This window comes from Pedobacter sp. BG31, from assembly GCF_042464845.1.
Taxonomy (GTDB): domain Bacteria; phylum Bacteroidota; class Bacteroidia; order Sphingobacteriales; family Sphingobacteriaceae; genus Pedobacter; species Pedobacter suwonensis.
Genome location: NZ_JBHNZK010000018.1, coordinates 57,672 through 115,342, shown reverse-complemented (window position 1 = coordinate 115,342; position 57,671 = coordinate 57,672). Strand labels below are relative to the sequence as shown.

Here is a 57,671-nt window from a genome sequence, read left to right as displayed (position 1 = left end):
ATCCAAAGTCCAATCGAAAATAGGGTGAAATTTGATCAATTGGTTTCCTTCGTCCCATTCCAAATCATGCATATCCTCACGGTTGGCACTTTGATCGGCCCTGATTCCCGTTATCCAGATATCATTACCTTTTAATGCTCTTTTTAAGGGTTCGATTTTACGGATGTAACAGCACTCTTTTCTATTCTCTACCGATTCGTAAAAACTGTTAGGGCCTTTTGTATTGACCATATCCTCTAACAGTCCATTCTGCGGATAATAGGCATGAATGGGTTTATTATAAATTTCTAAGGTACGGTTCCAAACATAGTAGGTTTCCGGAAACAAACGTCCGGTTTCTAAAGTAAAAACCTTGATCGGAATATTGTTGGCAAAAATTAAATGGGTAATTGCCTGGTCTTCCCAGCCAAAACTGGTTGAAAATATAATACGCCCGGTGTATTCAGTTGCCAAAAATTTCAGTTTATCTACTGTACATAAGCCTTCCAGTGCTGCTTTTATCTCCTCTAAGTTCCCCATCACTATATTAATTTTAAAATAAACATGATTACGCTCCTTAAGCTTACGATCATTACAATAATCCCCACGGCAACCATAATGGTTTTTGCCGAAATTTTGTTGGATACTTTTGCGGCAATTGGCGATGCGATTGCGCTACCGATAATTAAACCCACAACGGCCTCCCAGTGTTTGCCACCTAACATGGTAAAAAAGGTAAGCGAACTCAACGTGGCGATAAAAAAGCGGCTGATTTTTACCGTGCCCAAAGAAAACAAGGGATGCCTGCCGCCTGCAATTAAACTGGATAATACAATCGATCCCCAGCCGCCACCAAAGGCTGCATCTATAAAACCTCCTACAAAACCTAATAAACCAATTTTTTTGATTTTCTGATCTGCTTTTTTCCTTTTGATGTTAAACGCTTTCATTAGAATAACAGCCCCCAGAAAAAGTGTATAAACCGCAACAACCGGTTTAACATAACTGCTGTATTGTTCTAATGAAGAAAGGATGTAAGCGCCTAAAACGGCTCCGATGATGGCGGGAAGAATTAAAATTTTAAATAATTTCCAGTTTACATTCCCCATCCGGTAATGCATCCATCCTGCAATTCCGTTACTCATTACCTCAGAAATATGGATGGCCATACTTGCGGATGCGGGAGGCAAACCCATGGCAAGAGAGAATGATGCGGTGGTCACACCATACGACATCCCGATGGCACCATCTATTAATGCGAATACAAATCCGGCACCTAAAAACCAATAAAACAAAGGATCGATATTGATTAAAAAATGCTGGAATTCCGGCTCGGTATTCCACAAAGAAAATCCGATAGCGAAAATGAGTAAAACCGATGCTACCCAGATTAACCATTTGATATTCTGCTCGGCAAAGCTTTTTTTCGGATTAATTAAACTTTGGGTAACCTTATTCAGCTTTTTAACCTTTGCAGAAAAATCGCCATTTAATGTTTTGCGCAAAGCACTCATATTCTGCAGCGTTTCATCCAGCTCTGCAGGTAAACCTTCATTTAAAATCTGTTTTAAACGTTTGGCAATGGTTGGCGATTTTCCGTTTGTAGAAATGGCAATCTTCAAATCGCCTTTTTGAACGATTGACCCCAGGTAAAAATCGCATAATTCTGGCTTATCGGCCACATTGATCAGCAAACCACGCTCATGCGTTACCTTCCTGATCTCGTCATTTAAAATATAATTATTGGTCGCAGCAAAAACGATATCAATATCATTTAAATCATTTACATCAAAAGTTTTTTGTTTAACTTTTATCAGCGGATAATTTGCTACAAGTGCATAAACCTCTGGCGATACCTGCTCTGCCACGATGGTAATGGTAGCGCTGTGGCTATTATTTACAATTGCCGTTAACTTCTCCAACCCGATATTGCCCGCACCAATTAATAATGTACGCAGCTTATTCAGCTTTACAAAAACCGGAAAAAGCTGGTTACCTTTTTCTTCTTCAGAAAAAGACGCTGCACTATCAGATTGGTTAGGCAATACTTGCATATTGTTTAATTAATTTTTTAAATGACGGATGTAATGATACAACTTCTCCAAAAATTAATAATGCAGGTGCTTTAATATTTTCTTGTAGCACCAAACTTTCTATGGTTTCAACAACGCCGATAACCAATTTTTCATCTTCTGCAGATCCATTTTGCACTACTGCAGCTGGTAAATTGTGCTTGCCTGCAGCTTTAAAGATCTCTACAATTTTAGCTAGTTTTTTGAGTCCCATCAGTACCAGTACCGTAGCTTTTGATTGTGCTGCCTGGTAAATATCAGCAGATACTTCTCCGGAAGTCGTCGTTCCGGTGATTACCCAAAAACTTTCGCTCATGCCGCGGTGCGTAACCGGGATCTGTTGTAAGCCAGGTACGCCGATCGAGCTTGAAATACCCGGAATAACACTAACCGGAATGCTATACGATGCAGCATAGTCCAATTCCTCATATCCCCTGCCAAAAACAAATGGATCGCCACCTTTTAAACGCACTACATGACCGTAGTTTAAAGCATAATCGATCATTAATTTATTGATGGTATCCTGCGGGTAGGAATGCTCTCCGGAACGTTTCCCCACATATACCTTAATGGCGGCTGCCGGAGCATGCTCCAATAATGCCTCGTTGGTTAAAGCATCATACAATACCACATCAGCAGTTTGCAATGCTTTTACACCTTTTAAGGTTAATAAATCCGGGTCGCCTGGACCTGCCCCCAAAAGGGTAATTCTTGATTCTATATTTTGATTAACCATGTTTCTTTTTAATTATTTTGAACGACTGGATGGAGGGTTGTCATGCGCATAGCTTTCGGCGACTGCAGTTCTCATATCTATTATCTCAAATCTCATTTAGCCAATACCGCTCTTTTCTCTTTTATCTGATTTAAAAACTGATTGGCTTCTTCAAAATATTTCTTTGCAAACTCGGCTGTTGGTTCATTTTTATTGATCTGTAAAACCAGGTCTGAGAAATTGGTAGGCAAATTAAATTCGCCGGTTTCTACATAATGGCTATCAAATTCGCGGATTACCCCAACCTGTGTGCTACTATTTACTCCTTTATCCAACAACAGCGATTTTGCAGCACTTACAAAAGTGCTGTAGGTATGGTAAATAGAATCTGCATAAGCACCTTTATCTAAGTTTTGCTTTGCCCATTCAAATTTTTCATCAGCCTCTAATAATAAGGTGGCCACGAGATCAATTACTACACCAGCACACTCGCCTACACCAATGGCTGTTACAAATTCTTCCACATGCCCCCAGTCTACAAACTCCTCTGTTTTAAGGTTGGTTAAATCGGCCAATGGCTTCAACAACTGATAAAAATGGTCTTTACCTTTACGATCATAATATTGATGGAAGTTTTCATCAGCCAGGTTATTGGCCTTAAAATCATTTAAAATATAGTGTAAAACACTTGTTGCCCTTTTTGATGGCACTTTAATTACCCGTTCTGCCACACGGCCTAGGCCGTTACCTACAGTACCACCACCAAGCATCACCTGAACGGCAGGAACCACTTTTCCTTCGGCTTTTACCGAGCTTCCATGGAAACCGATTTCAGCTAAACCATGCTGACCGCAAGAGTTCATACAGCCGCTGATTTTGATCTTGATGTTTTTTTCGTAAATAAACTCTGGAAAATCGGTATAAATAACCTCTTCCAAAACTTCAGCAAGTGTCATCGAGTTGGAAATACCCAGGTTACAGGTATCAGTACCTGGACAAGTCGTAATATCAGCCAAACTATCAAAACCGGCTGTCGTAAAACCAATTTTATTTAAAGCGGTGTATAGAGAAGGCAAAGCTTCCTTCCGTACAAATTTCAACAATAAGCCCTGGTTTTGGGTAATCCTGATTTCATCAGCCACATATAACCTGATGGCATCAACAAAAGCCCTTGCTTTATCTGTTTTGATATCTCCTACCTGAACTTTTACATAAACACCATAAAACCCTGCTTGCTTTTGTTCAATTACATTGGTAGCTAACCAGTGTTTATAATGGGCCTCATTCAGTATCTCTACCGAAGGGTATTCTTGTTCTAAAGGCAAGAGTGGTTGTTGAACGGCGTTAATATCAATTTTAAAGGTTTTTACTTTGTTGGCGGTGCGTTCTTCAGCAACCAAACGCAAAACCTCTTCCAGACCCAGTTTTTGAACCAGATATTTTAATCGTGCTTTATTTCGATTGTTACGCTCGCCATAGCGGTCAAAAACGCGAAGAACAGACTCAGTAAAAGGGATCAACTGATCTTCAGGTAAAAATTCGTGAACGGCATTGGCCAGAAAAGGTTGTGCTCCTAAACCACCGGCAAATAAAACCTTAAAGCCACGTTCGCCATTTTCATTTATTTTAGGAATAAAACCTAAATCATGAATATAACTGAATGCGGTGTCCCTATCGCTTGATGAAAAAGAAATTTTAATCTTACGGCCCATTTCCTGACAGATGGGATTACGTAAAAAGTAGGCAAATACTGCCTGAGCATAAGGTGAAACATCAAAAGGCTCTTCTGCATCTATTCCAGCATTTGGAGAAGCGGTTACATTACGCACCGTATTTCCGCAGGCTTCGCGAAGGGTAATATCATCCTGTTCAAGCTTTGCCCAAAGTTCTGGTGTGCGGTCTAAACTCACATAGTGGATCTGGATATCCTGACGGGTAGTTAAGTGCAGGTTACCACTTCCGTACTCATCGGCAATATCGGCAATACGCAATAACTGTTTAAAAGTTACCTTACCAAACGGCAACTTAATACGCACCATCTGCACCCCCGGCTGTCTTTGTCCGTAAACACCACGGGCCAAACGCAGGCTTCTAAACTTTTCGTCGTGAATGGTTCCATCCCTGAAAGCTTTAATCTTATTCTCCAAATCGATAATGTCCTGCTCGACAATCGGATTTTCGAGTTCTGTTCTGAAACTTTGCATATGTGTTGTTAGCTAATTCTAAAAATGCCTCCCTTTCACCGGGAAGCATTCCATGTTTTATACTAAAAGTGATCTGTAGGTTCCAATTATTGCGTTTTGCAACAGCACATCATCTGTACAGCAGTTAACTTTTCAGGCATAAAACTGAAATTTATATGCCAAATATATAAAGTATATAGGAATAGTAGTAATTTATTTTGAAAAAATTTCTATAGAAGAAACATCATTTCGACTGGAGCGCAGCGAAATGGAGAAATCTGTAAATTAAATTCTTAAATTGGGGTAACTGAAAACTACAAATTGCTAACTGCCAATTGATTAGTATGCTTAAACCTATCAGGTTTCAAAAACCTGATAGGTTTTTACGCGGTTCAGGGTAACAGACCATTATGAGAAAGTTTTAAAAACTATAAATTAACGATACCGATTTTTAGGTTATCCTCGCGGCCAATTACGTCGGCAATGCTGGTTTCGGTTAAAACCTTGAGCGTAGCATCTCTAACATCAATAAAAGCACTTCTGATTCCGCACGTTTTCTCATCTACACACTCATCACATTTGTGGTAAAAGTTTAAACTCTCACAGGGAACCATGGCGATCGGCCCATCGGTACCATTGACAGAATTTACTTGTAAGGTCGTCATTCCCGCGCATGCGGGAATCTTAAAACGCTCGCATTAAGATTCCCAATCAAATTGGGAATGACGATTTCTCGATGGACATTATCTACTTAAAATTTATCCGTCAATCATATTGATTTTTATAAAATAATTAGCCCTCAGGAGGACAGATTGGGCTAAGTAAAAGACTATAAATTAACGATACCGATTTTTAGGTTATCCTCCCTGCCGATTACATCTGCAATGCTGGTTTCGGTTAAAACCTTGAGCGTAGCATCTCTGACATCAATAAAAGCACTCCTGATTCCGCACGTTTTCTCATCTACACACTCATCACATTTGTGGTAAAAGTTTAAACTCGCACAGGGAACCATGGCGATCGGCCCATCGGTTACACGCATTACATGTACCAAAAAGATTTCTTCAGGTTTTTTGTTGAGGCTATAACCGCCTCCGGCACCTTTTTTACTATATAGAAAGCCAGCGTTACGCAAATCGAGCAGAATCTGCTCCAAAAACTTTTTAGGGATATGCTCCTCCTCTGCAATTTTCGAAATCTGCATGGGTGGTTTATCTAAATTTTTGCCCAACGCCACAAGCGCTTTTATGGCATATTTTGTCTTTTTGGATAGCATATTTGTACAAAGCTAATAAAAGAAAGTAAATTATAAAATATGCAACAGGAAGTTGATTTTAATTCCTCCTGCTATCATATTGATAAATATAATGCAGAATAATGATCATTGCTTTAATCAAACGGGCGTAAAAATAACTTCATCATTAAACAGAAAGTCAATTATCAACGTTTAAAATCTACTTTTGCGCACCACTCTGAATTGCAGATTTAATCATGAAAAGAAAACTCAATCTATTGCCGCTCATCATCGTTGCAATTATATTTTTTGCCCTTAACGCTTATGTTTTATCTGGCCTGGGTACAATCAGTCCATCCAGCTTATTAAGCCCCATTTTCTGGGTATTTATTACCGGTTTAACTTTTGCCTTATTTTTTGCCATTCAGCAAATGCGGATTCAGGGCATCAATAAGTTTTTCCAGATCGTCAGTCACACTTTCCTGCTTGTTTTTGCTGCAGAAATTGTATTCGCCTTTTTTCTGCTGCTCGGCGATGTTTTCCGATTATTGATGGCAGTTGCTATTAGTTTTGAATCAGGTGGATTTCATATCGCTGCCAGAAACAATTACTGGGTAGATTTTGCTTTTATAATGTTCTGTTTAACCATTGCCCTGTTTGCTTACGGCATTACCCAGGGAAAATATGCTTACCGCGTTATTAAACATACTTTATACTTTGATGACCTGCCTGTAAGTTTTGATGGTTTTACCCTAACGCAAATTTCCGATATACATGCGGGAAGTTTTACCAATCCAAAAGCCGTCCAAAAAGGGATTGATATGATTAATGCGCAAAAAAGTGATCTATTTGTTTTTACCGGCGATCTGGTCAATAATGCCGCATCAGAAATTGTACCTTACATAGGCCATTTTTCGCAGATTAAAGCACCATTCGGACAGTTTTCTGTTTTAGGAAACCACGATTATGGCGATTACATCAAGTGGCCTACATCCGCAGATAAAATACAGAACCTGAACCGATTAAAAGCGTACCACAATGAACTTGGCTTTAAACTTTTACTGGATGAACATGTAGAACTGCATAAGAAAGGCGAAAAAATTATATTAGCTGGAATAGAAAACTGGGGAATTGGTTTTGGAGAACGTGGTGATCTGAATAAGGCCTTACAGAATACCAGTGTTACCGATTTCAAGATTTTGCTCTCGCACGATCCTTCGCACTGGGATGCACAGGTAAAAAATTATTCCTCTAAAATTAACTTAACCCTTGCCGGGCACACCCATGGCATGCAGTTTGGCATAGAAGCTTTTGGGATTAAATGGAGTCCGGTAAAATACCGTTACAAACACTGGGCAGGCATTAAGACCGAAAATGGTAGGTTTTTAAATGTAAACAGGGGTTTTGGTTTTCTGGGTTTTTCAGGCCGCATCGGGATCTGGCCAGAGATTACGGTGATAGAGTTGAAGAAGAAATAAACAACAAATGCCCCGAGCTGGGGGATTTGTTGTCTACGCAATCGTCATTCCCGCGCACGGGAATCTTATGCAAGTAACAAGTCCAGCTAAAGTATTACGATTCCCAATCAAGTTGGAAATGACGAACACAAACGCCGTGATCTGTGTCTCCACAGACCGCTCGGAATAAGCATCTTGATTGGTCGGTGAGACACCAATCAAGGAATTCATTTGAAGGTGCAGTCAGACGTTGCCATCTGACTTTGGGTAAATCGAGCGATTTATGAAATCAAATAAAACTTCTCTTTTCCAGATCGTAATATCGGCCATAAAAATAATATGGATCGCCCAGTTTGAGCGGATTGCAAAACAATTAAAAACCCAAAAGCTCTTGAAGCTAAATCTGTTCAGGCCGATTTCTTCGTTTTACTGCGCTTAGCTGAAATGACCATAATATTATTTTAACTACAAAGATAGTTTATCTATTAAAATCGCTATCTTGCTTTAAATTACCTGATGGCATGAAAACATTATTATTCATCTTTTTGTCGATGCTGTTATTTGAAACGCCGACCATTGAGAAAGACCGTGATCGCTGGAAGCCTTATTACACCAATGTCGCTCCTGCAAAAACAGCCGATCAATGGTTTTTACCTTTTGACGTGCTGAACCGTAAAAAGACAATCAACATTAAAATCATCAGCATTTTTGGCGATCATCGCAACAGTTATGTTAAAGGGCATATTCACACGGCTATTGATATTAATCCTTCACAACCAAAAAGTAAACTTGTTGGTGTTTATGCCATGGCCAACGGAGTAGTTTGTTCTGTACATTTAGGGGAAAACCAACGTACGGTAGTGGTCAAACATAAACTGCCTAATGGCCAAACGATTTTCACTTCTTATAAACACCTGAAAGAGATTTATGTAAGCAATGGTCAGCAGGTGGAACAGAATACCAAACTGGCCAGGTTATTTACACCGCAGGAAAGTAAAAAGTACGGAGGCGATTACCACCACCTCCATTTAGAAATCAGGAAAAAATTTGATGATTATGGCTGTGCCAGCTGGCTAACCTTCAATAATAAGCAACTTAACGAAAGATTTTATAATCCACAGGTATTCATAAAAGCACACATCAAATAGATGGGAGGCTTAGCTCAAAATACATTCTAACACCGCTTCAGAAGCGGCTTCACAAAAATCGATTCCTGAATAATCCGGATTATAACCACCGATGTATGGAACGGCCATGATATAAATTCTTTCATTCGCCTCACCAGCCTCATCAACCACCTGAAAATGATCGTTGATGGTAATACCGGGAACAGTTAAAAGATAATCATCGCCCTTTTTGGTTACTAAATCATTGTGTTTCATTTCTTCCTCCCCTATTTCGGCAGTTTTGAATTTTAGTGTCGCCGGACTAATAGTCTTGTTGCTGATTAAGCTTTTAAAAGGAAAATCATCAAAAGAAAGATGGGGCTGGCCAATACAGTCTATAAAGGTATCGAAATGTACAGTTACCTTTTTACCATCAACCTTGTAATGATAATCTGCTCCGCCAGTTGTTAAAGGCTCTACCTCTGCCTGATCGCCAACGGCAACAATGCTTAATACGCCCGCATCATGAAGGGCCAAAAGCTCTCTGCACGAACTTTGGGGAACAAATGCAATTACAATGGAAATGAGTGGCATCAAAACTTTTTGCAGGCGTTCCATATCTTCTGCCGAAAGATATTTTGCAGGGTAGTTCATGGCGAAGCTTAAAATGGCGAGTGCTTCTTTCCAGTAGATGGATTTCCTTTTCTCAATGGATTTTTCTGCTTCTTCATATTCTTTCTTAAACAGATCGAATGGTTCCATTTTTTCACGATAATCCATCATGGCACCTACAAACTCCTCAAGGTTCATGTCTTTGATTTTTTTATAAAAAACAGGATCTTTTTCAACGAACATCTGTTTAAAATTCTTTTCAAATACATAATCCAATGGCAAAAAACCTCCATTTTCTTTAATGCTTTCCTGAATTTCGGCCTTACTCAGCGTCTCTTCTTTACCCAAATGGGAATCTTCCAGATGGAACCTAACCGCTGGCAATAACCCACTGCGTGAGTGCATCACGATTTTAAAACCTTCGCTGGCCAACTGGTAAGAATAGGTACCATCTTCGTTAGTTGTAAACTTTCCGTTTTGCCGCGCCAGGGTTCTTAAGGCATCAATGGCAGTTAATGATGAACCCATAATACCTACGGTGTGGTTCACTTCTAATGCAATCTTTTTTGGTGGATATGGCGAATCGAAATAACCAGGAATTTTTCTTTCATATTTTTGAGGCCAATTATGACCAGTACAAATAATTACAAGATCGAAACGGGCTTTATTTTGTCCTTTAATGCTCACCACAACCTGCTGATCTTCAGAAACATCAACAATATCATCAATCACACAATTTAAGTGTACATCAGTTTTAATACCTTTATTTTCTGCAACTTCTTTTAATAAGTTAAACTGGGCAGATAGATATTCACCAAAAAACAATCTTGGCAATACCTTGTATTCGTTAAATTTGTCCTCATCGATATCAAACTTTTTTAAAATCTCTTTTGGTGCAATTTTTACCCAATCTTCAATAGAGTTGAATATAATCGGAATTTCATTGTCGGATACGTTGGTAATGTGTTCTACATTTGCCCCTTCAGCACTATAAGGCATACCCGCCCCCAAGTAGCCTTTGCGTTCGAATATTTCTATTTCGAAATTGGGAACTTCAGATTCAATTAATCTTTTATACATGAACAAGCCGCTCGGGCCGCCACCAATGATGGCAATTTTCTTTTTTGCAGTTTTCGTATCCATTTGTAACAGATACAATCTAAAAAAAAGAAAATTGTTTGGATTGTTTGTTAATAAGTTAACAAGTCAGGATTCAGAGGTCAGGAAATTTAGGTTGTGAAATAGGGACGTCATTTGGACAGCAATGGGGAAATCTTTTAACCTGCTACGGTAGCTCTCTTTCCTAAACATTCAGGGCTACGGTAAAGATGACGAAAATACAGTTAAAGCCTCTCTTCAAATCTTGTCCTCCGTGCCTGCTCGATGCGCTCTCTAGTTAGAAACGAAGAAAATCCTAAAATTTAAGAACCTATTTAGCTTAATTCTGTTAAAAAAGATGAGTTTTATTAACAGATTGAATTTTGAATGATAGATTGCCGGAAGGCATTAATGAACTAATATACCAATGAACGAATTAAAACTATATATGATTTTACTGGGCTCAAAAGCCCAAAAACGAAATGTAGAACAGCACGACTATTTCTTCGGCATTGCCCATTCGCTAAAAGATCTGGTGCCCGAGATTAAGGCATTTTGGCCGGGGACGGGCACCAGCCTGCATATTGATGGCTGGAGGGAAGTCAATAAGGTTGATGATTATGAAATCAGCATCGGGTTACGTGATGAGCACACCTTACCCTCGCTACATAAATTGTTCTTTATTAACCTTGGCGGCTATCTAACTAATCAGTTATATGAGCAGCATCATATTGTACTATCGGTACATGATGAAAGGGCCAAAGCCATACAGGAAGCAAAGAAAACGGTATTTTTTAAAACCAATTCGATAAAAGGTGCCAATTCGCATATCGACGAAAAATATGGCATTGATGTAGACGATATTTATAAAATTGAAGATATTTTAAGCGATGAATCAAAACAGAAATACCATATCGCGATCAAACCGTCCTCAGGCAATTTACTTGAAGATGAGATCCATTTAGGTTATTTTAAGCTGGATAAGTTGTAATTATTTTCGTGCAAGGGTTTTTAACCACTTCACCAGATCTACAGCAGCCTTATCATTTTCAAAACCCATCTCTTTTGGCAAACGGCCATTAACGTATTCGTCGTACAACCATGGATCGGCAATTGCCACCACATTACCCTTGCCAAATTTGGTAGTGGCAATAACCGTTGCACCGGCTTTATTTTTTAATACTGGCTTAGCAGCCCCTTTGGTTTCAATAGCGCAAATATCTTTCATAAATATTTTTTGCGCCGTTTTAAACACCGGGTTATTTTTGATAACAATAGCGCCATCCTCAAAATGATTGTCATCAATAACATGATTTTCCATGTCATTGGTAAAATGCATGCCAAACACCTCTGCCAATTTATTAAAATGCGGCAATTCCACGTTGGCACTATCGTTGGCAAACATGACCAATACACCTCCTTGTTTTACCCAGGCAGCAATTTCGGCAATATCTGAAGCCTGAATATAATTTGGTTTCGGATTTTCCTTAGGCCGGTCGGGATCTACAATTAAATATACTTCGCTTCCTTTTAACCTGGCTGCAGTTGGTGCAGTTTCAAGCGAATCCAACTTAAATCCTTCCTTTTTAAATACACTGCCTAAAATAGAAAAACCACTCATTGCCCGCTCACCCCACAGATAATGAAACCGAACCTCTTTACCGTTCTTATCTTTACGGGTTTCACGATTGAAAAAATAATCTAAAGTAACTGTTTGTGCACTTGACTTGATAGAAGAAAAAATTAAAATGGAAAGTATGCAAGCCCTAAAAAGCATTTTCATAAATATATCAGGTTAATTGTAATCAACCAAAAGTATAAAATTTAACGATAACAAAACTGAAATGATGAGCGCATAAACATACTTTCAATCCTAAAACCGATTCTCCATCAAGCTAAACTGATGTAAAAAACAAAAATACTCGCCGCGGTTGAAGTGCTAAAATAGGTCAGAGCCAATGCATGTAATCTTGCTCTGTATCATTTTTTCTCTTGTTAACTTTAAGACGCTTTTTCAAAAAAGCCACTAAAAAGAATGTAATGATCAGAAAAGTAGCACCTACCTGCGCTATATTCTCCAAGTCGAGATCTGACATATTGTTTATCGTATAAGTTTAACCATTAATTTATCTTTAACTGTTCGCCTTTTGCCTCTATAGCTGCTGAACTACAGGCCATCAAGCCCTGCGGAACCTTTGGTGCTATCCAGGTAGATTTGGGCGGTAAAAACCCGCCCTTTTCTGCCACCGTTATAAATGCATCGGCGGTCATTGGAAAAAGTGAAAAACCAATTGCGTTTTCATCGCCTTCCAGTTCAGCAAGAAATTGCGCCCATTTGAAATCCGGGAAACAAATCAGCCTCTCGTCATCCTTGGGCTTATGAATACCCAGCACAGGAGCAAGAATGTAATCCTGTAAAATCACCGTATCGGGCACTGCAGACAACGCAGAAACGCCATTTAGATCCAGTTGATACCACTCTCCTCTAAAAAAGAGACCTATCCTATTTTTCCGATCGGGTTTGTAAGGCCTATTATTTGGAATTTTGGAGATATAATAATGTGTTTTCAGTTTTTCCATAAACGAGGAGCAAGAAGTATCTGTACCTGTAATCATTCTGTGAAAGGCACTAATGGAAATCATGTCAGCAGAAACCAATAGCGAACTGATCTGCTGAGGCCTGCTTTGCTGCAAAGCAAAGGTAGCTTCCAAACGGTGATGCCCATCGGCCAGATAAAGCGAGTTAACACTTTTAAATTTCTCAACAAATTGTTCAATCAGCTCTTCTTCCGGTACCTGATAAAGGAAATGGCCCATTTGCGACCATTCATTTTCCAAAGGTTTTCTTGTACGCACCACAAAATCGATCAGCGCATCTAAGGTTTTATCTTTTTTATGTACCAATAAAATCGGAGATTTCTGAATGGACTTACCTTTCCGATCGACCATAATCGACGCTACTTTTGATGATAAGGTTTCTTCATGCCTTTTAATGGTGTTTGCTGGTGTCAGACTAAGATCAATAGCCGTCCAAATTCCCCTCATCACACCGTTTTCACCACGGAACTCATAAATATAAATTGCAGGCAGATCGTTTAAAGCACATCCGAAAAGATTGAGCAGGTCTTCAAATGACGGCTGTTCATTTTTATGCAATTTATCGTTTGCCTGATCGGTAATCAATAGCTCAAACAGGTCTTTACCAGGCTGTAGTGCTTTTAATGGAGCGATTTTTATCATCTTTAATAGATTATTCGAGTTCAAGCGCTATCTTCCCGCTGTATTCTTTTTCAAAAGTGGCCATAGCTTCCACCAATACTTCAACACTTGATAGCGGAAGTGCATTGTAAAGCGAAGCCCTAAATCCGCCAACGGTTCTATAACCTTTTATGCCCACAATTCCCTGGTCTGCAGCAAATTTTAAGAAACCTGTTTCCACTTCTTTATTAACCGCCAAAAAAGTAACGTTCATCCGCGATCGATGTTCAACATCGACGGTTCCACAAAACAGTGGGTTTCGGTCTATTTCAGCATACAACAATTTTGCCTTTGCTATATTTTTTTGTTCAATTCCACTTACACCACCCTGATCTTTAAGCCACAATAAATTAAGCATGGCTACATATATCGAAAAAACCGGCGGGGTATTGTACATGCTCATATTATCTCGGAAGATCCGGTAATCTATCATGGAAGGAATTTCTTTTTTTGCCTGGTTGATAAACTCATTTTTAGCGATAACCAATGTCATACCGGCAGGACCCATATTTTTTTGGGCACCTGCATAAATGAGATCAAAATCGGTGATGTTGATTTCTCTTGAAAAAATATCGGATGACATATCGCATATGAGCGGTGCACCTCCTTTTGGGAAATCAAACATTTCAGTTCCCTCAATGGTATTATTTGACGTGCAGTGCAGGTATGCCACTTGCTTATCGTAATTAAAATCAACCGGGATATAGGTATAATCTTTATCTCCAGAAGAAGCAAACACCTCTACTTCACCAAACAAACGCGCTTCTTTAATGGCTTTTTGTGCAAAATACCCCGTATCCAGATAAGCCGCTTTTTTTCCTGTATCCAAAAAATTCATCGCAACCATAGCAAATTGCGTACTGGCCCCGCCCTGTAAAAACAGTATAGAATAGTGATCGGGAACAGCCAATAACTCGCGAACCAAAAGCTGGGCTTTAAGTACTACATCTTCAAATTCCGGCGACCGATGGGAAACTTCCAGGATAGATAAACCCATCCCCCGCCAATTGATTACGGCCCTGGCAGCTTGTTCCATTACAGATGGCGGCAATATACATGGGCCGGCACCAAAGTTGTGTTTTTTGTGCATAAAAGAAGAATATTCGGTTAGGATCAATTACACTGTAAAGATCAGTAGTCAAGAACATTATACGGCAACAACCTGTTTTTTTGGTAAAAATTATTTTTTACCCAACCCTCGGCATGCTAAAATTTGGTTTCACCTGTTCATTGGATAAACGAACAGAATATAATTTTTACTGATCCTCCGAAATCCTTAATATTATTGTAAAAAATACACTAAGTAGTTTTTTAAAAAAATATTAAAAATCAATTAAATACAACTTAATTTAACTATTTTTAAGCTTTACAAAAGCAAATAAAAATAAAAAAATTACACTAAGCATTAACATGCAACCTCCAAAAGTTGACCAGACAGATATCGAAATCCTTAACCTTTTACAACGTGATGGACTATTAACCTATAAAGAAGTTTCCGGAAAACTCAGGAAAAGCATGACCCATATTGTAGAACGAATTAAAAAACTGCGAACAAATGGTTATATTAAATCAACAGTTGCCCTGGTAGACATTGACAAATTGAGGTCACATTTTATCGCTTTTCCGCATATTCAACTTACCATGCATTCTGAAGATATTGTGAAAGCATTCAAGATGGAGATGGATAAATATCCCGAGGTGATGGAATGTTATCATCTTACCGGGCATTTTGATTTTATGCTTAAAGTAGCTATGCCCGATATGGTTTCTTATAACCATTTCCTGAGGGAGAATATCGGTTCTCTGGCTTATGTGGGTAACATACAGAGTTTTTTAGTACTGAATCAATCAAAAGCTGAAACCGCGTATGCGTTATAGTTTATTTGCCTTTAGATTATTTGCCATTTGTTAAGCGTGGGAGCATATGGTATCCGCATATCCCATTCCCCTCTCCCAGAGGGGTGTCCGCAGGACGGGGTGTTTTGGAAACATGTAAAGACATATCACCTGCCAGATGGTAACATCTGGCAGCACAGAAAAGGTGTTCGTGGCGGCAGATGTTACCATCTGCTGCTTCCAAGCTTTAATTACTGAATGATCTAAACCTGTCAGATGTTAACATTTGACAACACAAAAAACAGCGAACCTGGAATCCAACACTGTTTTTGAAATATCATCCTGAGTGCAACTAAGGAACTTTTATTGAATTATTATCTTTTAAAAGATTTGCTTCGCAGAGCCTCCTGGTTCTTCACTGCGTTCAGAATGACAACAGTTATGTGTTCTTTATGGAAATGCACATGGATATACCTGGTATTCAAACTTTGGAAACTGTCAAGCACTAACTGTTAATCCCCATAGCGTACAGAATAATATTTACCCCGAACTTCGTATTGTCTTCAGCTAAAAAACGTTTGTTCCTGAAATCATAATCCCACTCGCAACCATAATCTTTATTGCTGTACAATACGCCTATCCTGTTGTTAATGGTAATGGCCTTCAGGTAATCATGTACCAGATCATCACCCCAGCCATTCAGCTCAAAAGATGTTGTTGGCGGTCCCTTTTCAAACTTGAAGAAAGCATTGTAAATACCGTGGTTATTGGGGATTTTCTTTAAAGCCTGAGGCCCAAAAAGGTTACCCATCTGCGTTTCAAATGAGCGGGCAAACAAGCCATCAATATCGTGGTTGCAATCGTCAACAAAAACGAAGCCCCCGTTGTGTACATAGGTTTTAAAATTTAAGGCTTCCTGCTGTGTAAACTGAACCAGCTTATGTCCGCTTAAATAACAAAAGGGATATTTAAACACATCGTGACTGCTCAATTCAACAATTTTCTCTTCCTCATCTAATGGAATGGTAGTATACTCCAACAGCGAATTTAATAGATTAGACGGCATACGCTGATCAGTATCCCAGTCGCCTGAATTATATTTTAACCTCGCAAATGTAAATTTAGCTCTTCGCACAGCCTAAAATTACCTTCATTTTTGATTATTCGCGCTTTTTGCCCAAGTTATCTTGTAAATTTTTTGATATTCTTTCCACAAGTTTAAAACTATCTGTCAATATGAGCTATATTGATGCACAATATCATTGTATTAAAAAATCAACCATTTTGGAGCGTTCAGAAAACAACCTAAAAATATTGATCGATAAGATCTCCCTGTTAAAAAGCGAAATACAGAAAGTAATTGTTGGTCAGGATGTAATTATTGAAGAAATCCTGATTGCCTTGATGGCAGGCGGCCACTGTTTACTTGAAGGTGTACCGGGTTTGGCGAAAACTTTGATGGTAAGAACCCTATCGGAAGCGCTAGCTCTTTCGTTTAGAAGAATACAGTTTACGCCGGATTTAATGCCGACTGATATTGTAGGCACCGAGATACTGGAAGAGGACCATATCACCGGAAAGCGGTTCTTCAAATTTAATAAAGGGCCATTATTTGCCAATATTATTCTGGCTGATGAGGTGAACAGGACTCCGCCAAAAACCCAGTCGGCTTTATTAGAGGCCATGCAGGAATTTGAAGTAACCTATGGCGGACAAACTTACCCTTTAGATCGCCCATTTTTTATCCTCGCTACCCAAAACCCTATTGAACAGGCTGGCACTTATCCACTACCTGAAGCACAGTTAGACCGTTTCCTGTTATACATCAAGATTGGTTACCCTACCGCAGCAGAAGAAACAGAGATTTTAAGCAGCACCACAGGTAGCAAAAAGGCCACAATCAATCCGGTTATCGGTGCAGAAGAAATCAAAGAACTTCAGGCCATTACCCGTGAAGTAAGCATTAGCGATGACCTGATTACTTATGTCAGCGAAATGATCCGTGCTACCCGCCCTGACACCACGACGGTAAATTTCGTAAAGGAATGGGTACGCTGGGGAGCAGGTCCGCGTGCCGGGCAAGCCTTAATTTTAACTGCGAAGGCAAGGGCATTATTTAAAGGCCGGTATGCAGTGATTTTGGAAGATTTACAAACGATGGCTTATCCCGTACTGCGTCATAGGGTATTAATGAACTTTAAAGCAGAAGCTGAAAATGTTTCATCAGACAACGTAACCGACGAACTGATCAAGGCCATTTCGAAACCAAAAGCCAATATTTAATGAGTAAACTGCTCGATCCTAAAATATTGATGGCCATTAAAGACCTCTCCTTATCGGCAAAAATGACGATTGATGGTTTTATGAATGGCATTAACAAAAGTACCGTAAAAGGTGCAGGGTTGGAGTTTAGCCAATATAGAAGTTATCAGCCCGGCGATGATTTACGCTCGCTCGACTGGAAAATGTTTGCCCGGTCAGATCGCTATTATATTCGCGAATCGGAAGTGGAAACCAATATTGCCGTGCGTATATTAATAGATGCAAGCGCCTCGATGAGCCATAGTGATGGCGATTTTAGTAAAATAGATTATACCCGTTATCTCACGGCTTCTTTAGCTTACCTGGCCAGTTTACAGGGCGACGCCGTTGGCTTATACGTATTGAAAAGTGCGGGCATCTATGCTATGGCAGCGAAGCAGGATTACCAGCATTTGGCCAGGTTGTTTTATCAGCTGGAGCAGATTAAAGCTGAAGGCCACTTTACCAAACCCATTCATTATACCGAATTATTTGCCAGCACTCAAAAACGCGAATTGCTCATTTTTGTGACCGATCTTTATCAAACTAATGATGAGATTATTAAATTGCTGGACACCTTAAGTACACTTCGGCACGAAATTGTAGTTTTTCACGTGTTAGCCAGGAATGAACTTGAGCTGGATTTTAAGGACTATAGCACTTTTGAAGACCTGGAAACAGGCGAAACGATTCAGATTGACCAGGAAAAAGCAAGACAGCGCTATAAAAGTAAACTTGCAAATTATTTAGCCGAAACCAGAGCTAAAATGCTCGACAGAAGAATTTTTTACCGCACCATTTCTACCCATGAACCTTTAGATGAGGCTTTAAGAGATTTTTTAAAACAAAGAAGTAAACTAAGAATTTAAACATTGCATTTTCTATCTCCCATAGGTTTATTGGCACTGGCCGGACTAATTGTTCCGCTCATTATACACCTGTGGAATGTTAAACAAGGCAAAACGCTTAAAATTGGCAGCATTGCACTGCTTGGTGAAAGTTCGAAGGCGAGCGCTAAAAGCTTTAAAATCAATGATTGGTTATTATTCTTACTTCGCTGTTTGCTCTTGGGAATACTGGCTTTTTCGCTTGCAAAACCATATTTGAAAAAAATAATCCCGACTGAAAAGAAAACCGGCTGGATTTTGCTTGATAGCGCTACTTTTAAAGAGGTTTTCAAATCAAATAAAAATACAATCGATTCACTGCTCAACAAGGGTTATGAAATCCATGATTTTAATGTAGGTTTTAAAGCATTAACGTTAAAAGACACTGCTGAACATCAATCTGAAAAGTTCGATAATATTGACTATAGTGATTTACTTCATGCTGCTAATCAGTTTATCCCTGCAGGTGCGAGCGTTTATCTCTTCGCCGATCGGCGCTTGACCCGTTTTGGAGATGAATTACCAATCCTTCATTACCAATTGAACTGGATCCCATTAAATCAAACCGATACCCTAAGAAGTTGGATTGCCGGATATGCCGGGAAGAAATATGAAGCAAAATCGAATCCATCCAATACCACCTACCAGGATTTACATTCAGGAGACGAAGTACCTATAAAAATTGCCATACATCAGGCTTCCGGAACTCCAGATGGAAAATATGTTATTGCAGCCTTAAAGGCAATTGGCAGTTTTACCGACCGGAAAATCGTCATCAATCCGCCCGCAGAAAAAGCTGACATCGGTTTTTGGCTATCAGCTGATGCAGTAGCTGCAAATTTTAAATCTTCCATTACAACAAATGGAACCTTATTTCAATATGAAAACGGGAAGATAATTGAAGAGCCTTCCTTTATCAAACTGGATGGCCACCATATTAAATTGAGTAAAAGAATGGCTTCGCCGGGTAGCGCTGAAAAAATATGGACGGATGGTTTTGGAAATGCTATTTTAACAGAAGAAAAAACCAAAAATTTACATATTTTCCACTTTTACAGTCGGTTTAATCCGCAGTGGAATGATTTGGTTTGGGATGGTTTGTTTGTAAAAGCATTAATGCCAATGGTAATCAGTACAGAAAACACCGCAGAATTTGGCTTTGAAAACAACGCTGTCGATCAGCGACGTCTATCTGCCAGGCGAACCGTTGCCTTTCAACCCGGCGACATCCAATCCACTTCAAAAAATACTCAGAATGTGCTGCTTCAACCTTTATTCTGGGCAGTTGCCTTATTGATCTTTGTTACCGAACGGATTTTATCATTCAGAAAAAAACCAGCTGATGTTAAACACTGAAGGTAGAAATTGGATCACCAATTTAAGGATAAAATGGATTAGCTTTTATCTGATTGGCATGGTTTCCATTGCCCTGGCCACTGCTTTGGTTTTATCGTTTATTTGCGTTTACCCGCTGCATTATTCTCCATGGCTTTTTGCGATTATTTTCCCTGTTGTACTCGGCATTTTATTGTACATCAAACCGATTTGGAGAACCACCGATCAGGATATCACGCGTTTTCTAAATAACCGATATCCCGAGCTGGAAGAAAGCGCCGATCTGCTGCTGCAAAACGAGGCTGAATTATCCCTACTGCAACAATTGCAACGCAGCAAAATCGAAAACATCATTCCTAAACTAGCGCAGCCAAAAGAACCTTTAAAGAAATTATATGCTGGCTTGCTCATCCTTTTAGCAGGCTTACTGATCAGTTTTGCAATTACTCAGATCCCATTACGCCATAATGATTCTTTAAAAGATCGCGAAAAGGCGAATCAAATTCTGCCGATCGAAGAAAATATACCTGCAGAAATCTCCGATTTCAGCGCCACCGTTATTCCGCCACCTTACACCGGAAAAGGAGAAAGGAATCAAAAGCAGTTAACCATTACTGCCGAGACCGGTGCCCGGATAGATTGGAAAATAGAAACGAATATTGGCATCAAAAAGTTGAGCCTTGTTTTTAACAATACTGAAATTATTCCATTAAAGGCTTTGAACAAGGCAAATACACGATGGACTGTCAGCAAAACCATCAGCAAATCTGGTTTTTATCAGCTGGATCTTGATGGTAAAAAATCAGATCTCTACCAGGTTGAAGCGATTCCAGACCTAGCGGTTACGATCAAAATTATCCAACCAAAACAGCACACCACAATCGACATTGGTCAGCCACAAAAAATCAATCTAAAAGTATTGCTTACTGATGATTATGGCATTAACGATGCTTTTATATCGGCTACCATGGCCAGCGGCAAAGGTGAGGGTGTGAGTTTTACCGAGAAAAAACTATCATTTGACACCAATTTTGGCAATAGGAAGACTATCGCACTGGAAAAATTGATTGATTTGAAAAACCTGGGCATGAAACCAGGCGATGAACTTTACTTTTTTATCAAAGCAATGGACAACCATGGCCAATCGAGCCGTTCGGATGTGTATTTCGTTTCCATTGTAGACACCACTGAATTAATGAGTTTAGCTGGAATGACAAACGGTGTTAACCTGGTTCCTGAATATTTCAGAAGCGAAAGGCAGATCATTATTGATACCGAAAAATTATTGAAAGAACAATCATCGATACCTGTACAAACTTTTAAAAACAAAAGTAATGAAATAGGTATTGACCAAAAGCTTTTGCGCCTGCGTTACGGGCAGTTTTTGGGCGAAGAAAATGAAACTGAAATTGGTGGAGACCATGATGATCACGATGGCCATACAGAACACAAGGCTGAGGGTGAAAAATTTGGTGATGTAACCGGCATTATGGACAAATACGCCCATAAACATGATATTGCAGAAGACGCTACTTTTTTTGAACCTGAAATAAAAGCACAATTAAAAGCTGTTTTAACTGAAATGTGGAATGCTGAACTGCGTTTGAGAACTTATAAGCCACAAGAAGCTTTGCCTTATGAATATAAAGCGCTCAGGTTACTGAAAGATCTCCAACAGAAATCACGGGCTTATGTGGCCAAAACAACCGTAAAAACGGCAGCATTAAAACCCGAAAAACGTTTAAGTGGTGAACTGGATAAAATTACCCAGCCCTTGCAAAAAATGACCTTTGAGCAAAAGGAAAAGAGAATTGCCACACTCAAGATAGCACTTGCAAGGTTGGAAAGCAGAAAAACAGGCAGGAAATTTACTGAACAAGATCAGTTCTTACTTAACCAGACAGAAAAATACCTGATTGGCGCCGCAGCAGATCATCCTGCTACTTATTTAACTGCACTTAGCAGTTTAAGGAAGTTAAGCACAGGCAATAAACTGATAATTAATGATATAGACCTGGTGCAACGAGCCATACAAAAAATGATCGGTCCCGAAGGTGCAAAACCACAGATGCAAAATGCCGGTGCAGCCTCGGCTCTGTATCAGAGCTATTTTAAAAACCTCAATAAAACAGACAGATAGCTATGGAATTTAAATATATCGCTATACTGGCTGGGCTGTGTTTACTGGCTTTTTTACTTTATAAAGAGACACACAGGTTTAATAAAGCAAGATTGATCTGGCGGATTTTGGCTAATATTATTGCGGTAAGCTGTCTTGTGCTTTTAATTGTACCCATCAGGTACAAAACGAGCAGGCCACAAAATACAGACGAAGTTATTTTAATCACCCAGGGCATTCATCCGGATTCGACTACCAACCTAAAGGGGAAGAAATACGCACTTTCCTCCGCGAACCTGAAAAACACAAATGTTATAACCATTCCAGATCTTCCTTATTTCCTAAAATCAAATCCAAATATCCGGAAACTGAAACTTTATGGCTATGGGTTAAACAAAGCCGAATTAGTGCAACTAAACGGGTACCGGGTCAGCTTCCATCCTGCTGCAAATCCCACCGGAATCATCGCTGCCAACTGGCCTGGCAAATTAAAAACAACCGAAGTATGGCAGGTTCAGGGTACTTACCAGAACTCAGGAACGGAGCCGGTTAAACTTTTGCTCAAAGGCTTAGGCAAAACCGTAGATTCAATCGAAATCGGTGCAAAATCGAATAAAACCTTTTCCTTTAAAACTACGCCAAAACACACAGGAAAAGCTGTTTATGAACTGGTTAGTTTGCAGAAAACCGATACACTGGCAAAAGAACCGGTTCCGATGCAAGTTGTTGATGAAATACCAATGAAAGTATTGATCATGGCCTCTTTTCCAGATTTTGAGTATAAATTTCTAAAAAACTGGCTCTATCAAAATCAATATCCTGTAGCTTTCAGAAGTCAGATCAGTAAAAACAAATATGCCTTCGATTTTCTCAATCTTGATAGTTTAAACCTGACAAGGATCAATAGCCCATCCTTAAAAAAATTCGACATCCTGATTATTGATGAAGAAGAATTAGCTGCTATCAGTCCTGATGAAAGATCATCAATAGCGCTTGCGGTTAAAAACGGACTGGGTTTATTGATCAGAGTGGCTAATTTAAAAGCTTCAACAACACTTGGCAGCAGGTTTAGCAGATTTGAATCACCCGCCCTGAAAGGGAAACTGCTCAATTTAAAACTTACTGAAGATAATTCTAAACTTACTGCCTTACCAATTGAACAAGGATTATTTTTAAAGCCTGAATATAAAGATCAGCCTCTTATTGTAGATGCCAGTGGAAAAACACTGGTCAACAGTAATATCGACGGTTATGGCAAAGTACTGGCTTCTACACTTTCGTCTACCTTCCACTGGTTACTTTCGGGGAAAAAAAATGATTATGCCGCCTATTGGTCAGCACTTTTAGCCAGCGCGGCAAGAAAAAGAAATAATACGCTAACCGTCGACATTTTTCCTCAATTCCCTGCAATTAATCAAAAGATGAAGATTATCGCAGATCTGGCAGCATCCGGCCAGGTACCAACATTAAAAATCGATAGCATTTTACTCAGTCCACGGCAAAACATGGTGCTTCCTTTCCAGTGGGATGCTTTTTACTGGCCTCAAAAACCAGGCTGGATTTATCTGGAAGTAAATCAAAATGTTGAGCCCATATACATTTATAAAAAAACCGATTGGCAAGCGCTCAAAAACCAGCAAAAGCTGGATGAAACACATCAGTTTATAAAAAACCTGAACACGACAGGAACTAAAAGCAAAGTAGCAGACGTCGTTTTAGAAGAAGAGGTTTCGATTTGGTGGTTTTTTATCAGTTTTTTACTGGCTGCTGCCTTTTTATGGTACGAAGCCAGGATTTTGGCTGGTTAAGAATTTGTTTAGCTGCCAAACGCTGTGAAGGATCTGCCCTATCTGTGGTTAAGAACACTTTCCCTATAAAATCTCCCCCCATTCTGCTTTTGAAACTAAAATGTTATAATCAAATTTCCATTTTTAGCCACACAATTGGCTATATTGAAATCGTAAACTAACTAAACTCGACCAATTGAAAAGAAAAGACTTCCTCTATTTATCCGGAATGGGTATGGGTGCCCTGCTTCTGTCCGACCTTTCTGCTTTCGGAACTCCGATAGACCCTTTACAGGCCTTAGACGGAGTAGATGTAAAAATTAAAAAAGAACTGGCAGATGTTGCACTAAATGCAGCAAAATCAAAGGGTGCAAGTTATGCTGATATCCGCATCGGGCGTTATCTTAACCAATTTGTGGCCACTCGTGAAAAACGGGTTCAGGGTGTAGCCAATACTGAATCGTATGGCGTGGGCATCCGTGTGTTGGTTAATGGTTGCTGGGGTTTTGCCGCTACAAACAATGTAACTAAAGATGCCATTGCCAAAGCAGCTGAACAAGCAGTTGCGGTTGCAAAAGCCAATGCCAAAATACAGGGTGAACCGGTTCAACTGGCGCCCCAAAAAGGTTATGGAGAGGTAAGCTGGAAAACCCCCATTGAAATTAATGCCTTTGAAGTGCCGGTAAAAGAAAAGGTAGACCTGCTTTTAAATGTTAACGATGTGGCCATGCAAAACGGCGCCAATTTTGTAAATTCCGTCATTTTCGCGGTTAATGAGCAAAAATATTTCGCTTCTACCGATGGTTCTTACATCGATCAGGACGTGCACCGCATTTATCCCACTTTTAACGTCACCAAAGTCGACCGCGAATCGGGTAAATTTAAAACCCGTAACGCATTAAGTGCTCCTTCTGGCAAGGGTTACGAATACATGCACGCGCGACCTGAAGATAAAGTTACCGGTATTGTTACGCGCTATAAAGGCCGTTACGATATGCTCGAAGATGTAAAGGAAGCAGCCCGTGTAGCTACAGAAAAAGTAAAAGCAAAATCCGTTGAACCAGGCAAATACGACCTGGTTTTAGATCCTTCGCACCTATGGTTAACCATTCATGAATCGGTTGGACATCCGACAGAATTAGACCGCGTTTTAGGTTATGAAGCCAATTATGCCGGAACGAGTTTTCTGACCTTGGATAAATGGGAATCGAAAAAATTCAAATTTGGCAGCGATAAAGTAAACATTGTGGCCGATAAAACGCAGGTTGGATCGTTAGGTGCTGTAGGATATGATGATGAAGGTGTAAAATGCAAAAAATGGGATCTGATCAAAGACGGCATTTTGGTCAGTTACCAGGCCATCCGCGATCAGGCACATATTATTGGTTTAACCGAATCGAACGGCTGCTGTTACTCACAAGGCTGGGATGATGTTCAGTTTCAGCGTATGCCAAATGTTTCACTACAGCCGGGCAAAGAAAAACTAAGTGTGGATGAGATGATCAAAAATGTTGAAAAAGGCATCTACATCATCGGCGATGGAAGTTTCTCTATTGATCAGCAACGTTATAATTTTCAGTTTGGCGGACAGATTTTCTACGAAATTAAGCAAGGCAAAATTGTAGGTATGCTTAATGATGTAGCCTATCAGGCCAATACACAAGAATTCTGGAATTCTTGTAATGCCATTTGTGATGAAAGTGATTACCGTTTGGGTGGCTCGTTTAACGATGGAAAAGGCCAGCCCTCTCAAAGCAGTGCTGTTTCGCATGGCAGCGCCACCACCAGGTTTAATGGAGTTAATGTTATCAATACAGCAAGAAAAATATAATTATGGCCATATTAAGTAAAGAAGAAGCCCAGGCGATATTAAAAAAAGTAATCGGTTATTCGAAAGCCGATTTTTGTGAGGTAAGTTTAACCGGCGCTGATGGAGGTAACATCCGTTATGCCCGTAATGCCGTTTCTACCGCAGGCCAGATCAGTACCATGAGCTTAGGCGTAAGTTCCACTTTTGGAAAGAAAACCGGTTCTGCAACTATCAATGAATTCGATGATGCCTCTTTGCAAAAAGTAGTAAAAAGAGCAGAAGAGCTGGCCATGCTGGCGCCAGAGAATCCCGAATTTATGCCACCCCTAGGTCCACAAACCTTTGCAGAATCGAATACCTATAATGATAAAACAGCTGCTATTACCCCAGATACCCGGGCTGAAATGGTGGGTAAAAGTTTGAGCGTATCTAAAGCTGCGAACCTGGATGCTGCTGGTTTCCTTGAAAATGCTACCCGTTTTAATGCCATTATGAACTCGAAAGGTTTGTTTGCTTATAATAAGGGAACAAATGTTTCCTTTTCTGTTACGGTAAGAAACAAACAGGGAACAGGTTCTGGTTATGTAGAGCAGGATTTTAATGATCTGGATAAAATGGATACCCTTGCACTCAGTAAAATTGCGGCAAGCAAAGCCAATGGCTCGGCAGGCGCAAAAGCCATTGAGCCAGGCAAGTATACTGTAATTTTAGAGCCACTTGCTGCCAGCGATATTATTGGCAATATGTTTAGGGGCTTTGATGCCCGCAGTGCTGATGAAGGCCGTAGTTTTATGAGCAAAAAAGGCGGCGGTACACGTTTAGGCGAACAATTATTCTCCGAAAATGTGAATATCTATTCTGACCCGATGAATGCTGAAATTCCATCTGCTACATTTACCGGAGAAGGTTTGCCGGTAACCAGAACGCAATGGGTAGAAAAAGGAGTGGTGAAAAACCTGTCTTATTCGAGATACTGGGCCGCGCAAAAAAATGTCAAACCACTTCCTTTTAGCCGCAGCATGATCATTGAAGGAGGCAATCAATCATTGGAAGATTTAATCAAGAGCACGGAAAAAGGAATATTGGTAACACGCTTCTGGTATATCCGATCAGTAGACCCGCAAACCTTATTATTGACCGGCTTAACCCGTGATGGTACTTTTTACATTGAAAATGGCGAGATCAAATTCCCGATCAAGAATTTCAGGTTCAACGAAAGTCCTGTTATTATGCTGAACAATGTAGAAGCTTTGGGCAAGCCGGTGAGAACCGGAAGCGGATTGATCCCACCCATGAAAATCAGGGATTTTACGTTCACTTCATTATCAGACGCGGTTTAAGTAGTGTCGTCCTCGACTGAAGTGCAACGGAATGGAGAGATCTATAACAGTAAATCTCTTTAAATAGATTTCTCCATTTCGCTACCGATGAAAAATCGGCAGCTACAGTCGAAATGACGATATTTTTTAAGAATAATACCAATTTAACAACCACCATTCCCTCAGAAGGTCACCCTGAGCGGAGTCGAAGGGCATAAGTTAAATCATCTCGACTGAAGTGCAACGGAACGGAGAGATATATAACAGTAAATCTCTTTAAATAGATTTCTCCATTTCGCTACCGATGAAAAATCGGCAGCTACAGTCGAAACGATATTTTTTAAGAATAATACCTATTTAACTACCACCATTCCCTCAGAAGGTCACCCTAAGCGGAGTCGAAGGGCATAAGTTAAATCGTCATCTCGACTGAAGTGCAAAGGAACGGAGAGATCTAATCGTTGAATCAACTTAATAGATTTCTCCATTCCACAACCGATGAAAAATTGGCAGCTGCAGTCGAGATTACACCCTTTTTTTATTAATAAATAATCCAAAAATTGAGAAGAAGAGATTTCCTGTACATGACGGGTGTTGGCCTTACCGCCGGTATGATGCCAAATATCCCGACCTTCGGCAAAATGATTTCTGTTGAAGAATCTTTAACGCCTGTTGATGTTGCTTTAAAGAAAAAAATGGCCGATGTTGCGCTCAATGCAGCCAAAAGCAAAGGTGCCACTTATGCTGACGTTCGTATAGGGAGGTATTTGAACCAGGTTGTGGCCACCAGGGAAACCCGGGTAGAGAACATTTCCAATTCTGAATCCTATGGGTTAGGTGTTCGCGTGATTGCAAACGGAAGCTGGGGTTTTGCCGCAACAAACAACATGGACGACAGCAGCATTGCCAAGGCTGCTGAAGCGGCCGTGGCAATAGCTAAAGGAAATGCCAGATTAATGGAAGAACCTGTAAGACTAGCCGCGCAAAAGGGTTTTGGCGAGGTAAGCTGGAGAACACCTATTGAAATCAATGCCTTTGAAGTACCCATTGCCGACAAAGTTGATCTCCTCTTAAATGTAAATAGCGAGGCCATGAAAGGTGGCGCTAAATATATCAGCTCCAATCTCTTCATGGTCAATGAACAAAAATATTTTGCCTCTACTGACGGATCCTACATCGATCAGGATATCCACAGGATATGGCCAACCTTTACCCTGACCAAAACAGATTCTGCCAGCGGCAAGTTCGAAACCAGAAATGCTTTAAGCGCACCAATGGGTATGGGTTTCGAGTACCTGAAGCCCAAAGATGAAGAAAAGATAAAAGGCGGGCCGGTTACCATGTACAAAAAACGGTACGATATGCTAGAAGATGTGCGCGAAGCTGCAGTACATGTTAACGAGAAATTAAAAGCGAAACCCATAGCACCAGGTAAATACGACCTGGTTTTAGATCCGTCACACCTCTTTCTAACCATACATGAATCTGTCGGCCATCCCACAGAACTCGATCGCGTTTTAGGTTATGAAGCCAATTATGCCGGAACCAGTTTCCTGACATTGGATAAGTGGGAATCAAAAAAATTCAACTTCGGCAGTAAAGAAGTGAATATCATCGGCGACAAACTGGAACCAGGGTCGTTAGGTGCAGTAGGCTATGATGATGAGGGCGTAAAATGTGGTAAATGGGACATCATTAAAGATGGAATTTTGGTAAATTATCAAACCATCCGCGATCAGGCGCATATTTTAGGACTAAAAGAATCGCAAGGTTGCTGTTATGCCGACAGTTGGGACAGCATCCAGTTTCAGCGAATGCCCAACGTATCATTGGCGCCTGGAAATACGGCATTAAGTGCAGCCGACATGGTTAAAAATGTAGAAAAAGGTATTTATATGTTTGGCCGGAACTCTTACTCTATCGACCAGCAGCGTTATAATTTTCAGTTTAGCGCACAGCTGGCTTATGAGATTAAAGAAGGCAAAATTGTTGGCATGTTAAAAGACGCGGCCTATCAGGCCAATACACAGGAATTCTGGAATTCATGCGTACAGCGCTGCGACAAAAACGATTATCGCCTGGGTGGGACATTTTCGGATGGTAAAGGTCAGCCAGGGCAGGTAAGCGCCGTTTCGCATGGTAGCGCAACCACACGTTTTAATGGCGTTAATGTAATTAATACCGGCAGGAAGCTGGGGTAGATTTATCGCTGACAGATATAGACTGACTTTAAACGATCTTTCGCTGCACTCAGGATTGAAAATTGAGAAATAGCATTAGAATCTGCGATTGAATAGCTATGCTTTTCATACGCATCCTTTACACGAAACCCCCCTGCTGTTATTCTGAACGCAGTGAAGAATCCTTCTATAGGGTAGTAAATTACATTAGAAAGATCCTTCTTTGCGCTACCATTGACGTTATTTTGTAATCACCTGTTAATGAGCAGAATGCGACGTCATGCACTTCCGTATAGCTAGGCCATAGCACCGTATCACCGTTCTCCTTAAAACCGGCCTAATAAATTTTTCGGACTGCACTGTTCTAGCCATAGCACTGGCTTTGAAAGAAAAATTTTCAGCCGGCATTTTTTGTTACTTTTTGATGCCAAAAAGTAAGAGCCCTTCGGCGGCGGTGAGCCGAGGCAAGAATTGTGCGAAGGAAAAAACGTCAATCATATTGATTTTTATATCATAAATTATCCCTCAGGATAACAATTTAAAACAGGATACGCAATGGTATAAAAATACTCCTTTTGTTATTTCGGTTCCTTTCTATTATCAATCGCAGTATCAAAAGTCTTATTAAACTCACCCTTTACCCATTGTACTTTACCGAAATCCTTTATCTCTGGTGCAATGATGTAATTTCCGGTCTCGCTATCCAGGATCACAACCATGTTAGTGGCATTTACTTCCGTACGGTACCTTCCGCCCGTTTGATCCTGACTATTTTTAAAACTGATGGCGGTAAACATAATGCCAGCGCCAAAAAATCCCAATAAAAGGGATTTTGAATCCAATGTAATTTTCATATTCTAAAGATTTATTTGTGTGTGAAATCAAATTAATGATTTTAATTCACGCATTTTAATTCTATCAGAAATATTGCATCACTTTTTACTACATGTTAAACAGAATATAAGTTAAAGCTGCTGAAGCCATAACAATAATCAATAGTTTTATCAAAAATTTTTGAATGGGATTTTGGTTGTCCCCTACATGTTCAGAAATGATATCTTTGATCTCCGTATCCCTGCTTCGCTGCATCACATTGCCGGTAACCTCAGAGCGGATCAACTTTTCCACATAATCTTTACTTTCTGCCAACCCCGAACCTGTGGCATCCTTATAATGCTTAATGGCGTTTAGTTTATTGCCCTGATTTAAAATAGCCAATAGCTCAGCGTCCAGATTGCCGAGATTGGTTATTTGTTGCTGTACTCCGCCTTCTAAGGCATCTACATAATCTTTAGCTTCTTTTAAACCGCATTTACTCTGATCTTTAATTATTTTGACAGCTGCCACTTTCTGATCCCTTGCGAGGAATAATAAGGCTTGTTGTTTTGTTTCGGGACTAACATTAATCATCACTTTTAATTTAGCAAAATGTATTCCGAAAAACGAGATTTCTACCGTGCTTTTGTCACTCCGCTACGCTGTTTAAATATCAGCAGCCAACAGATCTTACTTTCATTCTGAACGAAGAATAATGTTTCATAATAATCCGTCTGTTTTAAAAGTGGTATCCAAGGAAAGAAAAAGATAGGTTTCGACTTGGTCTAAAGAATATGTGTGTACACAAAACCAATCCTGATTAAATTATTTTCTGATAAAATCTTCCACCACAGCAGCGCTTGCCACAATAACCACAATATTTTTGTCTGCCTGCAAAACCTGGTCGATATATTTGCATACCTAATCAAATTTCTTTTATACCACGCGACGCCAGATCCGGGCCAAAAAACCAGCTTCAGCACTTATTCTATTAGTACATGAAATATAAAACTCCTTATTCAAACGGTATTCGCCTGTTAAAATCAACGTTTTGCAATGACAGCGTAAACAATGCCAAGTAGAAGGGCGAGTAAATTGTACGATACCGGAACGAGGATGCTTCTTAAAATCAAAGCGATTTTACGATAGTTAAAGGCCGAAAAAAACTGATAATAAAACCAAATGCTATAGAAAAGACCTAAAAAGCTTAATACGCCGAAGTATAGAAATAACAGCACCTGGGTATTGTGATAGAATATGGTCAGGACCGAAACAAGCAGACCTATAATCATTTCTACAATTACACGGTACGAGTTTAAAACCAGGTGTTCTGAGAAGTTAAGCTTCGCTTTTCGAAACCAGATTAAACTGAAGCACGAATAAACAGGAATTGTGATAATGAGTACTAGTTTGGGATAATGAGAAATAAATTTCTCGAGATCGTTCATCATTGCTTTGCCACTCTTAGGCATCAGATCGGACATATTGCCATGTGCATAGGGCGCTATGAGACCTGATACCGTCAGAATGAGCAGGATGAGCGTAATAAAACTAAAATAAGGAACCCTTTTGCCCTGAATGTATTCGCGGACACTGTGACCCGGCCGGGTGAACAGGCTTTTAAGGGTAAATAAAATGCCTTTGTCTACATGCCAAACCCCGTGAATAAAGTCATGTTCAATAAAGTGTTTGATGGAATAACGATGTGTAGTAGACTTTTGCCCACAGTTTGCACAGTAATTCTGCATCACCGGAGCGCCACAATTCAGGCAATCTGTTGACATGGCTGGCTATGATTTGGCGTTTCTGTTTTTAAGTTCAGTATTAATCTGCGACAAGCTGATAAAAGCTGGCAATAATGTTAGCGAACTGCAAAACGGAACGATCATCAGTACTTTGGGCATGTTAGATGAAAAGGCCAGATAGATGATAATTGCAGTAGCAACGAGCAATACTAGGCCAAGCCCAAGCAGTGCACCCTGCAAACTTTTTTTCTTTTTATACAATTCTTCTACAGGTATTGCCGAAATGGAAGTTTCCTTTTTCATATCGTTTGCTCAGATTAATGTAGTTTGGGTCTTGCAGAGCGCTTCATCATTCTTTTACCAATCGCCCCGACTAGACAAATATACAACATATCACCAATTGGTGATAAAAATATTTAAAATGATTATGTAATTTTCCCGTTGGTTATTTATATGATATGGAAGAGGAAACAGAAGCCAAACCGATTAGGAACAAAGAAAAAAGCAAACAGAAATTTTTATATGCGGTAGAAAAAATACTGCATACCAAAGGTTTTTCAGGCCTAAAGGTCAATGATATTGCACGTACTGCAGGTTTGGACAAAAAATTAATCTATAATTATTTTGGTGGGAAGGACGGTCTGATTGATGAATACATCCGATCACAGGATTTTTGGAGCAATGTAAAAGATGAATCGGGTGGAGCTGTGATAAAAGATGGAGGAAAAAAATTTTCTAAAGACATGCTTCTCTCTCAATTCGATTACGTTTTCAAGAATAAAAATATCCAGAAAATTCTGCTTTGGGGATTATTAGACAACCGTAGATCCTTGAAAAAACTGGCGAACGATCGCGAAGAAAACGGAGCGCGCTTATTTGAAGGCATTACTGATCCTCATTTCGAGAAAAATGCCAAAAGATACCGGGCCATTATTGCATTGCTGATTTCGGGAATTTACTACCTTGACATTTACGCCACCACGAACGACTGTACATTTTGTGGATTGGACCTTAAAAGTGCAGATGGACGATCGGAAATTGAAAATGCCATCTCGTTTTTGATCGATAAAACTTATGAGTAAGAAAATGGAAGAAAGGTTAGATACTTCCTTTCCATTTTCTTCTTGAAGGCATAACTTGTTATCAACCTTATAACAGGCTATAATAGCATCATTAAATTTACGACGTTATTAATTTGCTTAGCAACCACCTTTGCGGGGTAAGCGTTTAAAAATTACCTTATTATCCCGTTCTACATATTCAGCAGATACTATTGGATATGAATACTTAGGTGCGTATGACATATTACGGCTTCTGACCATGATCTTATCGTTAATTTTTATGCTATGCAATTGTGCAAGTTGAGACTTTTCTGCCTCAAAATTTACAATGTAATCGGCACCATTGATGCGGGCCATTACACCGAACCCTAATCTTGATCCCGGCGGAAGCGTTAATGCCGTTACCACGGCTTCCATATCTGTAAATTCACTTATATCTTTTCTTATCTTAGCAGCACTGGCATGTACATTTTTTCCTGTAGGTGAGGATTCCCATTTTTTAAATTTAATACCATCAGGGCTAACCTCCCATTTTTTCTTCTCTGCATCTCTTTGAGCAGCAGAAATGGGTTTTGAGCTGAGCCTTTTACTTTCATTTTTAATTTCACGATTAGCAAATACTAATCCGCTTACCACCACCAGCGGCAAAATCAGCGCATACATCATTTTGTTCCTCTTTTTTGCAGGTTTGATCATCATCGATCTATCTGCTGATAAATCAGATTTGTTTAAGGCTTTTTGTTTATTTTCCATATCTTTTTAAAAATTAATGAAACAAACTTACTTTGATATTTATCCGTCGGAAGAAGCAGGATTGTAAATAAAAATGTAAACTTTGTAAATAAAACATTGACATTATGCAACTTAGTCAAAACCTCTTCACGGGTAAAGGCATGTACCTCTTTGGTGCATTATTGCTTTTATCTTTCATCATGATTTTTGCAGCTTTCAGTATTTCGGATAATGATGATTTTCATCTTTCAAGAAGAGAGGTCTTATTTCGTCGCATCGGAGATGAACTACTTTTACAATCGGGCGATAGTATATCCAGGGTGCTTCCGATAAAAAAGGTTGCGGAAAATGAATATCAAATTCAGTTTGAGCATGAATTTAGTTTCAACCCCATCACCCTGGTGAATACGACTAAACGTTTGCTAGCAAATGATCCAATGACAGATGACTACGTGGTTAAAGTACTGAATATTAACGATTCAAGCACTGTTTATGGCTACGCAATAGCCCACAACAAGAAAGATGAAATTATAGCCTGCATAGGAAGAAAACAACCAAAAGCACAATATATGATCAACATTCAACTGAAACCTACAGGCATAATCACCAAAAAGAATGGGTATCTGCTCGGCAGCCTGCCATTTTTAGCTTTTGTTGGCTTTATTTTCATCAGATCGGTTAAGCCCAGAAAGACTTCCCCCAATGATGATGAACATAACGACCTGATGACTTTAAGTTCAGTTCTGTTTGATGCTAAAAACCGTAAGCTCACCCTAAATGAAGACACAATAGCGTTAACTGGTACGGAAACAAGATTACTGCTCATCTTTGCCCAGTCTCCTAACGAAACCATAGAGAGAAGCCGGCTGCAAAAAGAAATATGGGAAGATGACGGGATTATTGTTGGCCGTAGCCTGGATATGTTTATATCAAAACTGAGAAAAAAACTGGCACCTGAGCCAAACATCAATATTACTGTGGTCCGCGCTAAGGGATATAAGCTTGAAATTAAGGGTTAAACAGAAAACGGTGATAAGAAAGCGATATCATATTATAAAAAAACAGGACTAGATTTGATATACAAAACTAGTCCTGCTATTTAATTACTGGAATTTCTTTTCAAATTAATACCTGACGTTATTCGTCAAAACTGATCAATGCCTTGATCAGCGATTCATTTGCCTGGAGCAAATGATTAAACTTTTCTTTTACTTCCGTAAATGGTACATTATGGGTGATAAAATCCATCGGTTTAACCAGCCCTTGTCTAATGCAATCAATCACATAGGCAAAATCATGCGGCAAGGCATTTCTACTGCTCATCAGTACCGCTTCACGCTTATGAAACTCAGGATGTATAACCTCAATCGTACCTTTCTGAAGGCCTATCATGATAAATTTACCGGTATGTGCCAAAAATTTGAACGCATTATTAATGGCATTTAAGTTTCCGGTACAATCAATTACCACTTTCGCCATTTCTCCATCGGTAATTTTTGATAGCTGCTCTACAGCATCGGTTTTTAATGGATTTATGGTGTATGTGATACCGAAACGCTCGCTGCAAAAAGATAACCTGTTATCATTTACATCAATAACGATAACCTCAGCTCCACTTATTTTGGCAAAGGCAATAGTCCCCAAACCGATAGGTCCGGCGCCGAGTATCACCACGGTGTCGCCTTTGTTCAACTGTGCCAGGCCAACGCCATGCGCTCCAATGGCCAATGGCTCTATCAGCGCAAGTTCATCTACAGTTAATCCTTCCCCACTAACAATTGCAGTTGCAGGAACCGTGATATACTCTTGCATCGCGCCATCTATATGAACCCCGAAAACTTTAATATTTACACAACAATTGGTTCTGCCGCTCCGGCATGCAATACACTTTCCACAATAAAAATATGGACTAATGGTAACCAGATCTCCGGTTTTAAAACTTGACCCTGCCCCAGCCTCTACTACCTCAGCAGCAATTTCGTGGCCGAGGATTCTTGGATATTCGAAAAATGGCTGTGTACCTTCAAATGCGTGGTAATCGGTGCCACAAATTCCCAGTCTCCTCATTTTGAGCAATACCATCCCGTCTTCAACTGATGGCATTTCTTTATTGATATAGGTAAATTCTCCTGGTGTATTACAAACTAATGCTTTCATCCTTATTATAAAAATTCAATTAATCCCTGTGTTTTCATTTCCTGCCAAAACCCGGCAGGAATTTCTTTTTGGGCCATCGCAGCATTAACAGCCACCTTTTCAGGCCGTGTGGTATTTAAAGCAATGCTTTTTACACCGGGAAAACCTGCAGAAAAACTAAAACAGGCCTCAGCAGGAAGTACCTCAAACGTTTTACAAACCTGATAAAACTTATCCCTCCAGGCCAAAAGCGCTTTCCCCGTCAAACTATTCCCATCAACCGGCTGGTAATTATAAAAATCTCCGCCGGTTAAAAAGCCGCCATTAAATATGGCCGAGTTAATTACTTTAATATTTTTCTGGTCTAGCTCTTCTATAAATGCGATCAGATCAGGGGGATGCGATTTGATGGTTAAGCTGTTGGCAATCATCACCCAGTCAAGATCAACATCTGCCGCGATAGCCTGAATAATTTTCCAATCTTTTGCACCTACCCCGATAGAAGAAACTAAGCCGGCAGATTTTAGTTCGGCCAAAGCCATGTAAGCATCAAGAATTTGTTGATAACGTTCTTTATAATCATCCTCACTTTCGCTTGCAATGAGATATTCGTCTGGATCGTGTACCGACACCATCTGTGCCTTGTAATGGCCCAGAAGCTCGTTACCTTGCTCAAAACACTTTAAGATCCCATCGTAGCTGATCATCTGTACCGCATCATGTTCAATATCCTTCCAGATACCGGGCTCAAATGTAGGTTCAGGAGTTAAAAGCGGTGTTCTGTACCAGCCCAGCTTATTGCTAATGACTACCTGTTGAGGATCTACCTTCAAATCCGCCAAGCATTTCCCCAGCGATTCTAATGCGAGACCTGCACCATATTTACCTGCCGCATCAAAAAAGGCAACCGGTTTTGATGAGTCTACACAGGCTTTTACAACTTCCCGTTTAACATCATAATCTATTGCCTGATAAAGATTTCCCAAACTACTGGTTCCGAAAACAACCGGAGGCAAGTTTAGTGCCGGCTCTTGCTGTTTATTTTCCTTAAGCATTTAACTGAAATATGTTTTTCATTAGTACCCACTTTTCTCCGGGCTTTGCAAATGGCAATGCCTGTTGGTATTTCCACATCAGCTTTTCCCATTCCTCTACCTTCGGGTTGGAGGCATCCATCAGTGCCTTTTTGTCGAAGCTAAAATCGTCTTCTGTTTCCATAATCATAAACAGGCGGTTGGAAACACGGTAAATTTGCATATCCAGTATGCCCGAGTCGATTATGCTACGTTTAATTTCAGGCCATCCATTAACATGGTACGCTTCATATTCTGCGATCAGTTTTTCATCGTCTACCAGATCGAGGGCTAAACAGTATCTTTTCATTTTTAATTATAAAATTTCATTCGGTTGATTAATGATGTCTTTTCTTGTTGTTTTTTGCCCCATTAAGCCAAATAGCATAATCACAACAAAACAAACCAGGGGCACATAATATCCATTCTGGATATTTCCCGTTCCGTCACTCAAATATCCAAAAAAACGTGGTAATATTGCGCCACCCACAATTGACATAATAATTAAACTACTTCCCAGTTCGGTATCCTCTTTAAGGTCTTTAATGCCCAGAGAGAAAATAGTAGGAAACATCACCGACATAAAAAAACAAATGCCAATAACGGCATACACCGTTGTGATGCCAGAAGCCATGATGGCAACAAAGCAAAGCAATGCACTGATAAAGGCATAGGTAACCAATAAATATTGGGCCTTAAAAAAGCGCATCAGGAAAGTAGTAAAAAAACGTCCGATCAGAAATGCAAAACCACAAACACCTAAGTAATAAGTTGCCTCTTTATCTGTAATACCCGCTGATTTGGTTGCATAAAGAATAAACAAGCTAAATACAGATACCTGTGCGCCAACATAAAAAAACTGTGCAGCTATTGCCCACGATAAATGTTTATGTTTAAAAACCTGCCAAAAACTTTGTTTAGCCGTCCCTTCATTATTTGTTCTGATATCGGGTAATTTGATAAAATAAAATACAGCAGCCAATATAACCAATATGGTCCCCAACACAAAATATGGTCCCTGTACAGAGGTAGCTTCTGATGCCAGTACCGATTTTTGAGTAGCCAGATCCATTTTTGCAAGCGCGCTATCTGATACGCCCTCTACCAAGATCAGTTTACCGCCAATGATTGGTGCAAGTGAAGCCGCAAGCCCGTTAAAAGACTGGGCAAGATTTAGTCTGAAAGTAGAGGTTTCCGGTTTTCCAACCAAGGTAATATAGGGGTTTGCTGCTGTTTCCAGAATAGTGAGTCCGCATGCAATAATAAAAAGTGCAGCCAGGAAGAAATTGTAGGATTGCACCTGGGCCGCAGGCAAAAACAAATAACAGCCTACTGAAAATATCAAAAGGCCAATGATTATCCCACTTTTATAGCCATATTTTTTCATGATGATACCTGCCGGCAACGCCATTACAAAATAGGCGATAAAAACCGCCGAGTCTACAAGCGTAGCCTGTACCGTAGTGAGCGTAAATGAACGTTTTAAATGCGGAATTAATATAGGGTCAAGATTGTGGGCAAATCCCCATAAAAAAAACAGTGAGGTAATTAATATTACCGCCAGCGTGGAGCGTTTATTTTCCATCAAAGAAGATTGAGTACATTTTTATTTTTTAAATTCTATTTTAAATCCTGTAACCGCCCAGGCAGGGTAATTCTTAGGCTTCTTGATCAGCAGTGCATCGTCGGTTTGTGCCCAGTCCAGTTTTTCCTTACTGCCCAGAAGGGTAACCGAACTAATCGGTTTTTCAAGATATTTAGAATTTTTTCCTAATAATTCCATTTTGATCTCTGTTTCAGGCATGCTCATGCAAAACGCAAAAAGGTTACCCCCTTTTGTGGTATATCGGATATCCGTAGCCTGGTAATCACGTGTATCGGCTAATCCACCAAAATCTCCTTTTTTCTGGTTCGATTTGATAGTAGATGGTCCCTCTCCATAAACTTTCCAGGGTCTTGTGGCATAAATTCCTTCTCCATAAGTTTTGGTCCATTCGCCTAACTCCGTTACAATTTTAATAACATCAGGCTCTAAATCGCCCTCAGGGGTTTGCACCACATTAATCAGCAGGTTTCCGTTTTTACTAACCACATCGATTAATAGCTGGGCAATTTCATTTGTGCTTTTGTAACGTTGGCCTGTCCGGTAATACCAATCGCCAATTGAAGTATCGGTTTGCCAAGGGAAAGGACTGATCGAATCGAGCACACCACGCTCCACATCCTGCGCCCATTTACCTTCAGAAGGTTCTTTAGGGGTATAAACCGCTTCAATTTTACCTTTATTTTTAGCCAGGTCCTGGTTGTAGTAATGCGCCACCATTTTACGGCCATATTCTTCAAAAGGCACTTTGCTATCAGAATAAAGCAGATCGGGATGATAATTATCAATCAGTTCGGTTACATAGGTTAACCATTTTTTATGCCATGCCGGATTATTGGTCAGCCATTCTTTAATGTTGCTTGAATCAGCTGGCAAATGGTACAGATCTGAATATTGTGGATCATGTCCATCATACGGAATCCCGGCAAACGGTCCGGTTTCATCGGCTCCATGGCTGGGTTGGAACCAGTTGAAACTTGCGGCCAGGTGTTCAGAAACCCCAAAACGGAGGCCTTCTTTTTTTGCTGCTTTTTGCCAAAGGCCAACTACATCCTTTTTAGGCCCCATTTTAATCGAATTCCATCTATGGATTTTCGAGTCCCACAAGAAAAACATATCGTGGTGTGAACCCATACTCACAAAATATTTTGCACCCGCTTTTTTATAAAGGGCCATCAATTGTTCAGGGTTCCATTTTTCTGCCTTCCAGAGTGGAATAATATCTTTATAGCCAAATTTTGATGGTGGTCCGTAATGTGCTACATGATATTTGTTCTGATCATTACCTTGCAGATACATGCCCCGGGCATACCAATCGCCCTGACGGGGAACTGCCTGAGGCCCCCAGTGCGACCAGATACCAAATTTAGCATCACGGAACCACTCTGGATATTGATACTGCTTTAAAGATTCGTCTGTAGGTTTGAATTTACCCTGCTCAGGGCTGGTGTTTTTTTGCTGAGCCTGTGCATTCAGCAACATGGAAATTGCAATAATGCCTATGGATATTTTTTTTCTCATTTGTGTAATAACGATTTTTATATCTGGTTACTATTTTCAAAAATAAACATGTTATCCGTTCTATTTTTAAATAAATTAGACTATTTATTGTAAAAATCCGACATTTAAAAATGATTAAGCGAGTACTGCAGAATACCTTTTCACTACTCAATGTAGATTATGTGAAATTATCGGAAAAATGGAATTACCTAAACGTCATCAGTCCATATTTCCGGATTTATTATATAGACGAAGGAAGCGGTGAGATATCCGGCCAGTCGGGTTCTTTAAAACTTGAACCTGGATACCTGTATATTATACCCAGCTTTACCCTCTGTAATTTACATTGCGACGGATATTTAAGCCAGTATTTTGTGCAGTTTTTTGAAGAATCTGTAGATGGGAGTTCTCTTTTTGCACGAAGCCGTAATGCTTCGAAAGTGAAGGCAAAGCAAATAGATATTGACCTTTTTAAACGATTGCTTGAAATAAATCCGGGCCGTGGCATTAACCGGTCTGATGATCCGAAAATTTATGAGAAAAATATTTACTATAAAGAATATCAGGAGCTGAACAACATGCAGGGTTTAGCCAACTACCTGGAAACGCAGGGAATACTGCTTCAGTTGATGGGACGCTTGCTCCAACCACAATTACAACGCAAACCGGAAGAACGGCATGCGCCCGCGAAGATCGTGGAAACAGTGGGTTACATACTGGTCAATCTGCACCAGGAACTATCTGTCACCAGTTTAGCTTCACGTATTAACCAGCATCCCGATTACTTCTCCCGTTTATTCAAAACTTTTACCGGGCAACGCCCTGTTAGTTATATTCTTGAAAAAAGGATCGAACGTGCGCAGTATTTATTGGCTACCAGCCGGCTTGCCTATTCAGAAATTGCAACACAAACCGGTTTTGACAACCTCTCCTACTTTTCAAAATCTTTTAAAAAACTTACGGGCATGTCGCCCAGTACCTATAAGAAACAGGTTTATACGGTAGGGTTTACTTTGTAACATTTCAATAATAAAAAGTTAAAAAACCTGATCAACGGCAGGGGTGCCTATCAAAAGGCATTTACCTATATGTTTTGCCGCCTTGATGTTGGTTTAGCGTTTCTATTGCCATCTCATTTTTTATCCGGTAAATCCCATGGACAGCTGCTGCAAGTCTGAATTTTTATGCCAATGGCAAAGAAAAATTAAAGGTAGCGCCGTTACCAGGCTTGCTTTCTACCCAGATTTGGCCACCATGCCTTTCAATAATATCTTTTGATATAAAAAGCCCTAAGCCCAGCCCTGATGAGCTATCTCTATTTTCCTTAGCCTGATAAAACTGGCCAAATATATGCCGCTGGTTTTCTTCGCTAATCCCCGGACCAAAATCTTTAACTGATGTATGTACCACTTTATCCACATGCAGTACCTTTAATTCAATTGTTTTTTGTTCAGGTGCGTATTTAACTGCATTGTTCAATAAATTGGTAAGTACCTGTTCAAGACGCATGCGATCAGCATGAACAAAACTTTCTTCGGGCATTTCGATAGTTAAGTTATGGTCGGGATGGGCTTGTAAAAAAGATTCTTTGATTTCCTGAACCAGTATGGCCAGGTTGAGACATTCCATGTTCAATTGTAATTTTCCGGCCTGGATCTTGGAAACGTCAAAAAGATCGGTAACCAAAACGATCATTTTCTGCAATTGTTTGATCGACTTTTCAATCAGATTTTTCGAAACACCTTCCACTACATGACGATCGGCCAGCTGCAAAAAGCCGAAAAGAGAGGTCATTGGTGTTTTTAATTCATGTGAAGCCATTGCAATAAATTCGTCTTTTTTGGCACTTAGTTCCTGTACCTCTTTAAAAAGCCTGGAATTTTCTATGGCAATAGCGGCTTGTGAAGCTACTGTTAACACCAGTTCCTCATGTTCTTCTTTAAAAACAGCCTTATCTTGATGACCGAAAAACAACCCGCCAATGACTTCGCCTGATTTGGTTTTAACCGGAACAGCCAGATAACTCACCACTGGTAAATGACCGGATGGTTTTCCAAAAAAGGGTCCGCTTTTGCCGTAGCGGGAATCCAGGGTAACATCATCTGATCGTACTACGCCCGCACCGCTAAAGGTCGGATGAAATAAAGTGGTGTTACGTGGCATCGGAAAGTTAGCAAAAGCCTCTTTAGGAACACCTGATAGCGTATATAACCAATAAGATTCGTCTTTCTGGTTAACCTGATTATAAAAAAATGCCCCAAAGGCTGCACCTGTAAGTTTTGTTGTCGAATCAGTTACCTGCTGTAATATCTGCTGAAGATCCAAAGAGCCATTTATGCTCCTGCCCACTACATTCAACAGCTCCAAACGCTCTATGTGCTTGGCAATTAACCTTTCAGATTCCTTTTGAGAAGTAATATTACGGGCAACCTTCGATGCCCCAATAACCACGCCATCGCGGTTTTTGATAGGAGATACTGCGAGTGAAATATTTAACAAGCGTCCATCTTTTGTTTTTCTGATGGTCTGTATATGGCCTACCCGCTCACCTCGCCGCAGGCTTGCAATGATGGCTTCTTCTTCACTCAAGCGGTCGGCAGGGAGAAGTATGCTGATCGGTTGCCCAACGGCTTCTTCTTCAGTGTAACCAAAAATATGCTCAGCTCCCTTATTCCAGGTTGTAATGATCCCATCAAGCGTTTTACTGATAATGGCATCTTCAGAACTTTCTATAATGGCAGCAAGCATGGATTGTTTTTCTTCTGCCTGGTGTTCGAAGGAGATATCGTGTGCAATTTGCGACGTACCAATAATTTTCCCATCCTGATTTTTGATCGGCGAAAAGCTTAAGGAAACAGGTATTTTTTTGCCCGAACAGTCAAGCCGGACGGTTCTGAAATGACTGATACGTGTATCATTTAAAATTTCCTGCATCAGCTTTTTCTTCTCTGCATGCCTGTCATCCGGAATCAGCAGAAAAATAGACTGTCCTAATATCTCTGTTGCGGTATAGCCAAACATCCGTTCTGCCGCAGGGCTCCAGTTGGTTATTCTAAATTCGAGGTCATGACAATATATTGCATCCTGAATACCTTCAAAAATGGATTGAAGCGTGAAGAGATCAGGCAGATGAGCTGACTTTATCATAGTGATTAGGAATTAAATCCATTTGAAAGAACCTTCAAATTTATTGAAGATATTTTTAAACAATCATTCATCTTAAATATTTTTTGTTTGTAAGCAGCCTTAATTAAAAAAACCTGTATGCTACAATAATAGTTTTGTTATGTTCTTCAAATTTATTTTTAAATGTAACAATCACATAGATGTTAACAGAATTAAATTCATCTGAATGATTATTGCTAGCCATTTTATTTTACAAAAAAAGTTCCATTAAGCCGCCTGGCCATACCTAAACCAGATGCTTAGATCTATAACAGGTCTGTTGTTCTGCTATGGCTTATTATGCTGCTCAAGATTAATCAAAACATAATTTAATTCAGCCTGTTCTTTAATAACCTATCTACCTAATTGAAAAACTATGAATCAAAATGAATTCAGCAGGGCGGCTGATGGGCATGCTATTGCCCTCCTCTCCCATGCGATGCGGTTTACCCAAGATGAAGATGATGCGAAAGACCTGGTGCAGGATACACTGATTAAAGGAATTCGATTTTGCGCAAAGTTTGATAAAGGCACCAATTTACGTGGCTGGCTTTATGTAATTATGCGGAATACCTTTATCAACGACTACCGTAAGGCTCAGAAAAGGCATTCAGTAATTAGCAGGGATGAAGATTTATCAAGCCCTAACCTGCTCAAAAGTTCAACCAAAATTTCTTCGGAAGGAAAGTTTGTGATGGATGATATCCAAAAAGCATTGAAGAGTTTGCCTGAACAGTACCGGATTCCGTTTCAGCGGTACTTTGAGGGGTATAAATATGAAGAAATTGCTGAAGAGCGGGGTATTCCTTTAGGAACAGTAAAAACCCATATCCATCAGGCGAGACAGATCTTGAAAACCTACCTGAAACAGTATCGGATAGCTTAGTATCAAAATTGTCCATTAGCGTATTAAAAGCCTAGCCGGACCACATCCAATCCGGCTAAGCACATTTTATTTTCTTTCATTAAATACGCCTAGTTCAGCAATAGCAGGCGGACTATCGAAATCGGTAATGGTAACTTTGATTTTTTCGCACCAGATCCGCTCGAACCGGAAAATGGCAACTTTTTTTTCTCCTTCATTATTTGCGGTTAGTGTATTCCATCGACCATTTGCATAGTATTGTAAATGATAGGATGCTTTTTGGTTATTTCCAGCGGTAAGCACCACCATGTTACATGGCACTGCCTTCTCAAAATTTAACTCGTACCAAGGCGATTTAACCGTATAATTGGATGACCAGCTAGAGCCAAAATTATCATCGTTGGCAAAATCCATGATGTTCATATCGTCACTCCAGCTGCTATTGCTTTTTATATGTTTAGCCATATTACTGGAGATAATCGGAGCAGCATGCGGTGGAATACGTGGAATACCAGTAGTTTTTTTATAGAGTTGCCCCATTTCCTTCAAGGCAGTTAAAGCATTATCATCTATCAAACCATTTTTACCAGGTGCTACATTCAAAATGAAATTGCAGTATGCACCGTTATACGGGATAATGAATTTGTTCACCAGTTCGGGTACGTTCTTTACCGCAGTGGTAGGGAAAGATGTTTTCCAGAACCAGTTTGCTTGCAGCGGAAGACAGGCCAACGCCGGAAGTTTATTGTTTTCTTTTGAAATAAACTGACCTGCCCCCTGTTCATAAGATTTGATATCGGTATAAAATAGCGCTTGGGCAGGATATTTGGCCGCGTTCAGATCCATGACCAGGCAATTTGGCTGTAACGATTTAATCAGGTAATAAATATCTTCAAAAGGCACCTGATCATAAGAAATCCTCGACCATGGCGCATCCCATCCATCAATAATCAGGGCGGTGATCTCTCCATAATTGGTCAATAGTTCGGTAATCTGATCTTTAATCATTTTCACATTTTCAGGTGTAATCTGATTTGGGCGGATGCCATGGTGGGTATCCAGTATAGAATAATACAACATTACCTTTAAGCCATTTTTTCGGAAAGCATCTGCATATTCTTTTACCACATCGCGCTTTAATGGTGTATTCATGACGTTGTAAGCCGTTGTTTTGGTATTCCAGATCGGAAAACCACTGTGGTGTTTGGTAGTAAGGCAACCATAAGTCATATTAGCAGATTTTGCAGCTTTAGCCCATTGATCGGCATCAAGTTTTGGCGATTGGAACAGGGAAAGATCTGCATCCGGATCAGACCAGTCCTGATCCATAAAAGTTGGCATACCGTAGTGAATAAACATGCCCAATCCGAGGTCAACGAAATCTTGTTGCAGCTCTGCCAGGGGTTTGCTGGCAGGTTTTTGCTGTGCCCTGACCGGGTTCTTCGCTATTATAGCTGAAACGATGAGTGATAATGATAAAATCCTTCTAAAGGTCATTTTTCCTTTTTTTTAGTTTAATTGTTATTGTGAATTTTTCGAATAATAGGCTTCACGCACCTATTTACCCGAGTCAGATGGTTTGATAAACCTGATTTAAAAGGTCATCCAGATCCATTGTCAAAGCTACATCCCACCCCGCAACAATTTGCCGAACAAAAACGTAACAGAAACCTAACAAAAGCTTAACGATATGTCATTTATGGAATAATAGGGCTATTTTTAAAGAATAAAATGAAAGATCGGATATATAAGGCAGTTGTATTGGTTAGCTTTCTGATATTGCTTCTTGTGCAATTCAGGTTAACCTATAACTCCTACGTACTCAGAGACAGAGACTATAGTTTAAAGGAAAAGACACTGATTAATGATGAATACGGACGCAGTATATCTGAAGATAAGGTTTACAAGGGCGGAGGAAAGATTATCGATTCGATCCTCATCAGAAATATGCCTGCACTTAAAAATGCTTACCTCAGTAACCGGAATGAATTTATTAAACTTTCGCAAAGCGTAAGCAACAGCTTATTGAAGAAGCTTCAAAAGGAAAGTACGATGGACAGTGTTTTCCAATCGATAGTAAAAAGAAATGGCCTGGACAGCAACTTACAATACTTGCTTACCTTTCAGCAGATAGATATCAACTTCGATACCAAAATCGGAGACCTCACCATATTTAACAACCATACCCCTACCAGTTTTAAAGCAGACCAAAAGACACCGTTCGGTATCATTATCGATGGCACATTAACTCATCCGACGATGCAGAACAGAATTACCAATCTTTCTGTCAGTGGTAACCTGGTTTACAATTACAGGGTAACCTTTAACTTTTTTGTGGACCAGCCTGGCCGCACACTCAAAGTGGCGTATCAGATGTTGCCTACGTTTTTGCTGGTGGCACTTTGCATCTTGATCATCGTAGGCATCAATTATTACACTTATATCAACTGGATGCGGCAGAAAAAAGAAACGGATATTAAATCCGATTTCCTAAACAGTATCAAACACGAATTCAACACCCCTATTACCACCATTCTGCTGGCGAGTAAAAGCCTGCACGAAAATGAGGTACTCAGCGACCGGAATCGTGTAAATACACTGGTAAATATTGTGGAGAGACAAGCCAGGAGACTTTACTCCCACATCAACCAAATGCTTGGAGTATCGGAAATGAACAACCATATCAATTTAGAAGAAACAGATCTCAACTATATTGTGCTAACGCTGGTAAACGACTATAAAATAAAAATACAGGCACCAGACAGGCTGACATTTGATCCTTACGATTCGGAAATACTGGTGATGCTAGATCCTTTTGTGTTTACCACCATGCTGCAGAATATCATTGACAATGCCTTTAAACACAATCAAAGCGACGTTAAAATAACAATGATCTTTATCACAAAAAACAAGGATGGCTATACACTGCATATCAAAGATAATGGAAAGGGAATTGAAGCGGATATGAAAGAAAAAATATTCGATAAATTCTTCCGTGGAGTTAAAGACAATACCGTTTCAGGCCTGGGGCTTGGCTTGTATTATGTAAAACAATGCCTTGATATCCACGGTTGGAAAATCAGTATAAAAACAACACCTGAACAAGGAACCGAATTTCTGGTACACATACCTGTAAATCAGATTAACATCAACTAAACTGCAATCCTATGCCTTATGATATCATAATAATTGAAGATGAAGCGGATCTGGGCAACGTTATCACAGCATACCTGAAATTACGTGGCTTTAGCGTATTATGGTTTAATACTGCTACAGAAGCGTTAGCTTATTATGCTGCAAACCCGTTTAACAACAAGCTGGTGATTGTTGACGTACAGCTACCTGACATTAACGGTTTTGAACTGGCTGCTGAACTGGTGAAAATTAACGCCAGCCAACCTTTCTTTTTCCTAACGGCACACAGCGAAAAACAAGACCGGCTCAGGGGGCTTAAAATTGGCGCCATTGATTATATATCAAAGCCGTTTGAAATTGAAGAACTGGTACTGAGAATTGCAAACATCATCAATAAATTTTCACCTGATCCAAAAGCACCAGCTGCTGTAAAATCTGACTATATCAACCTGGGAGATATCAGGTACCAAAAGGATCAGTTATTGGTTTTGATGCCAGATAGTAAAGAAATTTCCCTCACGGTAAGAGAATCAGAGGTATTGGATCAGCTGGCAGGTAATATTAACCAGGTGGTTAAAAAAAAGGACCTGCTTTTATCCTTATGGGGAAATGATGACTATTTCAATGGAAAAAGTCTGGAAGTATTCATTTCAAGACTGCGCCGGCTTTTCCGGGCATCTAACCAGGTGAGTATTGAAAATGTATACGGCCTTGGATACATCTTGAAGGTACATCAGCACAGTGAAAATTACATTTAGAGCAAGAATAGAAGATAGCTAAGAACAGCAGGAACCCACCAGCGCGATGGCCTTTTCCCTCAAATACATCAGGAGTCAAGACATCAAAGGTTAAAAATCCAATGTTATTGTTAATAGAATTGAATTATGGGATAAACCTTCTTTAATTTGTTTTCCATGATCCCTACGGCAGCGCAGCATATTCTGAAAGGTTTTGTGGGGATTCCATTCTTTTTAAAATTACCCTTCTCAGTCTGTTTTCATGTTCATCACCCCAAAATCCTAAGGCAGAAATTACCGGAACTAGGGTTTTGCCAAAATCTGTAAGGGAATATTCAACTTTTGGGGGTACCTGAGCATAAATTTTCTTTGTCACCAGCTCATGATCTTCAAGTTCTTTCAACTGGATATTTAAAACGCGCCTTGAAGCATCCGGAATTTTACGCTGTAATTCGCTTGGCCTCAAATGCCCCTGATGGATAAACCACAGCAAACGGATTTTCCATTTGCCGTAAAGAACTTCGCCGATCAGGTCGAGGCCGCAATTCAAATTCAAAGGTATTTTTCTTTCGTGCATATACAAATTTAATGCAATGTACCAAATCGTACAATATGGGAAAAAATTATCCCTATGCAATTCGGTTTTCCGTTATTGCCTGAAAAAGTGATACTTGCGAAATTTGTATCAAAGAATTCGACAAATGGAAAATCAATTTAATTACAATAATGAACTTCAGGGTAAAACGGCCCTGTTAACCGGTGGAACAAAAGGAGCCGGAAAAGCAATTGCCGAAAGACTACTACAAGCCGGAGCAACAGTTATCATCAGCGCCAGAAATGCACCTGAAAAAGAAAACAGCAATATGCATTTTATTGCTTCTGATTTGAGTACTGCAAATGGAGTACAAAAAGTAGTTAGCGAAGTGCTGTCGACTTATGGAAAACTGGACATTCTGGTGAACAACCTTGGTGGTTCATCAACACCGGCCGGAGGCTTTTCTGTACTAACCGATGAAGATTGGGAATCAAATTTACAAGCGAATTTGCTTGCGCCGGTACGGCTGGACAGGGGATTCTTGCCACAAATGATCGACAGGAAAAGTGGTGTCATTATTCACATTGCATCCATACAGGGCAAACTGCCTCTGTATGATTCTACTTTGCCCTATGCCGCCGCAAAAGCAGCATTGAGAAATTACAGTAAAAGTTTATCGAACGAAGTTGCCCCTAAGGGTGTCCGGGTGCTAACTGTTTCGCCAGGCTGGATCAATACAGCAGCATCGGAGGCATGGCTGGGTGAAATTGCAAGAAACGCAAATAGTACCCTAGCCGAAGCCAAGCAAAGTGTAATGGATGCCCTGGGTGGCATACCTTTCGGCAGACCTGCCGAACCTGAAGAAATAGCTGAACTGGTCGGCTTTCTGGTTTCGCCAAGAGCCAGCTATTTAACAGGAACCGAATTTGTAATAGACGGTGGTACAGTACCAACAATTTAAAACTCTTAAAATATAATACGATGAATTTACCAAAAATGATCTCCGAATTAGTAAAAGCACAAAACGAATTTGACAGTGCTGCGTACACCAATTGTTTTACTGAAAATGCAGAAGTATTTGATGAAGGCAAAACCCATAACGGAAAAGCAGAAATTGAAAGCTGGATTGATAAAGCAAACAAAGAATATCACGCTACTATTGAGCCGGTAGGATATGACGAAGAAGCAAACATCCTGTTAGCAAAAACTTCAGGAAACTTTCCGGGTAGTCCAGTTATTTTGAAATATCATTTTCAATTTTCTGATGGATATGTTAAATCACTGAAAATAACCGGTTAATTCCTGCATTACCTTCGCAAAATTGACCTGCTAATGAAGATTGACACGTAATAACGCAAAAAGCAATTCTTTAAAAGCCTCAAATGTAAATGTATGAGTGAGTAAAAAGAGGCTGTATCGCAGAATATATGATTGACAAATAAATCCTGATTATGTAATATTCCTAAGATTGTCATTCCCGACCGCCCTAGCGGATTTTGTAAACGGTAGCCTCCCCGAAGTTTCCGAAAGCTCAACGTAACAAATTAGACGTGAAATTACAAAAATGATACAGCCTATTTTTTAATAAATTAATAACTAACAATTAATTAAAACTTACCATCGAAACAATTCCGTCGTTATCCTCGTTGCTATTTGTTAAATACGCCATGATGGCTTCACAAACGCCTGACGAATTCTCTTCAAACATATAGTGACCGGTATTCTCCAGGTTAAGCAGTTGATAATTTTCGGCTATCGTTGGTAAAGTATACTGATAAAAACCGTACGAAACATTGCTGGCAATACCTAAAACCGGCATCCTTAACTTCGAATAATTTCTGGCATCGGCTATATCCTGGTTAAAAGCCTGGTACCAGCCATTGGAAGCGCGTATACGCGCCGGCTGGTTATAAACGTATGCATACACATCCCTATCAAAATCAGGCATTTTCGAACTGTCCACCATCACGTAATCGAAAAGCCAGTCGAGCAGGTAACGGTAGCGGCCCTCCATCAATTTCTCAGGCAGTTCTTTAACTTGATTAAAACTCATCCACCACGTGTAAGGTTGTTGGTGATCTATTTTTTTGCCAAAAGTTTCAGGAGGCGGCATCAGTTTCATTTGCATCATTCCTTCATTAGGATGCAGACCATCTGCAAGGATCAGGCGTTCTACCACTTCCGGGTAATTATGCGCCAGGCTGCAGGCCACCATACCGCCTATATCATGGCCCATAACATATGCCCTACCAATACCCAGTAAGCGCATCAGCTCGTACACATCAGTAGCCATTGTTTTTTTGTCATAACCTGATGCCGGTGTTGCCGAACTGCCCATACCACGAATATCGACTACGATAACCCTGAAGCGATCAGCCAAAGGCAGCGCAACAGAACGATAAGAATACCAGGTTTGCGGCCAGCCGGGCAGGCAGATCAATACCTGACCTTCGCCGCCGCCATCTACAAAGTGCAGTTGTGTTCCGTTCACTTCCATTACATGGCTGGTAAAGCCCGGCCAATGTTTTATGAGCTGCTCGTCACTATATACCTGTTCCATATTACGCTATTTTGTTGTTATTTATTTTGTTAAGTGTTGTTTCTGCGGTTTGCCAGCTTACACCACGATATCGATCATTATCAAGCATATGATGATGTGCCGCAAACATACTGTAGAGATATTGCATCTGCTGCCATTGCGGGTATAGCTGGTTTTCCCCATCAGGATTTTCTGTCCGCAACTTTTGGATGTAAGCCGAGAATTGCTCCAGTGTGCCTTGTTCTTTTAGTTTGAAATGTTCACCAAAAACACGTCCGGTCAGCGCTTGCAATTCGTTCGGGCTAAACCGGAAGCCTGCAATGCGGAGAAATCGCGGTGCGGTATCGTCCAATGCAGCGTATGCGGTAAAAGCGGCCGTATCTTCTATAGTGGTGAAGTCGATCTGCCAATCAGCTTTTCCTGAATAGTAGGTAATGGTCTTCGCTTTGGTATCTAAAAGTGGGATGTTATACTGCAAAACATAGGCAAAAGCACCGTTGAATACCGAGGTAGCCCGGATGTTACTGGTTTCAAGCACGGATTGGAACTCCCTACGCAGATCAAAATTCCTGTTTTCGCCCAACTGTAGCTGAGTAAAATCTGTACAAAAATCGGATGGAATAAAACGGGGAACGCCCGCTTTTATGGCAGCATGAAGCAACTGGCTCTGTGCGGTTACAATCACGTCACGCAAGCCTGCGAGTACAGACACTACGCAGGAAACGCCTTTACAGGCCGACGCCAGTCCTTTTTCATCAGCAAAGTGAACCGCTATAACCTCTACTCCTGATTCACGCAGTTCATTCACTTTCTGCTGATTACTTTGTTCTCTTACCAAAGCCCTTACACTAGCGCCATTTTTGAGTAAGTGTTTGCATAACCTGCTTCCCAGATCGCCGGTAGCACCGGCAACTAAAATAATATTGTTCATTGTTCTTTCTTATTGAGTTCACAAAGCTAGGCCCATAGAAAGTCAATAGAACTACCATTTGGTAGATAATGCAATTATCGAAGATTTTTACGGATGCGACTTAGGGCGTTTGGTGTTATGCCAAGGTAAGAAGCCAGTTGCTTTACAGAAATAAATTGCATGAAGCCGGGCTTTTGTAGAAATGCGAGATAACGTTCTTCTACAGTCATGGTCTGGAAACTAATGATCTCACTGATCATACGCACACACATACCTTCCCAGAGTTTTCGTCCAAATTCCTGCCAGGCCGGAATCTGTTTGTAAAGCGAATCCATATCGTTCTTATGGATACAGTATAGTTCAGTATCTACAACCGCCTCTATATTAAAGCGTGAAGGTAATCCTGGATTAAGGCTGGAAATTTCAGCAAAAAACTCGCCAGGCTGAACGATCCAGGCAGTAAGCTCCTGTTCGTCGTTATAGAAAAAGCGAAGTGCTCCTTCGTTTAAGAAATAATAGTGTGAAGCGATTTGGCCACGTTTTAGCAGCATCTGACTCTTTTGTAACGTTTTCAGATTAAAACACCCTAATATCTTATTAAGGTCCTCTTCTTCCAACCAAACGTTGGAACGTATCAAATTCTTAAGTTCCTGCATAGCTGATTCGGCATTAAATATACTTAATATTTCTAACTGTCGGCACTATTCTGCTCAATCCGGGTTCTGGCAGCAAATTTTTCCACCACAACACCTTTACGTCAAAACCATTATAAGTTTTTAGCGTTAACCTATACAAACAAATTGAAAACGCTACTATGAAACCTATACATCTAATTCTCGCATTTATTTTATTATCAGCCTGCAATAACTCGCAAAAAAAGGCAAAAGACCAATCAACCTCTCAAACGGCGGCAAAAGACACTATTCTTATACCTCAAGCAAAAAATGATGTTGAAGTTAAGGATTGGTCAGATGATTTTAAGAATTTTAGAGAAACCATTTATTCAAAAGATCTCAAAAAGCTCAAAACATATTTTGATTTCCCGGTTGCGGATGATGGTGCATCAATCTGGAGCTTATGCAATTTGACCGAAGCTGAAATAAGGGAGAGAAAAAACAAATTCGAAAATCCCGATCTATTTTACGAACAAGACCTGGAACAATATTATAGCAGAATTTTTAATGCAGATTTTGTTAAAACATTACTGAAAATTAATGCTGATCAGCTATACCAAACAGGTTATAATGAAACGCCAGAAGTTACAACAAACGAAACGAAATATCAACTGATTGCCGAATACAATAAGACCAGTAAGGTGTTGAGTTTAAACTTAGCTTATACCAACAATGCCAAAGATGAAGAAGGCAATGCTGTAAGCGAAGGTGAATACAATATTATTTACAGCTTTGCAGTTATTGATGGCAAATACCTAAAATTTAGGAGAATCGACATTGCTGGTTAGATTAAACCGTACAATGCTTATGAAAATGACAAAACTGATCAATTGCCTGTTTCTGGGCATTTTGGCAATGACATACGCCTGTAACAACGTAACCGAAAGTAATAACGAAGCGGTGGAAGTTGGTCCTGCAGATAATACAGCAAAGGTCATCGTTGATACGCCTACCGCTTCATTACCTTCAGTTCAGCTGCCAAAGGAAAAGCCCGAAGAAGTCCGGCTTGATGATCATGATAACGTTGATTTCGAACAATATCATGTAGATGCTGCAAAAGTAACCCAATATGCGCCTATAGACTGGGCAAGCTACCCCAATGCTAAAGATTTTAAAACCAGAATTACGAAAGCTTACCAAACCAACGAAATCAGCTTTGCAGGATACTATGTGGTTTCTGTATTTGGCTGCGGCGCGAGTTGTATCATGGGGTTTATAATTGATGTAAGAGATGGAAAAATCTATGACCTGCCACTGGGTGAAGAGAATTCGTGTCTTTTTGCAGAAGATAGAGCCATGGGCACCCTAACAAGCAGGCTTTTTATTGCCGGGATTTGCAAAGAAAATCCGGAAGACAAAAAAGTTTATTACAAAGCTTATTTATGGGATGAGGGTAAGAAAGAATTTGAAAGGGTGGAAGCCGCTGCATTTTTTAAAAAAACCTGATTTAATTTTCAGCAAGTATGATTAAATATTTCAAACATCGCTTTTATGCTTTTTTGCTATCTATAGCAATTACTGGCTGTATGGGAAAGGTAAAACCTATAGGGCAGGCACCTTTAAATTTAATAGATATAAACCTGGATTTCAAAGTAACAAGTTTGTATCCTGAAAAATATAAAAGTGAAAAATTGGAAAATTATTTTGATATCCCTGTAGGTGAAAAAACCATAATGGTGCTGCGGGATACTACTTTTATTAACGAATTTTCCCAGGAGCAAAAGGCCGTTGGTGTAGAATACAGTCAAATGAGCTCATCAAGTGATGATACATTAGCCATAGCATGTAAACAAGCATTCAGTTCATTAAGTGTAGCAGCATCCCTTGATGGAAAAATCAAAGCCATTGGTGCCGAAGTTAGCGATATTACGGATAAAGAAGCGAAGGATTTCATTGCGGCACTGACCAACAAACATGGTAAACCCAAGAAACTAGAAGGAGATTTCATGAGTAAGTTTACTATTTATGAATGGGAAGCGCAAAATAGAATATTTCGTTACTCTACCATTTTCAACGATGAAAAAAACACCATAAAACTAAAGGTAGATAAAGAAGAAGGAACCATTAAAAGCATGGACAGGACGCCACATCACGATGGGTATTTTTTTGTGATTAACAAAGCTTTTGTTAATGATTTAAAGACATTGAATAACGGCGTATTTGTCTACGTTAAATAAAACTCAATCATAATTACTATGACAAATTTGGAAAGACGTTAAGCCGTAAAATTTAAACATACTTTTTCAACCAGGCCGTTAAAAAAAACGGAACAGCAAAAACTCACCTTTTTTTACCGCTATGTATTAATTTTATTGGCTTACAAGTTAAAAAATCTACATCGCTTTTAAAAGGAAAGTGTTGCAACAATAAAGCATTTCTCTTAACGCCTTGTAATCAGTAAATATTTAAATGATAACGTCTCCATAAGTTAATCAAAATATCATGATAAAACCGCTTCAAAAATTTGTACTCTTTTTTAATATTTCATTAACAATTCTCGCTTGCCAAAATAAAAAACAGCAAGCGGAAAAAATGGTTGCAGATACTGTAAAAAATCAACCGGAACTTTCTCAACAAGCTGACTCCACAAGTGCAGATCCTTTTTTTCCCGGTACGGGTAATACCATTAACGATTTTGTTCCGGCCAACTATAAAATAGATTTAGAAGCCACAGGCGACCTGAACAACGATGGACTAAAAGATGCAGTTATCGTACTCATAAGCCAGCAGGATAGCACGGCACTTCGCCCTACTTTAGTACTTTTTAAACAAGGTGAAAAATATAAACGCTATGATCAATCATTCTCGGCAGTGGAGCCTAAATACCGCGAAAATGGTTACTCCATCTACGACTATGAAAATATTAAGATTGATAGTGGAAAACTGGTGATTTCTATGCAGGCAACCGGTCCGGCAGGCAGCATTGAAAGTACTTATCAATACATCAACAAAGATTTAATTTTAACACAGGTTAGTGCTTTTAGTATGGGTGCCGGAGGGCATACAGAACAGAAAATTGATTTGTTGAAAGGCACTTACACCCAAACCGATATTAACACCATGAAGGAGGATATGCCAAGCACTACTGATACCAAAAACTACAAAATACCAACGGTATTATTCAAAGATAGCGATCCAGGTAAAATCATGAGCAATGCTTTCAACAAAGTGGGAAACTAAATTAAACCTTAAAACTCCGGCATTTATGGTAGTTGCAGTCCTGCTATAGATTACCAGATTGACCTTAGCTGGCTAAAATTGGCATTAAAGCACGTGCGAATCCCTTTATTTACAGTTTAATTCCATTTGCATGGCTAATTTACGGATATAGAAGTTGTCAGGTATCCAACATTAAATTAATTTGTTCCCAATTTTAAATATTTTAATCGTGATTACCAACGATCATCCGCTCCGCTTTTGTTTAGCGTTAACTGTCTTGGGGGCGTTGAACAGCACCTGCATAAACGGATTTAGCTCAGTTCCCTACGAATAATGAACCATATTCAACGAATGTCAGTTAGCATAAAAATCATAAAAAATTGATTTTTAAATTTATTGTAATATCAGCAAAAAACTCAAACTAATACAATTATGACTGTTACTTACATGATGTTGGTTTTCACAACAATTTATCTGACAAGCACCTATCTTTATTACAGATACACAGTAAAAAAAGAAAAAGAATTTAGATACAAACCCTTATTTCTTTTGGTTATCGGTATATTATTTCTGTTGTCTCTTTATGGAAGTTTAACCAGCACTCCATTTGGAGAAATTGTCCCGTTTATCAGGTAGCTTATCCCATTATAGGATTGCTGAACTGGAAATAAAATGCTTTACGAATTGCAAAAACAGTGTATTAAATTGCAATCTCATTCCTCATCAAGATGAGCTTCCAAAAGTACCGTGATTTTAAGTACATATTTTAGTAGTTCAGTGGTGGTATTTTGAATCTAATGAGCAAATAAATGATAACATATCATCAATAGAAATGATAATTGAGTTGTAGTCATCCGCTAAAAGATTTAGAGAAATAGAAGATTATCAAAAGATTCTAAGAGAAAAACCATTTTCATTATTTTAGATGAATTAAATCACTTAAAATATATTCTCTTATGATCATTAGAATACTATACGTCTTGTTTTTAAGCACAATATTTAGCTTGAACCTAAAGGCACAAAACTTTGTAAAAAGCCCGTCTGATGTAGTTCCATTTCAGGTAACGGTTAAAGCCTCTAACTTTAAAGGTAAAAATGCTTTAGCCCTCGAAATAAAAGGGGAAGCAGATGGAGACAATACACTTGCGATCTTAAAGAATACTGACTTTCATAACGGAATAATTGAAGCCTCCATTTCCGGGCAAACGCTTGCAAACGCTAGTGAGACAGCACGTGGGTTTGTAGGCATAGCATTCAGAGCAGCTCCTGACGCTTCAAAAGCGGAAGTTTTCTATTTACGTCCCACCAATGGCCGTGCAAATGATCAGTTACGCAGGAATCATTCCAGCCAGTATATTTCTATCCCAGGATATCCATGGGAAAAATTAAGAAAAGAAACACCAGGAAAGTATGAGGCTTATGTAGATATCTTTCCGGCAGAATGGATCAAAATAAAAATTGTGGTAAAGGATGAAACGGCCAGACTATATGTAAATGGTGCAGCTCAGCCTACTTTAATTGTAAATGACCTGAAACAGGGTAAAAATCTCCGCGGAAGTATAGGATTATGGATAGGCCCGGGAACCTTAGGTCACTTTACTGATGTTAAAATAACCAAAGAGGACTAATGTAGATCAGACTTGACAGTTAAAATAAACAGCGATATTTTAAATTTTAGATCTAATGCAATGATCAGGAGGTAAAACTTTTATCTGTTTTTCGTTTGTTACCATGCAATTGTATTAGTTTTCATAACTTTTATATTAAATGATCATTAAGAATGTTTCCTAATTAATCGCCCAATGCTGGGATGTTTTTACCTGTGTTCTACTTCTGCTACGGATCCGCTATGATTGATAGTCTCCCAGTTATTATTTACCGGTAGGTTTCACTTCGCCAATTTCCTTAATTTCGGCTTTTGAAAGAGGGATAATTTGAGGCATAACGTTATTATATCTTTACAGCAGATTATTTTATATTTTCTTCTATATTCGTTTT

Annotated in this window: 51 protein-coding genes and 1 pseudogene (1 of these 52 only partly in view); 25 read left to right on the top strand and 27 right to left on the bottom strand. The window is 39.7% G+C overall.

What is annotated here, in order from left to right:
* The 6 genes and pseudogenes from ACFE6N_RS19310 to ACFE6N_RS19285 all read right to left on the bottom strand — a co-directional run.
* Positions 1-519, bottom strand: partial view of a phosphoadenylyl-sulfate reductase gene (locus tag ACFE6N_RS19310; protein ID WP_378939165.1) — the 5' portion only. Its footprint begins 183 nt before the window's first position; the window shows 519 of its 702 coding nt (coding positions 1-519); its start codon is at positions 517-519; the stop codon falls past the left edge of the window.
* A 2-nt stretch (positions 520-521) separates the two neighbouring features.
* Entirely contained in the window at positions 522-2,033 is a 1,512-nt protein-coding gene (locus ACFE6N_RS19305) for a TSUP family transporter (RefSeq protein ID WP_378939158.1), read from the bottom strand.
* Positions 2,017-2,787, bottom strand: a complete 771-nt coding sequence (cobA, locus tag ACFE6N_RS19300) for a uroporphyrinogen-III C-methyltransferase (protein WP_378939156.1) — start codon at positions 2,785-2,787, stop codon at positions 2,017-2,019. The genes ACFE6N_RS19305 and cobA overlap by 17 nt, the downstream gene beginning before the upstream one ends.
* 92 nt (positions 2,788-2,879) lie before the next feature.
* Positions 2,880-4,970, bottom strand: coding sequence for a HEPN domain-containing protein (locus ACFE6N_RS19295; protein ID WP_378939154.1), 2,091 nt, complete (start codon positions 4,968-4,970; stop codon positions 2,880-2,882).
* Positions 4,971-5,377: 407 nt separating this feature from the next.
* Positions 5,378-5,581 (bottom strand): annotated as a pseudogene (locus ACFE6N_RS19290) (transcriptional regulator); the annotation flags it as partial.
* A gap of 197 nt (positions 5,582-5,778) precedes the next feature.
* Positions 5,779-6,225: an Rrf2 family transcriptional regulator gene (locus ACFE6N_RS19285; RefSeq protein WP_090982095.1), complete on the bottom strand. Its 447-nt coding sequence runs from the start codon at positions 6,223-6,225 to the stop codon at positions 5,779-5,781.
* A 215-nt stretch (positions 6,226-6,440) separates the two neighbouring features.
* Here ACFE6N_RS19285 and ACFE6N_RS19280 point away from each other — a divergent pair, with 215 nt between their 5' ends.
* Positions 6,441-7,661, top strand: a complete 1,221-nt coding sequence (locus tag ACFE6N_RS19280) for a metallophosphoesterase (protein ID WP_378939152.1) — start codon at positions 6,441-6,443, stop codon at positions 7,659-7,661.
* Between the two features lie 500 nt (positions 7,662-8,161).
* The gene (locus ACFE6N_RS19275) at positions 8,162-8,788 is read left to right on the top strand and encodes a M23 family metallopeptidase (protein ID WP_378939150.1); all 627 of its coding nucleotides are present in this window, start codon (positions 8,162-8,164) and stop codon (positions 8,786-8,788) included.
* Between the two features lie 9 nt (positions 8,789-8,797).
* Here the strand turns inward: ACFE6N_RS19275 and ACFE6N_RS19270 are convergent, their stop codons facing one another.
* Positions 8,798-10,501: an FAD/NAD(P)-binding protein gene (locus ACFE6N_RS19270; RefSeq protein ID WP_378939148.1), complete on the bottom strand. Its 1,704-nt coding sequence runs from the start codon at positions 10,499-10,501 to the stop codon at positions 8,798-8,800.
* A gap of 382 nt (positions 10,502-10,883) precedes the next feature.
* Between ACFE6N_RS19270 and ACFE6N_RS19265 the strand changes: the two genes are divergently transcribed.
* Complete coding sequence (locus tag ACFE6N_RS19265; RefSeq protein WP_378939146.1) at positions 10,884-11,447, top strand: DUF1543 domain-containing protein; 564 nt, start codon at positions 10,884-10,886, stop codon at positions 11,445-11,447.
* Here ACFE6N_RS19265 and ACFE6N_RS19260 read toward each other — a convergent pair whose 3' ends face one another.
* The 3 genes from ACFE6N_RS19260 to serC all read right to left on the bottom strand — a co-directional run bounded on the left by ACFE6N_RS19260 (position 11,448) and on the right by serC (position 14,804).
* A complete protein-coding gene (locus tag ACFE6N_RS19260; protein WP_378939144.1) occupies positions 11,448-12,239 on the bottom strand; it encodes a lacto-N-biose phosphorylase central domain-containing protein in 792 nt (263 codons plus the stop codon).
* Positions 12,240-12,577: 338 nt separating this feature from the next.
* Positions 12,578-13,696 carry a DUF1015 family protein gene (locus ACFE6N_RS19255; RefSeq protein WP_378939142.1) on the bottom strand — a complete coding sequence of 373 codons (1,119 nt, stop codon included), beginning with the start codon at positions 13,694-13,696 and terminating at the stop codon, positions 12,578-12,580.
* A 10-nt stretch (positions 13,697-13,706) separates the two neighbouring features.
* Positions 13,707-14,804 (bottom strand): 3-phosphoserine/phosphohydroxythreonine transaminase, encoded by a 1,098-nt coding sequence (gene serC, locus ACFE6N_RS19250; protein WP_378939140.1) that lies wholly within the window; start codon positions 14,802-14,804, stop codon positions 13,707-13,709.
* Positions 14,805-15,124: 320 nt separating this feature from the next.
* Here serC and ACFE6N_RS19245 point away from each other — a divergent pair, with 320 nt between their 5' ends.
* Entirely contained in the window at positions 15,125-15,592 is a 468-nt protein-coding gene (locus ACFE6N_RS19245) for an Lrp/AsnC family transcriptional regulator (protein ID WP_139222281.1), read from the top strand.
* Between the two features lie 463 nt (positions 15,593-16,055).
* Here the strand turns inward: ACFE6N_RS19245 and ACFE6N_RS19240 are convergent, their stop codons facing one another.
* On the bottom strand, positions 16,056-16,685 hold the full coding sequence (locus tag ACFE6N_RS19240; RefSeq protein ID WP_378939137.1) for a DUF4159 domain-containing protein: 630 nt from the start codon (positions 16,683-16,685) through the stop codon (positions 16,056-16,058).
* 101 nt (positions 16,686-16,786) lie between these two features.
* Between ACFE6N_RS19240 and ACFE6N_RS19235 the strand changes: the two genes are divergently transcribed.
* The 8 genes from ACFE6N_RS19235 to ACFE6N_RS19200 all read left to right on the top strand — a co-directional run bounded on the left by ACFE6N_RS19235 (position 16,787) and on the right by ACFE6N_RS19200 (position 29,309).
* Positions 16,787-17,833 carry an AAA family ATPase gene (locus ACFE6N_RS19235; protein WP_378939135.1) on the top strand — a complete coding sequence of 349 codons (1,047 nt, stop codon included), beginning with the start codon at positions 16,787-16,789 and terminating at the stop codon, positions 17,831-17,833.
* Positions 17,833-18,720 carry a DUF58 domain-containing protein gene (locus ACFE6N_RS19230; RefSeq protein WP_378939133.1) on the top strand — a complete coding sequence of 296 codons (888 nt, stop codon included), beginning with the start codon at positions 17,833-17,835 and terminating at the stop codon, positions 18,718-18,720. The genes ACFE6N_RS19235 and ACFE6N_RS19230 overlap by 1 nt, the downstream gene beginning before the upstream one ends.
* A gap of 3 nt (positions 18,721-18,723) precedes the next feature.
* Positions 18,724-20,094: a BatA domain-containing protein gene (locus ACFE6N_RS19225; RefSeq protein WP_378939131.1), complete on the top strand. Its 1,371-nt coding sequence runs from the start codon at positions 18,724-18,726 to the stop codon at positions 20,092-20,094.
* Positions 20,081-22,213, top strand: coding sequence for a DUF4175 family protein (locus tag ACFE6N_RS19220; RefSeq protein ID WP_378939129.1), 2,133 nt, complete (start codon positions 20,081-20,083; stop codon positions 22,211-22,213). The genes ACFE6N_RS19225 and ACFE6N_RS19220 overlap by 14 nt, the downstream gene beginning before the upstream one ends.
* Positions 22,214-22,215: 2 nt before the next feature.
* Positions 22,216-24,000, top strand: a complete 1,785-nt coding sequence (locus tag ACFE6N_RS19215) for a hypothetical protein (RefSeq protein ID WP_378939127.1) — start codon at positions 22,216-22,218, stop codon at positions 23,998-24,000.
* Between the two features lie 175 nt (positions 24,001-24,175).
* The gene (locus tag ACFE6N_RS19210) at positions 24,176-25,810 is read left to right on the top strand and encodes a TldD/PmbA family protein (protein WP_378939125.1); all 1,635 of its coding nucleotides are present in this window, start codon (positions 24,176-24,178) and stop codon (positions 25,808-25,810) included.
* Positions 25,811-25,812: 2 nt separating this feature from the next.
* Positions 25,813-27,129 carry a TldD/PmbA family protein gene (locus tag ACFE6N_RS19205; protein WP_378939123.1) on the top strand — a complete coding sequence of 439 codons (1,317 nt, stop codon included), beginning with the start codon at positions 25,813-25,815 and terminating at the stop codon, positions 27,127-27,129.
* Positions 27,130-27,668: 539 nt separating this feature from the next.
* On the top strand, positions 27,669-29,309 hold the full coding sequence (locus ACFE6N_RS19200) for a TldD/PmbA family protein (RefSeq protein ID WP_378939121.1): 1,641 nt from the start codon (positions 27,669-27,671) through the stop codon (positions 29,307-29,309).
* Between the two features lie 557 nt (positions 29,310-29,866).
* Here the strand turns inward: ACFE6N_RS19200 and ACFE6N_RS19195 are convergent.
* The 4 genes from ACFE6N_RS19195 to ACFE6N_RS19180 form a co-directional block, all read right to left on the bottom strand.
* The gene (locus ACFE6N_RS19195) at positions 29,867-30,142 is read right to left on the bottom strand and encodes a hypothetical protein (RefSeq protein WP_145855789.1); all 276 of its coding nucleotides are present in this window, start codon (positions 30,140-30,142) and stop codon (positions 29,867-29,869) included.
* A gap of 88 nt (positions 30,143-30,230) precedes the next feature.
* Positions 30,231-30,698, bottom strand: a complete 468-nt coding sequence (locus ACFE6N_RS19190; RefSeq protein WP_378939119.1) for a hypothetical protein — start codon at positions 30,696-30,698, stop codon at positions 30,231-30,233.
* A gap of 449 nt (positions 30,699-31,147) precedes the next feature.
* Positions 31,148-31,888 (bottom strand): DUF3667 domain-containing protein, encoded by a 741-nt coding sequence (locus ACFE6N_RS19185; RefSeq protein WP_378939117.1) that lies wholly within the window; start codon positions 31,886-31,888, stop codon positions 31,148-31,150.
* 6 nt (positions 31,889-31,894) lie between these two features.
* Entirely contained in the window at positions 31,895-32,152 is a 258-nt protein-coding gene (locus ACFE6N_RS19180) for a hypothetical protein (RefSeq protein WP_145855793.1), read from the bottom strand.
* A gap of 155 nt (positions 32,153-32,307) precedes the next feature.
* Here ACFE6N_RS19180 and ACFE6N_RS19175 point away from each other — a divergent pair, with 155 nt between their 5' ends.
* Entirely contained in the window at positions 32,308-32,931 is a 624-nt protein-coding gene (locus ACFE6N_RS19175; RefSeq protein ID WP_378939115.1) for a TetR/AcrR family transcriptional regulator, read from the top strand.
* Positions 32,932-33,048: 117 nt separating this feature from the next.
* Here the strand turns inward: ACFE6N_RS19175 and ACFE6N_RS19170 are convergent, their stop codons facing one another.
* The gene (locus tag ACFE6N_RS19170; RefSeq protein WP_378939113.1) at positions 33,049-33,663 is read right to left on the bottom strand and encodes a hypothetical protein; all 615 of its coding nucleotides are present in this window, start codon (positions 33,661-33,663) and stop codon (positions 33,049-33,051) included.
* A gap of 104 nt (positions 33,664-33,767) precedes the next feature.
* Here ACFE6N_RS19170 and ACFE6N_RS19165 point away from each other — a divergent pair, with 104 nt between their 5' ends.
* Positions 33,768-34,661 (top strand): winged helix-turn-helix domain-containing protein, encoded by an 894-nt coding sequence (locus ACFE6N_RS19165; protein ID WP_378939111.1) that lies wholly within the window; start codon positions 33,768-33,770, stop codon positions 34,659-34,661.
* A 118-nt stretch (positions 34,662-34,779) separates the two neighbouring features.
* Here the strand turns inward: ACFE6N_RS19165 and ACFE6N_RS19160 are convergent, their stop codons facing one another.
* Genes ACFE6N_RS19160 through ACFE6N_RS19140 form a run of 5 tightly spaced genes read right to left on the bottom strand, consistent with a single transcriptional unit; the run spans position 34,780 to position 39,975 of the window.
* Positions 34,780-35,799 carry a zinc-binding alcohol dehydrogenase family protein gene (locus tag ACFE6N_RS19160; RefSeq protein WP_378939109.1) on the bottom strand — a complete coding sequence of 340 codons (1,020 nt, stop codon included), beginning with the start codon at positions 35,797-35,799 and terminating at the stop codon, positions 34,780-34,782.
* 5 nt (positions 35,800-35,804) lie between these two features.
* Positions 35,805-36,833, bottom strand: coding sequence for an aldo/keto reductase (locus ACFE6N_RS19155; RefSeq protein WP_378939107.1), 1,029 nt, complete (start codon positions 36,831-36,833; stop codon positions 35,805-35,807).
* On the bottom strand, positions 36,826-37,161 hold the full coding sequence (locus tag ACFE6N_RS19150; RefSeq protein ID WP_145855802.1) for an L-rhamnose mutarotase: 336 nt from the start codon (positions 37,159-37,161) through the stop codon (positions 36,826-36,828). Before ACFE6N_RS19150 ends, ACFE6N_RS19155 begins: the two co-directional genes overlap by 8 nt.
* Before the next feature lie 6 nt (positions 37,162-37,167).
* The gene (gene fucP, locus ACFE6N_RS19145; RefSeq protein ID WP_090982049.1) at positions 37,168-38,436 is read right to left on the bottom strand and encodes an L-fucose:H+ symporter permease; all 1,269 of its coding nucleotides are present in this window, start codon (positions 38,434-38,436) and stop codon (positions 37,168-37,170) included.
* 21 nt (positions 38,437-38,457) lie between these two features.
* Positions 38,458-39,975 (bottom strand): alpha-L-fucosidase, encoded by a 1,518-nt coding sequence (locus tag ACFE6N_RS19140; protein WP_378939104.1) that lies wholly within the window; start codon positions 39,973-39,975, stop codon positions 38,458-38,460.
* A gap of 110 nt (positions 39,976-40,085) precedes the next feature.
* Here ACFE6N_RS19140 and ACFE6N_RS19135 point away from each other — a divergent pair, with 110 nt between their 5' ends.
* On the top strand, positions 40,086-40,973 hold the full coding sequence (locus ACFE6N_RS19135; RefSeq protein WP_378939102.1) for a helix-turn-helix domain-containing protein: 888 nt from the start codon (positions 40,086-40,088) through the stop codon (positions 40,971-40,973).
* A 163-nt stretch (positions 40,974-41,136) separates the two neighbouring features.
* On the opposite strand, the gene ACFE6N_RS19130 is transcribed toward ACFE6N_RS19135, so the two are convergent.
* The gene (locus tag ACFE6N_RS19130) at positions 41,137-43,101 is read right to left on the bottom strand and encodes a PAS domain S-box protein (protein WP_378939100.1); all 1,965 of its coding nucleotides are present in this window, start codon (positions 43,099-43,101) and stop codon (positions 41,137-41,139) included.
* A 394-nt stretch (positions 43,102-43,495) separates the two neighbouring features.
* On the opposite strand from ACFE6N_RS19130, the gene ACFE6N_RS19125 reads away from it, so the two are divergent.
* Entirely contained in the window at positions 43,496-44,005 is a 510-nt protein-coding gene (locus tag ACFE6N_RS19125) for an RNA polymerase sigma factor (RefSeq protein WP_090982041.1), read from the top strand.
* 66 nt (positions 44,006-44,071) lie between these two features.
* Here ACFE6N_RS19125 and ACFE6N_RS19120 read toward each other — a convergent pair whose 3' ends face one another.
* Complete coding sequence (locus tag ACFE6N_RS19120) at positions 44,072-45,481, bottom strand: alpha-L-fucosidase (protein WP_378939098.1); 1,410 nt, start codon at positions 45,479-45,481, stop codon at positions 44,072-44,074.
* A 234-nt stretch (positions 45,482-45,715) separates the two neighbouring features.
* On the opposite strand from ACFE6N_RS19120, the gene ACFE6N_RS19115 reads away from it, so the two are divergent.
* Together ACFE6N_RS19115 and ACFE6N_RS19110 are read left to right on the top strand one after the other, a co-directional pair.
* Positions 45,716-47,140 (top strand): sensor histidine kinase, encoded by a 1,425-nt coding sequence (locus ACFE6N_RS19115; RefSeq protein WP_378939095.1) that lies wholly within the window; start codon positions 45,716-45,718, stop codon positions 47,138-47,140.
* An 11-nt stretch (positions 47,141-47,151) separates the two neighbouring features.
* Complete coding sequence (locus ACFE6N_RS19110) at positions 47,152-47,877, top strand: response regulator transcription factor (protein WP_378939093.1); 726 nt, start codon at positions 47,152-47,154, stop codon at positions 47,875-47,877.
* Between the two features lie 163 nt (positions 47,878-48,040).
* On the opposite strand, the gene ACFE6N_RS19105 is transcribed toward ACFE6N_RS19110, so the two are convergent.
* Positions 48,041-48,433, bottom strand: coding sequence for a winged helix-turn-helix transcriptional regulator (locus tag ACFE6N_RS19105; protein WP_378939091.1), 393 nt, complete (start codon positions 48,431-48,433; stop codon positions 48,041-48,043).
* Between the two features lie 124 nt (positions 48,434-48,557).
* Between ACFE6N_RS19105 and ACFE6N_RS19100 the strand changes: the two genes are divergently transcribed.
* Both ACFE6N_RS19100 and ACFE6N_RS19095 read left to right on the top strand, forming a co-directional pair.
* Positions 48,558-49,352 (top strand): SDR family oxidoreductase, encoded by a 795-nt coding sequence (locus ACFE6N_RS19100; protein ID WP_378939089.1) that lies wholly within the window; start codon positions 48,558-48,560, stop codon positions 49,350-49,352.
* Between the two features lie 20 nt (positions 49,353-49,372).
* Positions 49,373-49,690, top strand: a complete 318-nt coding sequence (locus ACFE6N_RS19095; RefSeq protein WP_378939087.1) for a nuclear transport factor 2 family protein — start codon at positions 49,373-49,375, stop codon at positions 49,688-49,690.
* A 304-nt stretch (positions 49,691-49,994) separates the two neighbouring features.
* Here ACFE6N_RS19095 and ACFE6N_RS19090 read toward each other — a convergent pair whose 3' ends face one another.
* The 3 genes from ACFE6N_RS19090 to ACFE6N_RS19080 all read right to left on the bottom strand — a co-directional run bounded on the left by ACFE6N_RS19090 (position 49,995) and on the right by ACFE6N_RS19080 (position 52,496).
* A complete protein-coding gene (locus ACFE6N_RS19090; protein ID WP_378939085.1) occupies positions 49,995-50,951 on the bottom strand; it encodes an alpha/beta fold hydrolase in 957 nt (318 codons plus the stop codon).
* A gap of 1 nt (position 50,952) precedes the next feature.
* A complete protein-coding gene (locus ACFE6N_RS19085) occupies positions 50,953-51,861 on the bottom strand; it encodes an NmrA family NAD(P)-binding protein (RefSeq protein WP_378939083.1) in 909 nt (302 codons plus the stop codon).
* A gap of 74 nt (positions 51,862-51,935) precedes the next feature.
* Complete coding sequence (locus ACFE6N_RS19080) at positions 51,936-52,496, bottom strand: Crp/Fnr family transcriptional regulator (RefSeq protein WP_378939081.1); 561 nt, start codon at positions 52,494-52,496, stop codon at positions 51,936-51,938.
* A 158-nt stretch (positions 52,497-52,654) separates the two neighbouring features.
* Between ACFE6N_RS19080 and ACFE6N_RS19075 the strand changes: the two genes are divergently transcribed.
* From ACFE6N_RS19075 to ACFE6N_RS19055, 5 genes are all read left to right on the top strand, one after another.
* Entirely contained in the window at positions 52,655-53,302 is a 648-nt protein-coding gene (locus ACFE6N_RS19075; RefSeq protein WP_378939079.1) for a hypothetical protein, read from the top strand.
* Positions 53,303-53,321: 19 nt separating this feature from the next.
* Positions 53,322-53,960 carry a hypothetical protein gene (locus ACFE6N_RS19070; protein ID WP_378939077.1) on the top strand — a complete coding sequence of 213 codons (639 nt, stop codon included), beginning with the start codon at positions 53,322-53,324 and terminating at the stop codon, positions 53,958-53,960.
* 17 nt (positions 53,961-53,977) lie between these two features.
* Entirely contained in the window at positions 53,978-54,691 is a 714-nt protein-coding gene (locus ACFE6N_RS19065; protein WP_378939075.1) for a hypothetical protein, read from the top strand.
* A 265-nt stretch (positions 54,692-54,956) separates the two neighbouring features.
* Positions 54,957-55,694 carry a hypothetical protein gene (locus ACFE6N_RS19060; protein WP_378939073.1) on the top strand — a complete coding sequence of 246 codons (738 nt, stop codon included), beginning with the start codon at positions 54,957-54,959 and terminating at the stop codon, positions 55,692-55,694.
* Positions 55,695-56,629: 935 nt separating this feature from the next.
* On the top strand, positions 56,630-57,301 hold the full coding sequence (locus tag ACFE6N_RS19055) for a hypothetical protein (RefSeq protein ID WP_378939071.1): 672 nt from the start codon (positions 56,630-56,632) through the stop codon (positions 57,299-57,301).
* Positions 57,302-57,671 lie beyond the last annotated feature (370 nt).

Bases quoted from the DNA above. Each gene is read 5' to 3' on its own strand.
- ACFE6N_RS19190 (WP_378939119.1), bottom strand. From the start codon at position 30,698: ATGATTAATGTTAGTCCCGAAACAAAACAACAAGCCTTATTATTCCTC.
- ACFE6N_RS19230 (WP_378939133.1), top strand. From the start codon at position 17,833: ATGAGTAAACTGCTCGATCCTAAAATATTGATGGCCATTAAAGACCTC.
- ACFE6N_RS19260 (WP_378939144.1), bottom strand. From the start codon at position 12,239: ATGAAAATGCTTTTTAGGGCTTGCATACTTTCCATTTTAATTTTTTCT.
- ACFE6N_RS19175 (WP_378939115.1), top strand. From the start codon at position 32,308: ATGGAAGAGGAAACAGAAGCCAAACCGATTAGGAACAAAGAAAAAAGC.
- ACFE6N_RS19285 (WP_090982095.1), bottom strand. From the start codon at position 6,225: ATGCTATCCAAAAAGACAAAATATGCCATAAAAGCGCTTGTGGCGTTG.
- ACFE6N_RS19205 (WP_378939123.1), top strand. From the start codon at position 25,813: ATGGCCATATTAAGTAAAGAAGAAGCCCAGGCGATATTAAAAAAAGTA.
- ACFE6N_RS19150 (WP_145855802.1), bottom strand. From the start codon at position 37,161: ATGAAAAGATACTGTTTAGCCCTCGATCTGGTAGACGATGAAAAACTG.
- ACFE6N_RS19120 (WP_378939098.1), bottom strand. From the start codon at position 45,481: ATGACCTTTAGAAGGATTTTATCATTATCACTCATCGTTTCAGCTATA.
- ACFE6N_RS19275 (WP_378939150.1), top strand. From the start codon at position 8,162: ATGAAAACATTATTATTCATCTTTTTGTCGATGCTGTTATTTGAAACG.
- ACFE6N_RS19170 (WP_378939113.1), bottom strand. From the start codon at position 33,663: ATGGAAAATAAACAAAAAGCCTTAAACAAATCTGATTTATCAGCAGAT.
- ACFE6N_RS19195 (WP_145855789.1), bottom strand. From the start codon at position 30,142: ATGAAAATTACATTGGATTCAAAATCCCTTTTATTGGGATTTTTTGGC.
- ACFE6N_RS19185 (WP_378939117.1), bottom strand. From the start codon at position 31,888: ATGTCAACAGATTGCCTGAATTGTGGCGCTCCGGTGATGCAGAATTAC.
- ACFE6N_RS19100 (WP_378939089.1), top strand. From the start codon at position 48,558: ATGGAAAATCAATTTAATTACAATAATGAACTTCAGGGTAAAACGGCC.
- ACFE6N_RS19255 (WP_378939142.1), bottom strand. From the start codon at position 13,696: ATGATAAAAATCGCTCCATTAAAAGCACTACAGCCTGGTAAAGACCTG.
- ACFE6N_RS19155 (WP_378939107.1), bottom strand. From the start codon at position 36,833: ATGCTTAAGGAAAATAAACAGCAAGAGCCGGCACTAAACTTGCCTCCG.
- ACFE6N_RS19115 (WP_378939095.1), top strand. From the start codon at position 45,716: ATGAAAGATCGGATATATAAGGCAGTTGTATTGGTTAGCTTTCTGATA.
- ACFE6N_RS19075 (WP_378939079.1), top strand. From the start codon at position 52,655: ATGAAACCTATACATCTAATTCTCGCATTTATTTTATTATCAGCCTGC.
- ACFE6N_RS19245 (WP_139222281.1), top strand. From the start codon at position 15,125: ATGCAACCTCCAAAAGTTGACCAGACAGATATCGAAATCCTTAACCTT.
- ACFE6N_RS19055 (WP_378939071.1), top strand. From the start codon at position 56,630: ATGATCATTAGAATACTATACGTCTTGTTTTTAAGCACAATATTTAGC.
- ACFE6N_RS19220 (WP_378939129.1), top strand. From the start codon at position 20,081: ATGTTAAACACTGAAGGTAGAAATTGGATCACCAATTTAAGGATAAAA.
- ACFE6N_RS19135 (WP_378939102.1), top strand. From the start codon at position 40,086: ATGATTAAGCGAGTACTGCAGAATACCTTTTCACTACTCAATGTAGAT.
- ACFE6N_RS19180 (WP_145855793.1), bottom strand. From the start codon at position 32,152: ATGAAAAAGGAAACTTCCATTTCGGCAATACCTGTAGAAGAATTGTAT.
- ACFE6N_RS19295 (WP_378939154.1), bottom strand. From the start codon at position 4,970: ATGCAAAGTTTCAGAACAGAACTCGAAAATCCGATTGTCGAGCAGGAC.
- ACFE6N_RS19280 (WP_378939152.1), top strand. From the start codon at position 6,441: ATGAAAAGAAAACTCAATCTATTGCCGCTCATCATCGTTGCAATTATA.
- serC (WP_378939140.1), bottom strand. From the start codon at position 14,804: ATGCACAAAAAACACAACTTTGGTGCCGGCCCATGTATATTGCCGCCA.
- ACFE6N_RS19305 (WP_378939158.1), bottom strand. From the start codon at position 2,033: ATGCAAGTATTGCCTAACCAATCTGATAGTGCAGCGTCTTTTTCTGAA.
- ACFE6N_RS19235 (WP_378939135.1), top strand. From the start codon at position 16,787: ATGAGCTATATTGATGCACAATATCATTGTATTAAAAAATCAACCATT.
- ACFE6N_RS19140 (WP_378939104.1), bottom strand. From the start codon at position 39,975: ATGAGAAAAAAAATATCCATAGGCATTATTGCAATTTCCATGTTGCTG.
- ACFE6N_RS19085 (WP_378939083.1), bottom strand. From the start codon at position 51,861: ATGAACAATATTATTTTAGTTGCCGGTGCTACCGGCGATCTGGGAAGC.
- ACFE6N_RS19125 (WP_090982041.1), top strand. From the start codon at position 43,496: ATGAATCAAAATGAATTCAGCAGGGCGGCTGATGGGCATGCTATTGCC.
- ACFE6N_RS19165 (WP_378939111.1), top strand. From the start codon at position 33,768: ATGCAACTTAGTCAAAACCTCTTCACGGGTAAAGGCATGTACCTCTTT.
- ACFE6N_RS19090 (WP_378939085.1), bottom strand. From the start codon at position 50,951: ATGGAACAGGTATATAGTGACGAGCAGCTCATAAAACATTGGCCGGGC.
- ACFE6N_RS19265 (WP_378939146.1), top strand. From the start codon at position 10,884: ATGAACGAATTAAAACTATATATGATTTTACTGGGCTCAAAAGCCCAA.
- fucP (WP_090982049.1), bottom strand. From the start codon at position 38,436: ATGGAAAATAAACGCTCCACGCTGGCGGTAATATTAATTACCTCACTG.
- cobA (WP_378939156.1), bottom strand. From the start codon at position 2,787: ATGGTTAATCAAAATATAGAATCAAGAATTACCCTTTTGGGGGCAGGT.
- ACFE6N_RS19065 (WP_378939075.1), top strand. From the start codon at position 53,978: ATGATTAAATATTTCAAACATCGCTTTTATGCTTTTTTGCTATCTATA.
- ACFE6N_RS19095 (WP_378939087.1), top strand. From the start codon at position 49,373: ATGAATTTACCAAAAATGATCTCCGAATTAGTAAAAGCACAAAACGAA.
- ACFE6N_RS19215 (WP_378939127.1), top strand. From the start codon at position 22,216: ATGGAATTTAAATATATCGCTATACTGGCTGGGCTGTGTTTACTGGCT.
- ACFE6N_RS19130 (WP_378939100.1), bottom strand. From the start codon at position 43,101: ATGATAAAGTCAGCTCATCTGCCTGATCTCTTCACGCTTCAATCCATT.
- ACFE6N_RS19070 (WP_378939077.1), top strand. From the start codon at position 53,322: ATGAAAATGACAAAACTGATCAATTGCCTGTTTCTGGGCATTTTGGCA.
- ACFE6N_RS19160 (WP_378939109.1), bottom strand. From the start codon at position 35,799: ATGAAAGCATTAGTTTGTAATACACCAGGAGAATTTACCTATATCAAT.
- ACFE6N_RS19060 (WP_378939073.1), top strand. From the start codon at position 54,957: ATGATAAAACCGCTTCAAAAATTTGTACTCTTTTTTAATATTTCATTA.
- ACFE6N_RS19105 (WP_378939091.1), bottom strand. From the start codon at position 48,433: ATGCACGAAAGAAAAATACCTTTGAATTTGAATTGCGGCCTCGACCTG.
- ACFE6N_RS19270 (WP_378939148.1), bottom strand. From the start codon at position 10,501: ATGGATACGAAAACTGCAAAAAAGAAAATTGCCATCATTGGTGGCGGC.
- ACFE6N_RS19080 (WP_378939081.1), bottom strand. From the start codon at position 52,496: ATGCAGGAACTTAAGAATTTGATACGTTCCAACGTTTGGTTGGAAGAA.
- ACFE6N_RS19110 (WP_378939093.1), top strand. From the start codon at position 47,152: ATGCCTTATGATATCATAATAATTGAAGATGAAGCGGATCTGGGCAAC.